Origin of the sequence: Kocuria sp. JC486, from assembly GCF_011602805.1 — a bacterium.
Taxonomy (GTDB): domain Bacteria; phylum Actinomycetota; class Actinomycetes; order Actinomycetales; family Micrococcaceae; genus Kocuria; species Kocuria soli.
In genome coordinates, this window is sequence record NZ_JAAOZS010000002.1 from 113,429 (window position 1) to 171,099 (window position 57,671).

The following is a 57,671-nucleotide window of genomic DNA, read 5'->3' on the forward strand; positions in this document are numbered from 1 at the left end:
GTGGACGATGCCTTGCGCGGCGTGGAGTGGGTGTTGCACGCCGCCACGCAGGACCTTCCGTGTCTCCGCGACCTGGACATGCACCCCGACCGGCTCTTCGACACCGAACTCGGGGGGCGGCTCGCGGGCCTGCGCCGCGTGGGCCTGGCCGCGGAGACCGAGGAGCTTCTGGGGTTCACCCTGGCCAAGGAACACTCAGCCGTTGACTGGTCCAAGCGGCCCCTGCCCGAACCGTGGCTGACCTACGCTGCGCTGGACGTCGAGGTACTGGTGCAGCTGCGCTGGGCCGTGGAAGACCTGTTGCGCGAACAGAGCAAGCTGGACTGGGCACTCGAGGAGTTCGAGGCCGTTCGCTCCGCCCCGCCCGCTGCCCCACGCAAGGATCCTTGGCGAAGGACCTCCGGCATCACCAAAGTTCGCAACCGACGTCAACTCACCGCCGTGCGCAACCTCTGGCTGGCACGGGAGGATCTGGCACGCAACCGGGACATCTCCCCCGGCCGTCTGCTGCCGGATTCGGCGCTCGTCGCTGCGGCCACCACCATGCCGCGCACCGTGCCCCAGCTGCTCAAGACGCCAGGGTTCCACGGACGCGCCGCGTCCAGGGAGGCCCCGCGGTGGCTCACTGCGCTCCAGGAGGCCCGGAACGCCCAGGACCTCGTGCCGTACACCGTGGCCTCGGATGCCCTGCCGCCGGTCAAAGCGTGGGACACCAAACGCCCGGACGCCGCCGCCCGGCTCAAGGTGTTCAAACCAGTGGTGGCCGATCTGGCCGAACAACACGGCATGCCCACCGAAAACCTGTTGGTCCCGGAACACCTTCGGCGCTTCGCCTGGGACCCCCCGCACTCGACATCACAAGAGGCCGTGGCCCACGCCCTGGAGGAAATTGGTGCGCGCCACTGGCAGATCCAGCTATGTGCCCCCGCGCTCATCGACGCCTGGCTCCGCGTGGAACGGGACGCACCGGGTCCCGCCCACGGCTGACGACGGCGCGTCCAGGACATCCTCGGGAGCACGAAGAAGGGGCGGTGGTCCGTGGATCCTTCCACGGACCACCGCCCCTACTCAGGCACGGAGTCGCCCGTTCATCCGTTGAAAACCAACGGCTGAACCCGGCGAGCGGAACTCAGCTGGTGGAGCCCGGCACGGGCCGGGTCGAACCCTCCAGGTTGGCGGTCCCCTCCGAGTCGTCGGTGGTGTTCGAACGCCCACCGCTGACCTTGTCCTTGGCCTTGGCGGTGGCGGACTTGGCGGCGTCGGCGGCGCGCTCGCCCACGACGGGGGCCTGCTCCTTGACGGTCGAGGTCGCCTTGTGCGTCCCCTCCTGAACCTTGCGACGGACCTCGGGGTCCTCGACCACGCCCGTCACCTTGGCCTGGACCTTTTCGAACGGTTCGCGTCCCATGTAGGACCCGACCAGGAACCCGGCACCGAATCCCACCACGAATGCAGCCTTCTTCAACACGATGGCCTCCTTGTCGCACTTGGACGGACACTCTGTCCGCGCTCATCAGCTAAGCCTACTTATATGTGACGAGGCGGACAACGGTCCGCTATTCGTTGCCCGTGTCGACGTCGTCGGTGTCCTCGGCGGTTCCTGGCCGTCCGGCCCCGGAGCGAGCGGCCACGCGTGCCTGTTCTTCGTCCACGGGACGCGCGTACGGGACCTTCGTGCCCAGGACGGAGGAGAGCGTGTCCTGCGCGATGCGCTGAGCGGTCAGGCCCACACGGTCCAGGATCTGGTCCCGCGAGGCGTGCGTCAGGAATTCGGTGGGCAGCCCGACCTCGTTGAGCGCGGTGTCCACACCCGCCTCCCGCAGTCGCTGCCGGACGAGTGAGCCGATCCCCCCGGAACGCACCCCGTCCTCGACCACCACGACGATCCGGTGGCGGGCGGCCAACTGCACCAGGGACTGCGGCACGGGCAGGACCCAGCGCGGGTCCACCACTGTGGAGGTCACCCCGTGCGCCTCGAGCCGTTGGGCGGTCTCCAGACAGGTCTGGGCCATGGCACCGACCGAAACGAGCAGCACGTCCCGGTCGTGATCCGGGACCTCCAGGCCGCTTCCGGTGCGCAACAGGACGTCGACGCCATCGGAGAGTCGCTCCACGGCGGGAATCTCCGGGCCCACGTTGCCCTTGGGGTAACGGATCACCGTGGGGGCATCGTCCACGGCCACGGCTTCGCGCAGCTCCTCCTTCAGGCTCGCTTCGTCGCGCGGGGCCGCCAGGTGCAGACCCGGGACGATCTGCAGCAGGGCCAGGTCCCACATGCCGTGGTGGCTGGGGCCGTCCGGTCCGGTCACACCGGACCGGTCCAGGACCAGGGTCACACCGGCCTTGTGCAGGGCCACGTCCATGAGCAGCTGGTCGAATCCACGGTTGAGGAAGGTCGCGTACAGGGCCACCACGGGGTGCAGTCCGCCGAAGGCCATGCCCGCGGACATGGTCAGGGCGTGTTGTTCGGCGATCCCCACGTCCACCACACGCTCCGGATGCGCGGCCTGCATCTTCTGCAGCCCCACGGGGATCAGCATGGCACCGGTGACGCCCACGACGTCGTCGCGCTCGTCGGCGATCGCCGCGATCTCGTCGCGGAACACCGCGGTCCAGGACCGCCCGGAACTGGGGGTCACGGGCTGACCGGTTTCCGGGTCGATCGTGCCGACGGCGTGGAACATGTCCGCCTCGTCGGCCAACGCCGGGGCGTAGCCGTGCCCCTTCTCCGTGATGGCGTGCACGATCACGGGGCCGCCGAAATTCTTGGCGTTGCGCAGGGCCTGCTCCATGGCCCCCTGGTCGTGGCCGTCCACCGGGCCCACGTACTTCATGCCGAGGTCCGCGAAGAGCCCGTGCGGGACCACGACGTCCTTGATGCCGACCTTCATGCCGTGCAGGCCGCGGTAGGCGGCCTGACCGATCGGGCCGGCGTTCTTCAGACCGTCCTTGACGGAAGTGAGCAGTTCCTCGTAACGGCGGTCCGTGCGCACCGCGTCCACGCCCTGTTGGACGTCGGCCTTGAGGTTGTGCAGTTGCCGGGCCAGGCCGCCGACGGTCGGCGCGTAGGAGCGCCCGTTGTCGTTGACCACGATCACGACCTTGCGGTCCGGGTCCCCGGCGATGTTGTTCGCGGCCTCCCAGGTCATGCCACCCGTCATGGCACCGTCACCCACGACGACGACGACGGTGCGATCCTCCTGACGGGTCATGGCGAAGGCCCGTGAGATGCCGTCCGCCCAGGACAAGGAGGAAGACGCATGGGAGGACTCGACAACGTCGTGTTCGGACTCTGCGCGGTCCGGGTAACCGGCCAGCCCACCTTGCTGGCGGAGGGTGGTGAAATCCTGACGTCCGGTCAGGAGCTTGTGCACGTAGGACTGGTGACCGGTGTCGAAGACCACGGGGTCCTTGGGTGAGTCGAAGACCCGGTGGATGGCCAGGGTCAGTTCGACCACCCCCAGGTTCGGGCCGAGATGGCCTCCCGTGGCCGAGACGTTGGTGACCAGGAAGTCCCGGATTTCACCGGCCAGTTCTTCCAGTTCCTGCTGTGTCAGGGCGTCGAGGTCCCTGGGACCGTTGATGCTCTCGAGCAGGCTCATGATTCTCCTTCTGGTTCCCCCGTGCGGTTCCCCCATGTCCGACGATCGTACGCTGGACGGCCGGTGTGGTTCATGTTCCGCACCGGGGCCGGGAGCAAACTAGTTCGATCTCCGAACAGGTTCATGGGGTCGCGGACCGCCTTGTTAAGGTGCCCGCATGAGTGAACAAAACCCTCGAGTCATGAGTCAGACACACACCGATGCCGTGGCAGACAGCCGCACCACAGCCATCTGCGTGTTCACTCCCCACACAGGCGCTCAGGCCGACCTCCAGCACCTGGTGCTGCCCCTGGTAGAGCCCAGCCGTCGCGAGCCGGGGTGTCTGGGCTACGACTTCTACCAGGAGGAAGGCGGCCCGCTCGTCCGGGTCGAGCAGTGGGCCACCCGGGAAGCCTTCGACGTCCATTGCGCGCAACCCCGCGTCGTCGAGGTCTTCGAACACGAGATTCTCGAACTGCTCGATCGGGAGCCAGAAGTACACGTCACGACTCCGATCACGGCCGCCGATCACTGAGATCGGTCAGGGCCGATGTGCTCTCCGGGCAGTGCTCACTGTCGCCACGGATCGTCCTGACTGCACGACACCTCCGTTCGCTCGGAGGAGGCGAGAACGTGAATGTCCCCGCAATCCGAAGATTGCGGGGACATTCACGACGGTGACCTACCGCGCGAGCCGGTGACGGCGTCTCAGCGGACAGGTCTCATGCGGCCGGATCGGGTCAGTTCGACGCGATCTGGCGCAGCACGTACTGCAGGATGCCGCCGTTGCGGTAGTAGTCGGCCTCACCCGGGGTGTCGATGCGGACGTCCGCGTCGAACTCCACGGTGGAGCCGTCTTCCTTGGTGGCAACCACCTTGACGGTCTTGGGGGTCTGGCCCTCATTGAGAGCGGTCACCCCGGAGATCGAGAAGGTCTCCGTGCCGTCCAGGTTCAGCGAATCGGCCGACTCACCGGCGGGGAACTGCAGCGGCAGCACGCCCATGCCGATCAGGTTGGAGCGGTGAATGCGCTCGTAGGACTCGGCTATCACGGCCTTGATGCCGAGCAGTGCGGTGCCCTTGGCGGCCCAGTCACGCGAGGACCCGGAACCGTACTCCTTGCCCGCCAGGACAACCAGCGGGGTGCCTGCGGCCTGGTAGTTCTGGGCGGCGTCGTACACGTAGGCCTGCGGGCCGCCGTCCTGGGTGAAGTCGCGGGTGAAGCCGCCCTCCACACCGTCCAGGAGCTGGTTCTTGATCCGGATGTTGGCGAACGTGCCGCGAATCATGACCTCGTGGTTGCCACGGCGCGAGCCGTAGGAGTTGAAGTCCTTGCGCTCCACACCGTTCTCGATCAGGTACTTGCCCGCGGGAGTGTCGGACTTGAACGACCCGGCCGGGGAGATGTGGTCGGTGGTGACCGAGTCCCCCAGCTTGAGCAGAACGCGGGCGCCTTCGACGTCGGAGACCGGGGTGGTCTCCATGGTCATGCCCTCGAAGTACGGTGGCTTGCGCACGTAGGTCGAGTTCTCGTCCCACTCGAAGACCTTGCCGGTGGGCGTGTCCAGGTTCTGCCAGCGCTCGTCACCGTCGAAGATCGTGCCGTATTCCTTGGTGAACATGTCGGTGTCGATCGAGGCGTCGATGATCTTCTGGACCTCGGCCGGGTCCGGCCAGATGTCCTTGAGGAACACGTCGTTGCCCTCGGCGTCCTGGCCCAGCGCGTCGGACTCGAAGTCGAAGTCCATGTTGCCGGCCAGGGCGTAGGCGACCACCAACGGCGGGGAGGCCAGGTAGTTCATCTTGACGTCCGGGTTGATACGGCCCTCGAAGTTACGGTTGCCCGAGAGCACCGAGGTCACGGCCAGGTCGTTGTCTTGGATGGCCTGGGAGATCTCGTCCTCCAGCGGACCCGAGTTGCCGATGCAGGTGGTGCAGCCGTAGCCCACGATGTAGAAGCCGAGCTCCTGCAGGGCGGGGACCAGACCGGACTTCTCGTAGTAGTCCGTGACCACCTTGGAGCCCGGTGCGATCGAGGTCTTGACCCACGGCTTGGCCTTGAGGCCCTTTTCCACCGCGTTGCGCGCCAACACGGCGGCAGCCATCATCACGGACGGGTTGGAGGTGTTGGTGCAGGAGGTGATCGAAGCGATCGACACCGCACCGGTCTCCAGCTCGAACTCGCGTCCGTCGGCCGTGGCCACGGCGGCGGAGTTGGTGCCCTTGGAGGACTGGTAGTTGGCGACGTCCTTCTCGAACTGCGCCTTGGACTTGGACAGCTCGATGCGGTCCTGCGGGCGCTTGGGGCCCGAGATGGACGGAACCACCGTGGAGAGGTCGAGCTCCATGTACTCGGAGAACTCGATCTCCCGCGACGGGTCGTGCCACAGGCCCTGTTCCTTGGCGTAGGCCTCGACCAGAGCGACCTGCTCGGTCGAACGGCCGGTCAGGCGCAGGTAGTCCAGGGTGACGTCGTCGATCGGGAAGATCGCGGCGGTCGAACCGAACTCGGGGCTCATGTTGCCGATGGTGGCGCGGTTGGCCAGCGGCACGGCGCCGACGCCCTCGCCGTAGAACTCCACGAACTTGCCGACCACGCCGTGGGCGCGCAGCATCTCGGTGATGGTCAGCACGACGTCGGTCGCGGTGGCACCCGAGGGGATCTCGCCGGTGAGCTTGAAGCCCACGACGCGCGGGATCAGCATGGAGATCGGCTGGCCGAGCATGGCCGCCTCGGCCTCGATGCCGCCCACGCCCCAGCCGAGAACGCCGATGCCGTTCTCCATGGTGGTGTGGGAGTCGGTGCCCACGCAGGTGTCCGGGTAGGCGCGGTTCACGCCGTCGACCTCACGGGTCATGACGACGCGGGCCAGGTTCTCGATGTTGACCTGGTGCACGATGCCCATGCCCGGGGGGACGACCTTGAAGTCGTCGAACGCGGTCTGGCCCCAGCGCAGGAACTGGTACCGCTCGCCGTTGCGCTGGTACTCGATGTCCATGTTGCGCTCGATGGCCTCGGCGTTGCCGAAGGAATCGATCTGCACGGAGTGGTCGATGACCAGCTCGGCGGGTGCCAGCGGGTTGACCCGGGTGGGATCACCGCCGAGGTCGGCGACGGCCTCACGCATGGTGGCCAGGTCCACGACACAGGGCACACCGGTGAAGTCCTGCATGATCACGCGAGCCGGGGTGAACTGGATCTCCGTGTTGGGCTGGGCCGATGCGTCCCAGTTCGCCAGGGCGTCAATGTGCGCCTGGGTGATGTTCGCGCCGTCCTCGGTGCGCAGCAGGTTTTCCAAGAGAACCTTGAGGCTGTACGGGAGCTTCTTCGCTCCTTCCAACACGTTCAGACGGTAAATCTCATACTCGGTGCCATTGACGTCGAGAACGCCTTTTGCTCCGAAACTGTCCACGGTGCTCATATTGCCCGGAACTCCTCTCGCCACGGTTGTGCTGTACCGCGGACGTCATGGGCCGCATGTGGACCGGTACTGGGCACCGGCTGGGCGACGTCGACGTCCCGGCAGTCGCGCCCCAATATACCGCTTTGAGACACCTGTTCACTGCGTGACGCTTCCGCGAGGCGCCGTTTGACGACAAATTGTCACGGGGAGCGTCCCCCTGTCATTACCGGCCGTTCTTTCCGAGGAGCTCCCGGCCGTTCCGCGAATACTTGACAGGCCTCCGGCAGGCCAGGCGGGTTCACCGGGTCAGGGTCACCAGCGATTCCAGGTGGTGGGTGTTGGGGTAGAGATCGAACGCCCGCATCGACTCGACGGCCCACCCGTGGTGGCGGAACCGGGCGAGGTCACGGGCCAGCGTGGCCGGATCGCACGACACGTACACGATCCGTTCCGGGCTCAGTGCGTGGATCGCGTCCACGACGGCTTTGCCTGCGCCGGCCCGGGGCGGGTCCAGCACGACGACGTCGGGTCGACGCGCGCCGTCGGCCACGGCGGATCCCGCAGTTGTTCGGGTTCGCGCCCGCCCGTGGCGCCCGCCGGAGCCGCGGCGTCCACGGGACCGGACGGTCCCCGGCCAGCGGCGCGCCAGGACCTGTTCGACTCCCCCACGCACGACCTCCACGTGGTCGTCGTCGGCGAAGGTCAGGGCCGCGTCCGCGCTGGTCACCGGCGAGCCTTCCACACCGACGACGGCGCCGGTCGTGGTCCCGCGCGCCCCCACGGCCTCGGCCAGGGCAGCCGTGAACAGTCCCGCCCCCGAGTAGAGGTCGAGAGCGAACTGGCCTTCTCGCGGCTGCGCGGCACGCAGCACCGCCTCGAGAAGATGCCCGGGAGCCAGTTTGTGGATCTGCCAGAACCCTCCAGCCGAAACCCGCCAGGCGTGGTGATCGACGTGTTCGACGACGTGCCCCTGCCCGGCGACAACGGTGTGTTCACCCGCTCGGCCCTCGGGCGGGCCGAGGACCACGGAGGTTCCGGGGCCGACCCGGTCCAGGTGGGGCAGCAAGTCCCGCTCCAGACGCGCGATCAGTGCGTCCCGGGCTTCGGCACCGTGGGCCGAGGACGTGACTGTTCCGCGGGCTGAGTCGGACCGCGGGGTGAGGAGCAGCTGCGGCGGCTGCTGGGTCCTCCCGCCGTCGGGGGCGGCCAGATCCACTCGGGCCACGCCCGTCAGGTTCACCCGGTGCAACTCGAGACGTTCCAGCGCCGGAACCATGAGCGGGAAGCCCTCGACCGGCACGAGGTCTTCGCTGCGGTGCGGGTGCATACCCACCGCGCCGTCGTCGTCGACCGCGAAGTGCGCGCGGGTCCGCCAACCGAGACCATCCGGGTCCTCCCCCGGCAGCGCTTCCACACGGGGAGCGAGTTGGTCGAGTTCCTGCGGACCGAACTTGCCGATCCCGCCCAACAGATCCCGGAGAACGCCGGTCTTGATCTCCCGCTGCCGCTCCAGGCCCAGGTGCCCGAATTCTGCCCCTCCGACGGGCCGGCGCCCGAGGGCAGCCGCGCGCAGTGCATCGGCGGGCTCCCAGGGGTGACGGTCGCGTCGATCGGGCGAGGCCTCCAGGACCTCGACGACGTCCCCGCGCCAGAACTTGGCGTTCTCGTCGCTTTCCGTCAGCCGTACACGCACGGTCTCCCCCACGTCGGCGTGGCGGACGAACACGACCCTGCCCTCCGGCGTACGCGCCACGGTGTGCCCTCCGTGGGCCCAGTCGTGCGGTTGGAGGACGACCTCGGATTCCTCCGGCCGGTCATGACTGTGGTTCACCTGGTCTCCGTCCGCTCGGAAGATGGGTCTTGGAGCCCGGAGCCCGCCGAGGAGGTCTGGGCGGGATCACCCGAGTCGACCCGCCAAGGGACGGAGGCGATCATGACCCCCGGCTCGAAGCGCAGTCGGCCGGCCAGGGCCCGGGTCGACTGGTTGTGCAGTATCCGCTCCCACCAGGTCCCCACCACGTATTCGGGCAGGTACACGACCACCAGGTCGCGGGGGGAACGACGGCGGACGCGATGCAGGTGGTCGATCACCGGCTGCACGGAGTTGCGGTACGGGGCATCGAGCACCGTGACGGGTACCGGGATCTCCAGCCTGCGCCATTCGTCGAGGATGCGCGTGGTGATCGCCGGGGACACGTCCACCACGATCGCCTCCAGGGTGGATGGGCGCGAGGCACGGGCGTAGGCCAGGGCACGCATCGTGGGTTTCCGGACCGAGGGCACGATGATCATGGCGTGGACCCGGGAGGGCAGTGCCCGCACCGAGGAATTGCGTTCCAGCTTGAGATCCCGGTCCACGAAGTCGTAGTGCCGCCGAATCGCGAGCATGAGCCCGCCCAGCAGGCACATGGCCACAACTGTGATCCACGCGCCCTGGGCGAACTTGGTCACGAGCACGATGACCAACACGGTGGCACTCAGCACGAAGGCGACGTGGGCGAGGACCGTGGGGCCGATCAGCCGCCGTCGGGCTGCGGGTTCGTGGACGTAGCGGCGCTGCCGCCTCCAGTGCCGCACCATGCCGGCCTGCGTGAGGGTGAAGGACGTGAAGACCCCGACCACGTAGAGCTGCACCAGACCGTTGACGTTGGCCCGGAACAACACCACCAGGAGCGCGGCGGCCACCAGGAGCGCGATGATCCCGTTGGTGAAGGCGAAACGGTCACCGCGTGCCTTGAGCTGCCTGGGGAGGAAGGAGTCGCGGGCCAGCCGTGAACCCAGGGCCGGGAATCCCGAGAATGCGGTCGACGCTGCGAACACGAGCACCAAGACAGTTGCCAGGATCACCACGTAGAACATCGGCGTGTCCAGGCCGAAGACCGACCGCGCCAGTTGCCCCAGCAACGGGTTCTGGTAGAAGTCCTCGGTGGGCGCACGACCGTCGATCCGCAGTTGCGCGGCGGGGTCCAGGACCACGATCGCGCCGGTGCGCTGGGCCAGGTAGATGGTCCCCATGAGCAGCACGCAGGAGATCGCGCCCATGATCGTCAGGACGGTCCCGGCGTTGCGCCCCTTGGGCTTCTTGAAGTACTGCACGGAGCCGGCCACGGACTCGACGCCGGTCACGGAGACCGCGCCCGAGGAGAACGCACGGAGAATCAGCATGACCATGGCCAGGGTGCTCCAGGCGGTCTGCTGGTCGCCGGTCGGGAGCATCTCCCAGCTCGACGACGGCGCCGGCGTCAACCCGCCCGTGACGGACTCGACCACGCCCACACCGATCAGCACGAACATGACGATGACGAACAAGTACGTGGGCACCACGGCAGCGCGTCCCATGAACTGTTGGCCGCGGAGATTCAACAGACCGGCCAGCAGGACACCGACCAGGGCCACCTCGGTCCGGTGATCGATGAGCGAGGTGAATGCCGCCGCCAGGTACTGGGCGGCAGCGGACATCGACACTGCGACCACCAGGGTGAAGTCCACCATGAGCGCCGAACCGACGACCACCCCCGCCTTGCGGCCCAGGTTCTTGGAGGCGATCTCGAAGTCCCCACCGCCGGAGGGGTAAGCCCGAAGATTCTGCCGGTAGGCCGCGACGACGACCGCCGTCACCAGGACCACGGCCAGCCCCACCCACGGTGACAGCGCAACGGCCGAGATGCCGGCCAGGGCCAGGGTCAACACGATCTCATCCGGTGCGTAGGCCACGGAGGACAGAGAATCCGCGGAGAACACGGGCAACGCGGTGCGTTTGGGTAGAGCCGTCTCGGCGAAACGCTCGTTGTGCAACGGGCGCCCCACCAGCGTGGTGCGTACGGCTCGCAGAATACTCACCGGACCAGGCTAGCCCCACCGCACCGTCCAGGGCTCATCGAGGGTGCGCGGTGGTGGCCGGGGAGGGCAGTACCCTGACTGCATGCCGCATTTCGTGATCATGGGTGCCGGACGCGTGGGCGTCATGCTCGCCCACGCCCTGGAGGACTCCGGGCACTCGGTGGCCGTCGTCGATCAGGACGACCGCTCCCTCCGTCGGCTGCGCAGCGGGTTCCAGGGGAAGAAGGTCACCGGGCACGGGTTCGACCGAGACGTCCTGCGCCGCGCCGGGATCGAGACCGCGTACGCCTTCGCGGCCGTCTCCAGCGGCGACAACACGAACATCTTGGCGGCCCGGGTGGCCCGCGAGACATTCGGCGTGGAACGCGTGGTGGCCCGGATCTACGACCCCGCCCGCGCCGAGTTCTACCAACGGCTCGGCATCCCCACGGTGGCTGCGGTCCGGTGGTCCGCCGACCAGGTGCTGCGGCGCATGCTGCCGGAGCAGAGCATTGCCGGGGACTGGAGGGAGGCCTCCGGGCGGCTCCAGCTGGGCGAGCTCTCCCTGGACGATTCCTGGTCCGGCCTGCATCTTGACGCGATCCAGGAGGCCACGGGGGTTCGAATCGCCTTCGTGACCCGCTTCGGCGAAGGCATCCTCCCGGGGCCCTCGACCAGTTACCAGAAGGGCGACGTCGTGCACGCCATGATGCGCATCGAGGACATCGAAGACGTGGCCCGGGTCCTGGCTCAACCGCCCACGGCGCAGATCAAGGAATTGGCACAGTCCTTGCGGCTGGACGAGGACTCCGACGGGAGCGAGGAAGCGTGAAGGTAGCCGTCGTAGGGGCAGGGTCCGTCGGGTCCTCGATCGTCCGCGAGTTGTGCGGCCACGGGCACCAGGTCGTCGTCATCGACGAGAAACCGGATGCCATCGGTCGTGCGGATCTTCGGAACAACCACTGGATCGTCGGTGACGCCTGCGATCCCATGGTGTTGCGGGAAGCGCAACTCGAACAGATGGACGTCATCGTGGCAGCCACCGGCGACGACAAGGTCAACCTGGTCGTCTCCCTCATGTCGCGCTCGGAGTTCGGCGTGCCGCGCACGGTCGGGCGGGTCAACAACCCCAAGAACGAGTGGATGTTCGACCAGGCCTGGGGCGTGGACGTCGCGGTGTCCACGCCGCGACTGATCACCGCCCTGGTCGAGGAGGCCGTGGAGATCGGCGGGGTCGTGCGGCTGCTGAACCTTCAGTCCGACCGGGCGACCCTGAACGCCTTCACCGTGCCCCGCGAACACGACCTGGTGGCCACAACCGTGGGTGAGGTCCCCTGGCCGCAGGAGGCCACCCTGGTCGCCATCCTGCGGGACGGGCTACCGATCGCACCCACCGACGACGACGTGATCGAAGCGGAGGACGAACTGTTCTTCCTTGCCACGGGCGACGGCGAAGGCCGACTTCACCGCTTGTTCGCGCGCTGACCCGGGTCCTTGCGCTGATCCGACGCACCCTGTTCTGGTTCGTCCTCCGGGGTCTTGACGGCTTGCGGGCGGGACACCATCCAGGCGAGCCACAGGGCCATCGCGTACAACGGGGCGCCCATCACCAGGCGGGTGATCCCCAGCGCGGACACCTGGTCCGAGAAGTACAGGGGCAGCTGGACCGCCAGCCGCAGCGCGAACATCAGAACGATGAACATCGTGGCCAGGCGATAGGCCTTGAGGCGCACCGGGACCTCCCGCCAGGCCGTGCCCTCACCACGGATGTATCCGAAGATCAGTCCCAGCAGCGGCCACCGGACCAGCACGGAGGCCAGGAAGCCCAGACCATAGACCACATTGATGTAGAAGCCCGGGACGTAGTAGTCCTTGGCCTCTCCGCTCTTGGCCGCGAAGTAGGCGCAGATCGCCACTCCGATCAGGCCGGAGACCGCCTGGACGAGCGTCTGCCGCTGAACGAGCCGAATCACGGTGAACGCGCCGGCCACCGCCAGCGCACCGATCAACGCGGTGCCCAGGTCACCGGTGAGCACGAAAACGGTCAGGAAGATCGCACCGGGCAGGAGGGCCTCGGTGAGTCCACGCCATCCACCGATGGCGTGCAGGACGTCCAGCTGGCCGTTGGCGTTGCGGCGCATCCCCGAGCGTTGCGCGTAGGAAGTCATGGCCGAACGCACCGCACGGGAATCGCGCGATCCGGCGTCGTCGGCCGACTCGATGCGCGACTCGGTGCCCGGGTCCTCCCGGGGTTCGCCCTCCGGTGTTCCGGGAGGCACGGCGCCCGTCATCGGCGGACCTTCTTGGCCACGATCTCGTAGCGCGGGTTGAAGATCGTGGCGTCCGGGCCGCGGTGGCACAGCAGCCCCACGCAGTCCAGGTACACCCCGACCGCCACGCCGGGAACCTCACGCTGCCCCTGCCACACCAGGCGCACGGGCTTGCCCTCCACCGAGGGGCATTCCGGATCCTGGGCAATGAGGAGGGCGGAGAACTCGGCGGTGTCGTGAACGGGAGCGATGCCCACCTCCACCACGGCCCCGGTGGCGCGTACCTTGCGCCGGGTCGCGGACCGGTCGGCATCGAGGTCGGCCTGGCCGACGTGCGCCGGCGCCACCTCGGGGATGGTGTTGGTCAGCACGGAGGCCATGGAGGCCGTGCACGGTGAGCAGGAGTCGCTCATCGGATCTCCGTCACCTCGGGCCCGCGCTCGGGAGGCTGGAGCCCACCCGATCCACCGTTCTGCCCGCCGTTCTGCTCAGCGGTCTGGCGCGCGGCCGCTTCCTTGCCGGCGGCACGTACCCGAGCCGAGGCGTCAGCCGACTGGCCCGAGTTGCGCAAGGCTGCGCGGCGGGTGGCCCGTGATCCCGAGGCCCGGTGGGCGCCGTCGGGAACTGTGAGCGGGAGCAGGTCCCGCGGGGGCATCGGATCGTTGCCGCGGACCACGACGATCCCGCGGATGATCTCGTCAAAAGTCTTCGAAGCCGCGACGTCGATTGCGGCCGCGCCGGAGATGACCGTACGCAGGAACCACCGCGGCCCGTCGATGCCGACGAACCGTGCCGGTCGGTAGCCGTCGGTTCCGTCCGAGGTCTTCGCCGGGAACCGTGCGCGCAGCTCCGTCCCGAAGGTGCCTTCGACCGACTCCGGGGTGCCGTTGTTGCGCGCCAGAGAGTCCTTGAGGTCCTTGCGGATCTCGTCCCACAGTCCACTGGACTTGGGTGCCGCGAACGCCTGGATCTGGGCGGTCGAGCCGGCGACGTCCAGGTTCACCGCACGAGGCCGTTTGGTCTTCTCGTCGACCTCGAGGCGTAGACCCACCCCCTCGGTGGGTTTGATCAGGATCGAGCCCAGGTCGATGTAACCGTCGCGTGAGTCGACCTCGGAGACGTCCCACGGACCCTCCGCTCGCGGATCCAGGGAGTCCACCTCAGCGGCGTCCCCGGACTCGACCGATTCCGCCGTCTGGTTCTTCTTCTTACGTCCAAACACCATTACTCGTCTCTTCTGCCTACCGTCAGTACCGGCCCGAGGAACCGAAACCGCGATCGCCGCGTTCGGTCTGGTCCAGTTCCTCCACTTCCTGGACCTCGACCATCGCCACCCGCTGTACCACGAGCTGAGCGATTCGGTCTCCGCGAGCGATCTCGAAAGTCTGCGTGGGATCCGTGTTCAACAGCGTCACCTTGATTTCGCCCCGGTAACCAGCATCCACCGTTCCGGGCGCATTGACCACCGTGATGCCGTGTTTGGCCGCCAGCCCGGACCGTGGATTCACGAATCCGGCCCAGCCCTCCGGAATCGCAATGGCGACGCCCGTGGGGATCAGGGCCCGCTGCCCGGGTTCCAGGACCACGTCCTCACGCGCTCGCAGGTCCATCCCCGCGTCTCCCGGGCGGGCGTGGACCGGCAGCGGCAGACCGGGATCGAGCCTCCGGACCTTCAATGGAAGACGCTCCGGGGCGGTACGGGTCTGCGAGGGCGCGACCTCGGTGGGATTCTGGTAGTCGTCGAACACAGTGCCCCACTCTAACCGGCGACGGGCACCTGCCAGCGCGTGAGAACATGAGACCCATGACATCACCCACGACCGACCGGGAGGCCCAGAACACCGTGCTCTACCAGGAACGCCTGAACCCGGCGTGGTGGATGTGGCTGCTGTTCATCGGCTTCGGCCTGACCGTTCTCATTGCGCTCTACCCCATCGCACCGTGGCTGGGCGTCCTGGGTGCCGTTCTCGCCGTCGTGACGACGGCGGGGATCTCCTACTCCCGCGCCCCGCGGATCGTCGTGACCTCGGAAGAACTCCAGGTGGGACGGGCTCGGATCGAGCGCCGGTACGTGGGGACCGTTGAGTCGTTCACCAACCCTGACGAGGTTCGCGCCGTACGCGGTCCCCAACTCGATGCACGGGCCTACATGAACTTCTCGGCCTCCGTCGGGCCCATCTGTCGGATCGAGATCGTGGACCCCGTCGACCCCACCCCCTACTGGCTGACCTCCACGCGGCACCCCCGCGAACTCGCGGAAGCACTCAACGCGGACTGAATCCGCGGCCGGGGCATCGCGCGGACACACGGCCGCCCCGAAGACCGTCCCAATGACTGAGGGCCCCACCGGCGGTGGGGCCCTCAGTCATCGGCACGTGTGGGGTTTCAGCCCGCGCATTCCACGCAGATCTTGAGGCCGTTGCGCTCCTCGGCGATCTGCGAGCGGTGGCGCACCAGGAAGCAGGAACCACAGGTGAACTCGTCCTCCTGGGCGGGAAGCACCACGACGGAGAGCTCCTCGTGGGAGAGGTCCGCACCGGGTAGCTCGAAGCTCTCGGCGGCAACCGCCTCGTCCTCGTCCACGCTCGCAGACTGCTGACCGCCGCGGCGTGACTTCAACTCCTCGATGGAGTCTTCCTTGAGTTCTTCGTCCTGCTTGCGCGGTGCGTCGTAGTCTGTGGCCATCTCGTTCCCATCCATGCTAAGAACCGTGTGTGGAACCGGGGCGCGATCTTCGGCTCCGTGGAGCGGGGGATCCCGGAGGCGTCGGCGCCCCGTGTCGGTGAGATTGTTCACCAAAGAGACCCAAAAATCCAACCACGTACGCTCAGAACGCAATGAGTTCCCACGGATGTGAGCCGATTCACTCTCCAGCACACTGATTATCCATCCTTCAGACCCTCGCTCCCAGTCCCGGGGGCACGGTGTCTTGGGGAAAGATGGATTGTCCGGGCACTAGACTGCGGAGTCGACAGTGAGTGCCACTTCCCCCAGACCGGTCACCCTCTGTGCTTCGGGACCACACGGGCCCCGGACCACGGCAGGCCTTTCGACTGCACTCGACAACCGAAACACCCGTAGCGAAGGCTGGAGAAGTATGGACGAGCTGCGCCTTGTGGGCGTGCACGACGACGGCGAGCACCTGGTGGTCGAGACCCCGGACGGTGGCCGCCACCTGCTGCGCATCGACCAGCACCTGCGCGGCACGGTTCAGCGAGCCCGGCGGGTGGCACCTCGCCGTCAGGGAACTCAGGCCGGGGACTTCGGGCCGCGTGACATCCAGGCACGGTTCCGCGCCGGAGCCACGGTGGACGAGATCGTCGAGGAGTCGGGCTGGGAAGCCGCCCGCGTCCGTCGTTACGAGTGGCCCATCCTGGCCGAGCGGGCACACATCGCCCGCGAGGCCCAGAAGGTCGAGGTGGTCGCCCGGACGTCTCGTTCCGGGGCCTACCGCTCCGTCTTCGACGGCGAGGCCCAGAGCCTTTCCCAGATCGTCATGACCCACGCCGCCCAGCTCGGCGTAGCCACGACCTCCTTGGACTGGGACGCCTGGCAGCGTCCGGACCAGCAGTGGCAGGTTTCCGCGCGGTTCCGCGTGGCCAACCCCGATGCCGCCCCGCGCGATCTGGTGGACCAGGAACCCTCGGCGCAGTGGATCTTCAACCCCGCGAGCCTGACCGTGACCCCGGACAACGGGTGGGCCAGCAGCCTCACGGCCTCCCCGCAGGCCGAGTCCGCGGTGACGGGCAGTGACAGCCTGTTCGGCGCGCCGTCCTCGCGGGTGCCCGCGTCAGTCACTCCCGACGAGGGTCCCGTGGCCGACGACGCAGCACCGGAGGAGGAACCCTCGAACGACGACGCAGACGGGTCCGCCGTCGACGCCGTTGACGATTCCGCCGAAGAATCCACCTCCGAGGCCACGGGCCGTGACTCCGGTGCCGCAGCACAGAATCTGGGGCAGAAGCAGAGCACCGTTCGTGAGACGGCTTCGGCCCAGGAGACTGACGAACTGCTGGACGTCCTGGATGCCAGGCGCGGTCAGCGACTGGGGCACGACGCGCAATCCGATGACCAGTTGGCCGAAATCCTGGGCCGCAGCATGGGTCACGTCAGCCGTCATCCGCGTCCGATCTCCGCGCCGCAGAACTCGACGTTGTTCGACCGGCCCGTCAACCCCGCGCATCCCGCCGGCCAGACCAGCGCGCAACAGTCCTCGCAGCAGGCCCCGCAGGATGCCGAGCCGGACTCCACCCAGGGCTCCACACCCGAGGTCCAGGAGGACACAGCGGAAGCAACGGCCGAGGACGGCAATGCATCCGAGGAGTCGGCGGGGGCCACGATCCACCACCTGGGACGCGCCGACGACCAGGACAGGCCGGACTCCCCCGTCGTCGAGATCACCGACACCGATTCGCGTCCGCTGGGCAACTCCGCCGATGCGCCCACCGCCTCTGCCCCGGCGTCGAACGACGATGCGGCCGATGCCGGGACCGAGCAGCACGAGGCCACCGTGACCCCGCTCAGGGGTGCCGCCGAAGCCACCACCGAAGCTCGCTCCGACGAGTCCTCGGAGGACTCCGCTGCGGATCAGCCGGCAGAGGAAGCGGCAACGACGGAGCAGGCAACGACGGAGCAGGCGCCGACGGAGAAGCCGGCCCAGGAAAAAACGCCGCGGCCCCGGCCGCGAGGTCGAGCCGGTGCTAAGCGCTCCCGTTCCTCCGTCCCGAGTTGGGACGAGATCGTGTTCGGCGCCAAGAACGACGACAACTGACCTCCCCCCTGACATCGTGCCCGTAACCGGGCGTGATTCGTTGACCAAGGACTCTGCACCGCCATGGCACCCACACCCGAAACACCGTCCACGGACCGCCCCCGGTCCACTCGACCCGCCCCGGAGCGGGAGTCGATCTCCGGGCGCAGCAAGGCCGTGGCAGCCGCGGTGCTCCTGGCGGTCGGTGCCCTGGTCCTGGCCGGTGCGGTCTATCTGATCCTGCTGGGCGGGGCGGACCGGGACCGGGAAACCGCGGGATCCAGCCCCAGTCCGACGGCGTCGCCGTCGGGAACGGTCCGTGAGGGCACCGCTTCCCCGTCGGAGTCGCCGTCGCCCACCGAATCCTCACCGTCCGAAACCCCCACGGAGGAGGCCCCCGCTCCCGTCCCCGAGGAGCCGGTGGTTCCGGTGGAACCCGTCCCGACGGAAGAGGTTCCGGTCCCGGTGGAGACGGTGCCGCCCGTGGAAGATGCCCCCGTCGAAGAGGCCCCGGTGGAGGAAGCCCCGGCGGTCGAGCCGGTCGTCCCCGCGGAACCGGTGGTCCCCGACCCCGCAGTCCCCGCAGTCCCCGCCGACCCGGCCGTACCGGACACCGGGACAGGCACGGGAACGGATGTGACCGTTCCGGGTGCGGCGACGGACAGCCTGGCATCGTCCGTCACCTCCGACACGGCGGATGCGGGCGTGGCTCTGGACGGCACCACCGGTTGACCCCAGGCCCTCCGGTTCGCCTCAGGCCCTCCGCTTGGTCCCGGGCCCTCCGCTTGAACGGACGGCCAACCGAGTCGGAGGTCTCAGACTCCCGTGAGATCCATGAGCGGAACCACCGCTTCCTGACGGGTCAGTCCCCCGTGCTGGCCCACCATGCCGAGCGTTCCCAGGCCGATCCGGGAGAGGTCGTGGAAGGCCAGGTCTTCGTGCGCCGGAAGCACCAGGACGTCACCGATGCGCGCGGGCACCTCCGGCCGCAGTGATCGGGGATCTCCGAACCATCCACCGGCCAGCAGTTGTTCACGGGTGGCGACATGCACCGCGGTCCCGTATTCCTGGCGCCAGGCGGCCATGAGCGCAGTCTGGGTCTCCTGCCGTTGGTCGTTGTCGGTGCCCGGCCCCACATGCAGTTGAAGGCAGCGGGGCTCACCCGCGGTGGTCGACACACCGTCCAACAGCCCCGGGATAGAGGAGACGTCAACTCGTCCAGAAACGGGGACGTCGACCATGCCGTGATCAGCCGTCAGCAGGACCGTGGTTTCCGGTGGTACGCCCGCAATCAACCGCCGCAGCGTGCTGTCGAGCTCCTCGAGGTGTTCGTTCCACTCCGCTGATTCCCACCCGAGCTGGTGACCGGTCTTGTCCAAGTCGTCCCAGTAGAAGTACATGAGACCCCGACGCCCCGGCTTCAAGTTCTCCAGTGCAGCGCGTACCCGGGCGTGGGTCGTGTCGGCCCCCACGAACCGGCCACCCCGCAGGGCGGCAGCGGTCAGTGCGGAACGACGGAACTTCTTGCGGCTCACCGTCACGGCGTCCACTCCGGCTGCTTCAGCGGCCTCCAGCACCGTGGGCTCGGGCTGCCAGGCCAGCGGGTCGACGCGCGGATCCCAGTTCCCCAGCATGTTCACGGCTTCGCCGAGTTCCGGCGAGTAGGAGTCGTAGCCCGTCAAGCCGTGCACGCCGACGGGCAGTCCCGTGCCCAGGCACGCCAGGGAGGCCGCCGTCGTCGTCGGGAAGGCCGCGTCAAGTTCCGCGGTGAGCGGTGCGCGGCGCAGCAACGGTGCATACCCGGAACGGGCCCGGAGCTGCTCCAGCCCCAGCCCGTCGACGAGCACGACGACGTAGCGTTGCGCGGACGGCAGACCCAGGACGTCCCGATATCCGGGGACCCCGAGCGCGCCCGCCGCAGAACTGAGGACGTCGGCCACCGCCCCTCCCCCGTAGCGGGGTGGCGGGGGCAACGACGCTTCCGGTGACTCAAGCGAACCGGACATCAGCGGATCGGTGACTGGTTCAACGCCGCTCGGCGCAGACACCGGGCGAACTCGCGAGCACCCTCGACGGCTTCCGTCCCGTCGGCCTCGGCGCTGATGCGCAGGACCACGTCCTGGACGGCAGACATACCGGTGTAGCCGTGGTCGGCCTCGCATTGGGGGTCCTCACAACCGGCCGGTTGCAGGTCCAGATTGCGGGTCCCCGTCCAGGCCACGGAGAGGTTGACCTCGCTGATCGGATGACCGGGCTGGTACTCCTGCGGCTTGTAGTACGCGTAGGTCAGCGTCACAGAGTGAACCTCGGAGGCGGCTACGGATTCGGTCGAGACCAGGGCCACCACTTCGTGTCCCGCCTCGTCGTACTGCTGATCGTCCACGTGCGTGATGTGCAGGACCTGGCCCGCGAGGACCAGGACCGTGATGTGTCGGTGAATCTCGTCCCGGTCGAACGTGGTCTCGAGTTGCACCAGGTGTGAATCCGGTGCGGTGCCGTCGAGTGCCTCTGCCACCACGTCGTGCACCAACTGCGGGTAGAACCCCGCACGTTCGATGTCCTGGTGCAAGCGCTCACCGCGCGGTCCGGACTGGGTCATCCGTGTCTGCCTACTTCCTGAAAAAACGGTCTCTGGTCGGGGTGCGCGCCGGCCCGCGGTCTGAGGGCTGTTGCCTGCTACCCGCCGATGCTCCCGGGGCCTTCCCCACCGAATCCGGGACCGATGGTCGCTTCACCGTTGTCACTGTCGTCGGTCTGCTCCGTGAACGGAGTTTCCTGAGTGGAGGTCGGTGCTGGAGTGTTCGTGGGCGGGGGGTCTGGTTCCCCACCCGTCCCGTTGAGCAGGATGACACCCAGGACCACAGCGGTCACCAGGACAAGGGCCAAGAGTCCGATCAGGACCCAACCGGCGGCACCCGCGATGCCGAATCGAGCCAAGGGTCCGGAGCGTCGGGCCCCCGGGGGAGACACAGGCCGCCCCATCGGGACGAAAGGTTGCGCCGAGGAGGTGGCTCCGGTATTCGGATAGCCGCTGTGCCGCACCGGTCCGGCGTTCGGCAGATACGTCGGCGGGGCGTCCAGGGACGTGTCCGTGGGGTCGTCCACACTCAGGTGAGACAGGTCCGGCCGCGGCTGTGACGCGGTGCCAGGCATCGGCGAGTTCCATCCCTGCGCCACGGCACCGCCCAACAAGGTCGCGCGGGACTCCTGCCCTTGTGGCAGCGGCCCCTGCACGACCGAGCCCGTGGTCGGTCCGCTCGTGGGTGGAGCCGTGGCCGGGGCAACATCCCCTTCACCCGTGAGCCCGGAAGGCATCCCGTGCAAGGCGGCACCCGCCGGGCCGGCTGCCGGTCCGACCAGCGGTTCGCCCCCGGGCGGTGGTGTGGAGACCATCCCGTAATTGGTCCGGACCCAACCGCCACTGGGCACGTCCAGACCGGGTCCGGTGGTCGTCGTCGTACTGGCTGCCGCGCTTGCCGCGCCCGAGTCCCCGGCGTCACCGCTCCGTGCGGCCGTCACGGCCCCGGTGGTCGGCTGTTCGGGGGGCTGACGGCTGCCTTCGACGATCTCCTGCCATTCCGTCGGGAGGGGGTCCAGCGCCTGGAAGATCTCGAGGACCTCCCCGTCACGGGTACGGGCGGGGTCGAACCGTCGGTCCTCTGACTCGGCCGCCAGCCGTTCCTGCAGCGCCAGGGCGCCGTCGTGACGGACTGCCGGGTCGGGGTCCAGCAGCGCTGCGATCTCCGCCCCGAGCAGTGACTCCTCCCCGAAGGCGGCGAGTGCCATGTCGGGTGTGGGGCTCTGGCCGCGGCCGTGGTTCGGCTGCACCATGCGCATGGCGACCACCCCGGCGGCAAATAGGTCCTGGGCGGGGTCGGGGTCGGCGCCTTCCAGCAGTTCGGGGGCGATGTACCCGGGGGTTCCCACCACGGTGCCGATGCGGGTCAGTCGTGCGTCCTCGACCTGCGTGGCGATGCCGAAGTCGGCAAGCCGCGCCAGCGGTCGCCCCATCCCCGTGGCATTCATCATCAGGTTCGCGGGTTTGACGTCCCGGTGGATCCAGCCCTCCGCGTGGACGAAGTGCAGTGCACGCAGCAACTGCAGCATGACTTCCTCGACCACCTCGTCGGACAATGCCCCGTGGTCCTGCAGCGCGGTCTCCAGGGTCCCGCCGTCGCACAGGTCCATCGCGATGACCACGTGTTCGTCCTCGGCGGCCCAGCCATAGGGGGCCAGCACGTGGGGGTGTTCGAGCTTGACGGACTGTTCGCGCACAAAGCGCAGGAGGTCGGCCGAGTCACGCTGGCGGAGGACCTTGGCGGCGCACAGTTTGCGACGACGCTGGTCCCAGGCCCGCCAGACCGTTCCGGATCCGCCCCGGGCAATGGGGTCGATGAGGGTGTACCTGCCTGCGATCGTGTCGCTCAAAGGTCACCTCCGCATCGCTCGCCGTGCACTGTCCGTTCGTTCCCTGGGGTCCCCCAATCGCACATCCGCTGAAAGCACGGTGAGGTGTTCGCTGGACAACAGTACCGGGTTCAGGTCCAGGCGAGCGATCTGCGGGTGCCGGTCCTTGATCAAGGCGACGCGGATCAGCAGGTCTTCGAGCGACTCCACGGCGACGGGCGGTTGGCCTTCGTAGCCGAAGAGTTTCCGGGCCGCCTTCGGTTCCCTGACCATCGCGCGGATGTCTTGATCGGTCAGCGGCGGAACGCGGTGCGCCCTGTCGTCCAGCAGCTTGACGGCGTCACCGGCCATGCCGAAGGAGAGCACCGGGCCGAACAACGGATCCTCGGTGGCGGTGACGACGACGGCCTGCCCGGTGGGTGCCATGGCCTGGATGTCGAGTTCCTCCGAGCCCACGGGCAGGGTGCGGCGCATCGAGGACACGGCCTCCCGCAGCTGTTCCGGGGAGTCGATCTGCAGCCGCACCCCGCCCAGGTCCAGGCGGTGACGCAGGTGCCGGTCGGTGCTCTTGACCGCCACGGGGTAGCCCAGCTGCTCCGCCGCGGCGACTGCTTCCTCGACGTCGCGGAAGCGCACCGTGGGCAGCACGTTGATGCCGTAGGTGGCCAGCAGCTTACGGGTGCGCTCCGCGTCGAGGGTCAGCAGGGACTCACCGGGGATCTCGGTGGCCCATTCGTTGATGAGTTCTTCGGCCGCCTCCGGATCGATGTCCTCGGGCACGGTGACCTTGTCGTCCTCTCCGTCGCGCCACGCCACCCATTGCTGGACCCGGTGGAGTGCTTCCACCGCCGTCGACGGTGCCAGGAAGACCGGGAGCTGCCGCTGTTGGTCGTCCCGGTAGACGTAGGACGGTGCACGGACCTCCGTGCTTCCGGTCATGGCCAGCACCACGGTCTTTCCGGACTCCGCGCCCGCCGCCAGAACCGCGTCCGACCACTGCCGCTCGCTGACACCGGGTACGGGGATGAGCGAAACGACGGCGGCGTGCACATCCGGGTCCGTCAGGAGTTCTCGCAGCGTTGCGGCAACGGCCTCCACCGCTGCCTCTCCCCCGGCAGCCGTGTCCACGTTGTCTCGCACGGCGGTGACGTCCATGCCGAGAACGGCTGCCGTGTCCTCCATCAGGCGGCTCAGGGCCATGGCATTGGCCACCAGCGCGGTACCGCCGCCCTGCGGCCACGGCTGCCCGGAGGCCACCGCTGCCAGATCCATGAGTTGGTCCGAAGTGGTCACCTGCAGGACCCCGGCCTGACGCAGCATCGCATCCAGGGCTCCCGCGGGTGCCTCCGTGATGCGGCCGGTATGCCCGGGAGGCAGCCGAAGGCCCGTGACCTCGGACTTGGCCACGATCACGGGCTTGATCCGCGACAGTCGCCGGGCGATCCGCGAGTACTTACGGGGGTTGCCGAAGGACTGGAAGGTCATCCCGCACACCTGGGTGGCGTCGTCATCCTCCCAGAACTGCATGACGTCGTTGCCGGAGACATCGGCGCGGTTACCCGCCGAGAGGAAGGTGGACACCCCGAGTCCGTGACGGACCGCGGCCGAGGCCTGCAACGTGCCCAGCGCTCCGGACTGGGTGAACAGCCCCAGGTTGCCCTGCCGGAAGGTGGCGGGCAGAACGCTCGCGTTGAACTTGTGCTCACCGGAGTTGTTGAGCAGACCCAGGCTGGCGGGGCCGACCACTCGCATGCCGTGCCCACGTGCCAGGCGCACGAGTTCGCGCTGACGGCGAGCGCCCTCCTGGCCCGCTTCGGCCCAGCCACCGGTGACGACCACGACGGCGTGGGCGCCGGCCCGCCCGCACTGGTCCACGACGTCCAACACGGCGTCGTAGGGCACCGCGACGACGGCCAGGTCCACGGGGTCCTCGACCTCCTGGATCGAGGCCTTGTGGATCATGCCGGTCTGCTCGAAGGCCACGGGGTTGATGCCGTAGAGCTTGCCCGTGAACCCGGAGGCGACGATGTTGCTGACCACCACGTGGCCACCATTGGTGGGGTCCGCGGAGGCACCGATCACCGCGATGGACTCCGGTGTGAAGATTCGCGCGGTGGAGCGCGCTTCGGCCCGGTGCTCTCGGGCGATCATGACGGACCGCTGCTTCTCCGTGGGGTCGATCGAGAATTCGAGGGCCACCACTCCGTCGTCGAACCGCCGGGCGACGTCGTACCCGGCTTCGACGAAGACCCGCAACATGGCACGGTTCTCCGGGAGGACCTCCGCGGAGAAGTGGTCGATCCCATTCTCCAGGGCGGCGGCGCTGAGGTGCTCGAGCAGAATCGACCCGATGCCGCGCCCTTGGTGGGCGTCGGAGATCAGGAAAGCGACCTCCGCGTCGTCGGGCTTCTCCGTGCGGTCATAACGGCCGATGCCGATGATCTGGCCGCCCAAGAGGATCACGAAGGCCACACGGTCACGGTGATCGACCGTCGTGTAGCGTTCCAGTTCCCGTTGGGTCAGCGTGGTCTTGTGCGAGAAGAACCGCAGATAGATGGTGTTCTCCGACTGCTGGTGGAACATGTCCAACAGCAGGGCCTGGTCGTCGGGGGTCACGGGACGTAGGTGGGCCGTCGCGCCGTCGCGCAGCACCACGTCCGCTTCCCAGTGGGCCGGATAGCCCTGCTGAAGCGCGATCGCGGCCGTGTCAGGGGCCTGGGCGTGGGTGTCGCCACCCTCGGGAGTCGACTCGGAGACCATAGACTTCAGCGTATCGACAATCCCGGGCCACCGGGCGGAAAGCGCCCGCCCCGTGGCCGACACGGGGGTAACAAAGGAGACACCAGCCCTATGGCCCGACGCAGGTCAGGAACCAGCTCATCACGCGATGAGTTACCCGCGGATTTCCAGGAGAACGTCGTCGACGTCGACGTGACCAGCGAGATGGAGACGAGTTTCCTCGAGTACTCCTATTCGGTGATCTACTCCCGGGCACTGCCCGATGCGCGGGACGGGTTGAAGCCCGTGCAGCGTCGCATTCTCTACATGATGGACGAGATGGGGCTGCGTCCCGACCGGGGGCACGTCAAGTCCGCCCGCGTGGTCGGCGAGGTCATGGGCAAGTTGCACCCGCACAGCGACTCGGCGATCTACGACGCCATGGTCCGGCTGGCCCAGCCGTTCGCCATGCGGGTCCCGCTGGTCGACGGGCACGGCAACTTCGGCTCGCTCGACGACGGCCCGGCCGCCTCCCGGTACACGGAGGCCCGGCTTGCCCCCGCCGCACTCGCGTTGACCGCGGACCTGGGCGAAGACGTCGTGGATTTCATCCCGAACTACGACAACCAGTTCACCCAGCCCTCGGTGTTGCCCTCGGCCTTCCCCAACCTGCTGGTCAACGGTGCCTCCGGGATCGCCGTCGGCATGGCAACGAACATGGCCCCCCACAACCTGCGCGAAGTCGTGGCGGCGGCCCGGCACCTGATCGCCAACCCGGAGGCCACGCTCAAGGACCTCATGAAGTTCGTGCCCGGCCCCGACCTGCCCACGGGCGGGCGGATCGTGGGGCTGGACGGGATCCGGGACGCCTACGAGACTGGCCGGGGATCGTTCAAGACCCGCGCGACGGTGTCAGTGGAGCAGGTCTCCGCGCGCAAGCAGGGCATCGTGGTCACGGAACTGCCGTACATGGTGGGCCCCGAGAAAATCATCGAGAAGATCAAGTCGGCGGTACAGGCCAAGAAGCTGGCCGGCATCTCCGACGTGGTGGACCTGACGGACCGCGCCAACGGCCTGCGTCTGGTGATCGAACTCAAGAACGGTTTCAATCCGCAGGCGGTCCTGGCCCAGCTCTACAAGCACACGCCGCTGGAGGAGTCCTTCGGCATCAACAACGTCGCCCTGGTCGAAGGGCAGCCGCGCACGCTGGGTCTGGTGGACCTGCTGCGGGTCTACGTGGAGCACCGTCTGACCGTCGTCCGGCGTCGGACCCTGTTCCGGTTGGGCAAGCGGCAGGACCGTTTGCACCTGGTCGAAGGCCTGCTGATCGCGATCCTGGACATCGACGAGGTCATCCAGATCATCCGGTCCTCGGACGAAACCGCGGAGGCACGCGAGCGCCTCATGCAGATCTTCGACCTGACCCAGGCGCAGGCCGATCACATCCTGGAACTGCGGCTGCGTCAACTGACCAAGTTCTCCCGGATCGAGCTCGAGGCCGAGCGGGACGACCTGCAGCGTGAGATCGCGGAACTCGAAGCCATTCTGGGATCGGACGCGAAACTGCGTGACGTGGTCTCGGACGAACTCGCGGAGGTGGCCGAGAAGCACGGCGACGACCGCCGAACCAAGCTGCTGAAGTCCGAGGACCTCCCGGAGGTCACCGCTGCCCCCGGGGCCAAGAAGTCCGCGGGACCGACGCTGGAGATCACCGACGACCCGTGCTGGGTCTTCCTCTCCGCCTCCGGCCAGTTGGCCCGCACCACCAACCGTGTGCCCCTGGCCGAGCCCGGGCGGCGGCTCAAACACGACGCCTTGCGGTCACAGGTTGCCACCACGGCCCGCGGTGAGATCGGTGCGGTGACCTCCGCGGGGCGCATGATCCGCATTCCCGTGCTGGACGTCCCCGTCCTGACCGATTACGACGGCGCCCCCAAGCTGTCCGAGGGTGTGGCGGCCAAGGAGTTCTTCACCCTGGAACGCGGCGAGACCCTGGTGGGCCTGGCTCCGTTGAACGCGGTGATCGCGTTGGGCACCAAGCACGGTGTGGTCAAGCGGTTGAACCCGGACTACCCACTGAACCGGGACGACTGGGAGGTCATCACCCTCAAGGGACAGGGCAAGTCCCGCGACGCGGTGATCGGCCTGGGCGTGGCCGGGGACGATTCCGAGCTCGTGTTCATCACCCGGGAGGCCAAGCTCCTGCACTTCCCGGCTGGATCGGTCCGCCCACAGGGCCGAACCGCCGGTGGTGTGGCCGGGGTGAAGCTCGCCGAAGGTGACGAGGCGGTGTTCTTCGGCCCGGTGCTCACGGCGGACCCGGAGGCCGTCGTCGTGACGGTCGCCAAGGCCGATGAAGTGCTGCCCGGCATGACGGAGCACTCCGTGAAGATCACTCCCCTGTCCGAATACCCGGCCAAGGGCAGGGCGACCGGCGGCGTGCGGTGCCAGCGGTTCCTGCGCGGTGAGTCCACGCTGTCACTGGCCTGGGCCGGTCATGGTCCGGCCAAGGCCTCCACGGTCGGCGGGGTGGCGCGATCGCTTCCGAGCGAGCACGGCAGGCGCGACGGATCCGGCATCCCGCTGGAGCAGGCCATGGACGTCATCGGCCCGGCCTGGACCGACGCCGGATCCACCGAGGACGGTGCGACCGTTCCGCCAGCCTCCGGCGAGGTCGCGACCGAAGGCGACTCGGTTGAAGAGACCCTCGATTCCACGCTCCCGGGGCTGGAGAACTGACCCGTGGAGCTGGAGATCGTGCGTGCGGTTCCCGGGGAGGGGGCGGTGCTTCACGCCCTCGCCGAGGAAACCTTCCTGGACGCCTGCCCTCCCGGCATGGACACCGCCGTTGCCGCGGCCTATGTGGCCAACGAACTCTCGGCGGAGCACTTCGAGCAGTGGCTGGAGGACGGGCGTCACCACATCCTGCTCCTGGTCGAACCGGGCACTCGACGCTCGGCAGCGTACTTGGTGCTCGTGGCGGACGAACCCGTGCGTGCCGGAGTGCCCGTCACGCAGGATGCGAATGAACCACTGGATCCGGAGGCGACCCTGTGGTTCGTTTCCAAGCTCTACGTGGTGCGTGAGTCCCGCGGTTCCGGGGGTGCGCGCCGCCTGCTGGAAGCGGGAAAGTCCCTGGCCGCGGATGCCGGGGCCTCGGGGCTGTGGCTCACGGTCAACCAACACAATCTCCGGGCCAACACCTTCTACGAACGCAACGGGTTCCGGACCGTGGCCACCGCCGAGTTCATGATGGGACCCAAGGTGCACGACGACTTCGTCAAGGTCCTGCGCTTCTGACCTGCGGGCGCGCGGCACCGGCCCGGTCAGGGCTCGGTGTGTGGGCGGGGTGGCTCAGGCGCGCGGGCCGAGCAGACCGAGTGCTTCCACGGCCTCCCGTTCGGCCAGCAACTCCGCCACGGAACGATCGATCCTGGCCCGGGAGAAGTCGTCGATCGCCCACGGTTCAACGATCGTGTACCGCCCCTGAGAACACGTCACGGGGAACGAACACACGACCCCTTCGGGCACGCCGTGGATCCCCGTGGACGGCACGGCCATGGACGTCCAGGAGCCCTCCGGTGTTCCCCGCAACCAGGTCCGGATGTGGCGCAGTGTCGCGTGGGCGGCCGAGGCCACCGACGACCCGCCGCGCACCTCGATGATTTCCGCGCCACGCTTGGCCACCTTGGGGATGAAGAACTCGTCGATCCACCGCTGGTCGTGACCGTGTTCCAGGAGGACCTCTTCCGCCGGGCGGCCCTGGACCGTGGCCCGGGTGAGGTCCACGTACTGGCTGGTCGAGTGGTTGCCCCAGATGGCCACGCCGTCGATGTCGTTCACCGACACGCCGCAGGCGATGGCCAGCTGTGCCTCGGCCCGGTGGTGGTCCAGGCGGGTCAGTGCCGTGAATCGCTCGGCAGGTACGTCCGGGGCGTGGGAGGCGGCGATCAGCGCATTCGTGTTCGCCGGATTCCCGACGACGACGGCCTGGAAAGACGGCGCCGCCGCTTCGTTGATCGCCCGCCCCTGGACGGAGAAGATGCTCGCGTTGGCGCTCAGCAGATCCGCACGTTCCATGCCCTTGGAGCGCGGTCTGGCACCGATGAGCAGGCCCACCTCTGCGCCGTCGAACGCGGCCGTGGGGTCGTCGAAGACGTCCACGGAATCCAGCAGGGGCAGGGCGCCGTCGAGCAGTTCCATGGCCACGCCTTCCGCGGCGCGCACGGCCTCCGGAATCTCCAGCAGACGGAGCCGGACGGGAGTCTCGGATCCCAGGAGCGCCCCGGCCGCGGCCCTGAACACCGTGGCGTACCCGATCTGCCCTGCCGCTCCGGTGATCGTGACGGTGGCCGAGGGAGTGGTTCCCACGGGGTCCCGGGCGATGGACTGGGCGACGTCGACCATGGCTGCTCCTGAGGCTCACAACGCAACGGAGTCGTCCCCGGTTCCGGGAACGACAGGGGGGTCACCGTGACCCCCGTCACGGTGACCCTCTCATCCTAGTCAGGCGAACTGCCCGCGGCGCGCTTCATGGACCTCAGAAGACCAGGGAGAGCACGAACACCCAGACGCACAGCACCGCCAGCAGGCCGATGCTGTAGAGCAACACCTGCCGGGTGAGATCGGCCTCCTTGCCCGGCTCTCGTACCGCCGCGGTCGCAATGGCGATGGACTGGGGCGAAATGACCTTGGCCATCACACCACCCGCGGTGTTGGAGGCCACCAGCAGGGTCTGGCTGGTGCCGATCTGCTGGGCCGTGACGGCCTGCAGGGAAGCGAACAGGGTGTTGTTGTTCACCACGGACCCGGTGACGAACACCCCGATCCAACCGATGACTGGCGAGAGCAGGGGGAAGACACCACCGGCGGCGGACAGTGCCAGGGCCATGGAGGAGGACATGCCCGCGAAGTTCATCACGTTGGCAACTGCCATGACCAGGCAGATCATCACGATCGGGGCCCACAACTGCCGGACGGAACCAGCCAGTTCCTCCCACGCCTGCTTCCAGGTGATCGTGGGAGTCACCACGACGGTGAACAGCGCCGCGAACAGGATGGCGGTGCCGGATGCTGCCAGGATCGACCAGTTCCACAGGGCGAGCACCGGAGTGGTTTCGGGCACGATCGGGGCGGTCCTGGCCACGGCCTGGTGCAGGAAAGGCATGGGGACCGCCACGGTCGCACGACCCAGGAAGGCGGCCACGGCCGGAACGGACCACACCAGGATGAAGGCGGAGAGAATGTAGAACGGCGACCAGGCCTGGGCAACCCGTGCAATCGTCACGGGCTGGCGTTCAGAGCGCAGCTCCTCCAACGCCGGAGCGTGGGCCTCCCGGTAGATGGTGCGCGGGCTCCAGTACTTCAGGACCAGCGCCATGGCCAACATGCCGACCAACGGCGGGATGATGTCCGCCAACGCAGGGCCGGCCACCCACAGGAACAGCGACTGCAGGCCGGACACCAGAACCCCGATGACCAACGCGAGGCCACCAGTTTCGCGCAGACCTCGGCGACCGTCCAGGATGGCGACCAGCAGCACGGGGATGAACACCATGATCCCCTGGGCCACGACGACCATCATTCGGGACAGGTCGGTCAGCGGGACCTCGCCCTGCTGGGCGCCGACGATCACGGGAATGCCGATGGCTCCGTACCCGCCGAACGCGGCGTTGGCCACCAGGCTGATGCCCGCTGCCCGCAGCGGACGGAACCCCAGGTTGACCAGCAGGGCGCCGCAGATCGCGATCGGGATGCCGAACCCGGCAGCCCCCTCGAGGAAGCCGCCGAAGCAGAAGGCGATCAGAAGCACCTGCAGGCGCTGATCCTCGGAGATCGAGGAGATCGAGGACCGGATCACGTCGAAGTACCCGGCCCGTACTGCGATCCGGTACAGCCAGACGGCCATGAGCACGATCCACCCGATGGGCCACAGGCCGCCCAGGAATCCGTACACGATCGCCGATCCCGTGGCCGCCACCGGCAGGCCGAAGACCAGTGTCCCGAGACCGACGGCCAGGACCAAGGCGATGAGCGAGGCCTTGAGGCCGGTCAGCTTGAAGACCGTGAGGCCGAGCAGAAACGCAATGATGGGCACGGCGGCGAGCAATGCCGAGAACACGACCGACCCCGTGGGGTCGTAGTCCTGAAGCCACATGGAGGATGGCCCTTTCGCGAAAGTCGAGAGGGCATCGGATGCACTGGCCGAATCGACCGCTGCAACTACCTCGTGCAATTGCGTTCATGTGCGTTGCCCTGGTGAGACTCCCCAATTGTCCGTCCGTGCGGGTCGGCATGCGGCGCTGTTGCCAACAATTCCCCACATGGTCACACATATGCGCAATTATTCACAGTGCCGGGCAGATACGGGGCAGGTACGGAGAGGCACACTCACGCGTCGATCTGCTCGGCATCCAACGTGGCGGCTCCGGCGATGATGAAGTCCTTGCGGGGAGCCACGTCCGAGCCCATGAGCAGAGAGAAGGCGCGTTCCGCGGCCTCGGCCCCTTCCACGGTCACCCGCCGCAGCATTCGGTGACGGATGTCCATCGTGGTCTCGGCCAGCTGATCGGCGTCCATCTCCCCCAGGCCCTTGTAGCGCTGGATGGGCTCCTTGTAGCCACGTCCCTCGGCCTCGAGCCGGGTCAGCAACGTGTGCAGCTCACGTTCCGAGTAGGTGTAGACCATCTCGTTGGGCTTCGAACCACGGTTGACGATCTCCACCCGGTGCAGCGGCGGGACCGCAGCATAGACCTTGCCCGCTTCCACGAGGGGCCGCATGTACCGGTAGAACAACGTCAGCAGGAGCGTCCTGATGTGGGCGCCGTCGACGTCGGCGTCCGTCATCATGACAACCTTGCCGTAACGGGCGGCGTCGACGTCGAAGGTTCGCCCCGAGCCCGCACCGATCACCTGGATCAGCGCGGCGCATTCCGCGTTGGCCAGCATGTCCGTGACGGAGGCCTTCTGGACGTTGAGGATCTTGCCACGGATGGGCAGCAGCGCCTGGTACTCGGAATCACGGGCCAGACGAGCCGTGCCCAGGGCGGAGTCACCCTCCACGATGAACAGTTCGGACTTCTCCACGTCCGTCGACCGGCACTCGACCAACTTCGTGGGCATGGAGGAGGTCTCCAGAGCGTTCTTACGCCGCTGGGTCTCCTTGTGGAGGCGTGCCGAGATGCGCGACTTCATCTCGGCCACGACCTTCTCCAGCACCGCGTTGGCCTGATTCTTCTGATCACGCTTGGTGGCGGTCAGGGCCTTGGTGAGCTCCTTCTCCACGACCTTGGACACGATCTGCCGAACCGCGGGGGTCCCCAGGATCTCCTTGGTCTGGCCCTCGAACTGCGGCTCGGCCAACCGGACCGTGAGGACGGCGGTGAGACCTGCAAGGACGTCGTCCTTGTCGATCTTGTCGTTGCCGGCCTTCAGCCGCCGGGAATTGGCTTCGATCTGCTTCCGGAAAACCTTGACCAGGGCCTGTTCGAACCCGGTCTGATGGGTGCCGCCCTTGGGCGTGGCGATGATGTTGACGAAGGTTCGCACGGTCGTGTCGTAGCCGATGCCCCACCGCAGGGCGACGTCGACCTCGCAGTCGCGTTCGACCTCCTGCAGCCGGGAGTGGCCGCCGTCGTCGAGCACGGGGACGGTCTCCGTGAAGGAGGCCTCGCCCTGGAAGCGCCACACGTCCGTCACCGAGTCGTCGGTGGCCAGGAACTCGGCGAACTCGGAGATGCCACCGTCGTGCTGGAACACTTCCTCGTGCGACTCGAATTCACCGGGGGTGCCCGGTGCCCGACGTTCGTCACGCACGGTGATCCGCAGCCCCGGAATCAGGAAGGCCGTGGTGCGTGCTCGGGTGACCAGCTCGTCGTAGGAGAACTGCGCGTCCGGGGTGAAGATCTGACGATCGGCCCAGTAGCGAATCCGCGTTCCCGTGACACCGCGGCGGGCCTTGCCGACGACCTCGAGTTCCGAACCGGAGACGAACGGTTCGAAGGGTGCCTCCGGGGACGGCGTCGACTTGTCGGCGAACTTCCCCGGCTCGCCGCGGCGGAAGGACATCTGGTAGGTCTTGCCGGCGCGGTCCACCTGCACGTCCAGTCGGGAGGACAGTGCGTTGACCACGGAGGCCCCCACACCGTGGAGGCCGCCGGAGGCCGTGTAGGAACCGCCGCCGAACTTGCCACCGGCGTGCAGTTTGGTGAAAACCACCTCGACGCCCGACAGCCCGGTTCTCGGTTCCTTGTCGATCGGGATGCCACGGCCGTCGTCGTGGACCTCGACGCACCCGTCCTTGTGCAGGACCACGGTGATCTGGTGGCCGTAGCCTGCCAGCGCCTCGTCCACCGAGTTGTCGATGATCTCCCACAGGCAGTGCATGAGACCGCGGGAGTCCGTGGAGCCGATGTACATGCCGGGGCGCTTGCGCACGGCTTCCAGCCCCTCCAGGACGGAGAGGTGGCGGGCGTTGTACTCGGATTTGGTGGGGGTCACTGTTGGCGGTACTCCTGGCAACGACGGGAAGTGGAGCGGGAGGCAGAATCCATCCAGCTCCCGGGCACAGACCAGTTCACTGTAATGCTCCGAGGTGGTGCGGCCCCGGTACGGCGCGGGCGTTGTGCAGCACAGGGGCGGTGACGGGCACCGGGGAGTTCGTGCGCGGTGGGCGAAAACACCATGGCCGACGGATGGAAACGTAGCGGTGCGTGGTTGTATGTACGTACTCGGAAAGTACTTCCCCACTCGAGCCTTCCGGCACGAGCACGAGGGCACCGGCCGGCGGCAGCCGAACGGTCGGCGAGTTGAAGTCTGAGCTGAAGGAGGATGCCGTGAACGCCACGCTCGAGACCCCAGAGTTGAACGCGACCCACCGCTGTGATGCATGCGGTGCGCAGGCCTATGTACGAGTCGTCCTCGAATCCACCGGTGGGGAGTTGCTCTTCTGCGCTCACCACGCGCGCGCCAACGAAGACAAGCTTCGTCCCATGGCCGCCACATGGCAGGACGAAACTCAGCGTATCGACGCCTGACAGAGACCCACCCGGGAGGTGTGTCCCGACCCAACACGGTGGCCCCGGTACCGCGATTCGGTACCGGGGCCACCGTCTGTCCATCTGAGGCACCTCTGCCCTCCGGCCTTTTGCGCCGAGTTCGGGGTTGTTCCGCCTATTCGCCGCCATAGGCGGAACAACCCCGAACTCGGCGAGGGAGGCGGCGCCTCAGTTCATCGCGGAGTCGTCAAGGTGCGCGGCCAGCCCCACGTTGTCCGTGTAGTCCACGGCGACGTCCACGATCGAGACGCCGGGTTCGGCCATCGCCTGGGTGAAGGCCTCCTTGAACTCGTCCATGGTGCGAACGGCGCGGCCCGTGGCACCCATGGACTCGGCGTACTTCACGGCGTCGTAGTCACCCAGTTCCACACCAGACTTGCGGCCGTACTTCATCATCTGCTGGAAGGCCACCATGTCGTAGGCGTTGTCCCGCATGATCACGTGCACCATGTTCAGTCCCAGCCGGGTGGCGGTTTCCAGGTCCTGGGCCGAGTACAGGAAGCCGCCGTCGCCCGAGACGGAGACCACCGGGTGCTCTGGACGCACCAGTGCCGCACCGATCGCCCACGGCAGGGCCACGCCCAGGGTCTGCTGCCCGTTGGAGAACAGCAGGGTCCGTGGCTCATAGGTGCGGAAGTACCGCGCAAGGTAGATGGAGTGCGACCCGATGTCGGCCGCGACGGTCGACTTGTCGTCGTCGATGAGGTCGCGAATCACCAGGGTGAGGTGCGCCGGGTTGACGCCCTGTTCGGTGTCACCCATGCCACGGGCCTGGGTTTCATACCCGGCGAGGGCTTCACGCTGCTGGGAGATCTCGGTCTGGGCGGTCTGGCTGAGGGTCATCCCCCGCAGACGCTCCGTGAGGATCTCCAGCGTGGCGGCGATGTCCCCGCGGAGCTCAAGTCGGGGTTGATACGCGTGGTCCAGGTCCGCCGGGACCGCGTCCAGGTGGATGATCTGGCGATCCGCTCTGGTGTTCCAGATGATGGGGTCGTACTCGACCGTGTCGTAGCCGACGGTGAGGACCACGTCCGCCTTGGACAGCAGGATGTCACCGGGCTGATTGCGGAACAGCCCCACCCGACCGAGGAAGTGCTTCTCCAGATCCCGTGAAATGGCGCCGGCGGCCTGGAAGGTTTCGACGACGGGCAGCCCGGTGGCCGCGACGAGTTCCCGGAGTGCGGCCGTCGAGCCGTAATCGGCGCCGCGCAGTCCCACGAGCAGAACAGGGCACTGTGCCTGACACAACGCCTCCACCGTTCGGTCCACGGAGACCTGCGCCGCCGGGCCTTGCGGGGCCACCGCCTTCTTCCTCAACGCGGTCTTGTCCGTCTTGGCACCGGTCACACTGGCGGGAAGCATGACGGCAGCCGCGCCCTTGGGCTCGGTGGTCGCCGCGCGGAACGCGTTGGCCAGGGCCTCCGGAACGTCGCTCGGGTCGGTGGACTCGACCGACGACTTGGTCACGGGAGCCAGGAAGTTCACGGCGTCCAGCGACTGGTGCGTGCGCTTGAGCCGGTCCGACAGCCCCACGGTTCCGGCGATGGCCACGACGGGATCCTGCTCCGTCGTGGCCGTGAGCAGGCCGGTGGCCAGGTTCGTCGTTCCGGGTCCGGAGGTCACGAGCACGACCCCGGGCACCCCCGTCAATCGGCCGACGGCCTGCGCCATGAACACGGCGTTCTGCTCGTGTCGGCACACGACCAGCTGAATGTCTTCGGCATCCACGAGGGCGTCGTACACGGAGTCGATCTTGGCTCCGGGAACACCGAACACGTACTTCACGCCTTGCTCACGAAGGGTGTCAACGACCAGTTGTGCGCTGCGGATCTCGTTTTCGCTCATGAGTCACCAGATTGTGTCGGACGGACGATGTCCTTTCGATCGTATGACTCCGTGTGGTATTCGGTGGGTTTTTGCGGGCGACCTCACGACCTGCTGCGACTGATCTCACAGCAACCCCATGCACGACGGCGGCCGGCCACCGACTCTCATCGGTGCCCGGCCGCCGTCGTGCATGCCGTTCCGCATGACCGCGCGGGTGCGTTGGGATCAGTCCAGGTAGTCGCGCAGGACCTGCGAACGGGACGGGTGACGCAGCTTGGACATGGTCTTGGACTCGATCTGGCGGATCCGCTCGCGGGTCACGCCGTAGACCTTGCCGATCTCGTCCAGGGTCTTGGGCTGGCCGTCGGTGAGCCCGAAGCGCATGGCCACCACACCGGCTTCACGCTCGGAGAGCGTGTCCAGGACGGAGTGCAGCTGTTCCTGAAGGAGCGTGAAGCTCACGGCGTCGGCCGGAACAACGGCTTCCGAGTCCTCGATGAGGTCGCCGAACTCGGAGTCCCCGTCCTCACCCAGCGGCGTGTGCAGGGAGATCGGCTCCCGTCCGTACTTCTGGACTTCCACGACCTTCTCGGGGGTCATGTCGAGTTCCTGGGCGAGTTCCTCCGGGGTGGGCTCGCGACCGAGGTCCTGCAGCATCTGGCGCTGCACACGGGCCAACTTGTTGATGACCTCGACCATGTGCACCGGGATACGAATGGTGCGTGCCTGGTCCGCCATGGCGCGGGTGATGGCCTGACGGATCCACCAGGTCGCGTACGTGGAGAACTTGAAGCCCTTGGTGTAGTCGAACTTCTCCACGGCGCGGATCAGACCCAGGTTGCCCTCCTGAATGAGGTCCAGGAACAGCATGCCGCGGCCGGTGTAGCGCTTGGCCAGGGACACCACCAGGCGGAGGTTGGCTTCGAGAAGGTGGTTCTTGGCGCGCTTGCCGTCGTGGATGACCCAGCGCAGTTCCTTCTTCTGCTCGCGAGTCAGCTCGTCCGCATCGTTCTTGTACTTGTGCTCCGCGAACAGGCCGGCTTCGATCCGAAGCGCCAGATCGACTTCCTGTTCGGCATTCAGCAGGGCGACCTTGCCGATCTGCTTCAGGTAGTCCTTGACGGGGTCGGCGGTCGCACCGGCGGAGACCACCTGTTGAGCGGGGGCGTCGTCGTCGTCGTTGTTGGACAGCACGAAACCGCGCGCGGTCCCCTGGGAAGCCGTGGTCTTACCCGTGGGCTTGGCCACCACTTCCGTGCCCGACTTGGCGTTCTCCGCGTCCTCGGGTGCGACGACGTCGTCCCCGTCCTCCTCGGCTTCTTCCGCCGAGTCCTGGGAGTCGTCATCGGTGCTGTCGGCACTCATCGAGTCGTCAACGGCGAACTCGTCGTCCTCGTCCGCATCGAGGTCGTCGTCCTGCGCTGCGGCGGCCGCCTTCTTACCGCCACGGGCTCCGGTGGCCTTCTTCTTCGTGGAGTTGGCCTTTGCCCGAGACTTGGCAGGCGCGGCGGCCTCGGCCTTTTCGGGGACCTCGGCCACTGAATCGTCGGCGCCGAGGGTTTCGACCTTTTCGGTCGTCGTCTTGGTGGCGGCCTTCTTGGCGGTGCTCTTGGTGGCGGTGGTCTTCTTGGCCGCCGTGGTCTTCTTGGCCGCGGTCGTCTTCTTCGCCGCGGTGGTCTTCTTGGCCGCCGTGGTCTTCTTGGCCGCGCTCTTCGACGCGCCGGTGGTGCCCGACGACTCCTGGCCTGCTCCCGCCGACTCGGCGGTCTCTGCGGTGGCAGTCGTCTCGTTCGTGACAGCTGGTGACACTGGGAACCTTTCGTTGCTCGACGCGGTGCTACTGACGAGTGGTCATAACACCTATGACCCTGTCAAGTCCCGCGGGCGATCATAGCCTGCCGACGGGGCGTGAAGGGTCTTCGAGGTGTTCCAACCACTGCCCGTGTGGCGTTGTTCCCGGTCCGGAGAAATTGGTGCAGAAATCTACAGTGCTTTCCGCAGCAGCCGGTGCGGCGGCCGCTCACACCTGTCGTGCCCTCCGCCAGGCAGTGGCCGGATCTGTTGCCCAGTGCGGGATCGGCCGCAAGGTCATGATCTCTCGCAAGCGCGCCACCCCGGGATGCCCCGGCGCCAACGACTCGGCTGTGCGTGCGCACTGGTCCACCTTGGAACCACGTGCTCGGAAACGCTCCAGGTGCCCGAGCACGACCCACAGCCCTGCTGCCACTCCCCCCGCCCAACGGTCGCTGACACGGGGTGCTGTGCAGCGGACGGCCTCTTCGCCCGGGGACGGCTGGCCCTCCGGGTCGTTTGGACCGGTGAGGGCGCCGATCAAGACCTGCACCAGGTCCACGCAGCGATCCACCCGGTCCCACCGCGGGGTTCCGTCCCAGTCCCCCAACATGACCTGGGCCGTGTGCACCAGACCGTGCAAGTCCTCGTCACTGCTCGTCCGGTTCCACCCGTCCCAGGCGTGGCGAGCCGCCTCGATGTCGCCGGACAGCACGAGCGACAGCACCAGATCACATCCGAGGGGGTCGGTGGTTCCCGCGAGCAGATGCAGCAGGTCAGTCCGTGTCAGTTCCTGGAGCCGGCGGACCGGGTCGGCCGGATGCCGAGAATCCGGGGCGTCGAATGGCGACAGGATCGCGTCCCAGACCTCCAGGGACCGTGGGGACCAGTCCGTCGTGGCGGCTACCTCCGCCAGGAGCGCCAGGCGCCGTCGCAACTGTCGGTCGGCCTGGAGCGGTTCCCTGCCGGTTGTCCCGGATTCTGTGCTCCCGTCCGGCGGTTCCACCACGCTGCCGTCGACGACCAGTGCTACATAGACCGCGCTGTCCAGGATCTCGCGAACCGGGCGGGCGTCACCGACGTCGGCAACGGGCCACCACAGCTCGTTGTCAACGCACCAGGCGTCCCGGACGTCATGCCCGGACAGCGCACCGGCCTCGGCCACCGCATTCACGACGTGCGAGACGTGCCCGCCCAAGGACGGCGACACGTGGCGGACGTCGAGGGCCGGCGCCGGGCCCGACCGCCGATCGGAACTCGCCCCTGTGCTGCGTACCGGTTCTCCGTACACCGCGACGAAAACGGCATGACCGACGGGGTCGTGTTCGAGCAGTTCGGAGATCTGCATGGTCCATTCGGCCACGAACGCAGGATCGGCGAAGTCCGCCGCATCGGGCAGATCCACTCGCAGACACGGGCCCAGCCCGGAGGAGGTGGCTGTCAGCATCACCAGGGACCGGGCGGGCCAGTAGCCCAGCGTGTGCGGGATGATCGCCAAGACGTCCGCCGCCGTGCGCGCCACGGGTCGGAACATCGCCTGGTCGGCGGGCCGCCCCGACCCGCCGGAGGCCTGTGAGGTGTCCACCGCGGGCGGCCTGCGGGGCCTGTTCCCTGTCGGATCGACGTGCCGTCCCTGAGGTTCTGTGGTCATGGGCCCACTGTGCCGGTGCGGGCCGTGGGCGACGGGCGTCACAGCAACCTGGGGAGGGGCCACCCTGCACCGCAGGTTCGCGGCTGCCTGTGGAGCCACACACCCGGCTGCCACGCACAACCCTCCGCACCGCCGCCTCACCGCCGTCTCCCTACGCGGGGCCTTCCGCGGCATCCCGGTCAGACGACCGTGGGCCCGTACCGCGCTCGAACCTTACGTGCACTCCACAGCATGCCCGCCGAGCCCACCAGCGCCACGACCGCCTGCATGGACATCGCGACGCGGAAGGCTTCCGGCGCGAACGCGTCCGAGACCCAGCCGAGCGCCACCTGTGTGTCCAGCGCCAGGCCGATCAGGTAGATCGCCGTCAGGGAGGCCACGAATCCGCCGACGTTGGTGATGCCCGTGGCGGTCCCGATGCGGCGGCGCGGAATGAAGGACTGGATGATGTTGAACGCCACCATGGACGCGGGCATGCTCATCGCGATCGCCACGACCGCCGCCACAACGACCAGGAAGGGCGCGGTCCCCGGCCAGAGGATGAGGACCGACCACGCCAGGAACCCGGCGCCCACCACCGCGAAGGACACCATGACCCGCCGTTCGGGGTGCCGCGCCACGAGTCGTCCGATGCTCATGCCCACGAAGAAGTTGGTGAGTACGAAGAACGTCATGACGAAGGACGCCTGCCCCATGGTCATTCCCTGTGCGTTCTGCAGATAGGGATAACCCCACATCAACGCGAAGACCGTGCCCGTGAACTGCACGGTGAAATGCACCCAGAACCCCAACGCCGTCACCGGATCCCGCAGGCAGGTGACCACGGCGGCCCAGGTGCGTCGCAACCCCAGGGTCGAACCACCGGTCGATTGGCCGTCGGGACTCTCGCGCAGGAACGCCAGAACCAGGACGCCCACCATCGCGGACAGGGCAGCCATGGCCAGGAACGACGGCGTCCAGCCCACCCACCCCAGCATGGCGCCGAACGGAATGATCGAGAGCAACTGACCGAAATTGCCCACTGTCCCCACCAGCATGATGATCATCGGGGCCTTGGCGAAGGAGAACCACGCGGGAATCACGCGCAGGACGCAGATGAACGTGGCTGCGTCCCCCGCTCCCACGAACACGCGCCCCACCACGCCCCAGGCCAGGGAGTCCGCCAAGGCAAGAACCACTTGACCTGCGGCCATGAGGATCGCTCCGCCAGCCACCATGGCCTTGGACCCGAACCTGTCGACCAGCACACCCACCGGGATCTGCAGCCCGGCGTAGACGAAGACCTGCAGCATGGTGAACAGCGACAGTTGCGAGGCTGTGGCGTGGAAACGCTCTGCCGCGTCCAGTGACGCCACCCCGAACGTCGTCCGCTGGGCGACCGCCAGAAAGTAGCCCAGGATCCCGACGGCGATGACCACGTAGGCCATCCGTGAATCACGTTCGTACCGCTTCGCCGGGCCCATGGTCCGCTGGAGTCACTCCTCGTCAGGTTGATTCGCCAAGAAAGCCTCGACGGCCGCACCGATCTCGTCGGCGTCCGGAAGTTCCGACTCGTCACCGGCCAGCAGGGAACGCTGTGGTGCCTGCGCCGTGAGTTCGTCGTACCGATTCTCCATGGATTCGATCACAGCTTGGACCTCCGGGGCGGCAGCGACCTGCTCGTCGACACGATGCAGTACCTCGGCGCCCGAGTCCCGGAGTGCGTCCGTCGGCAGCGTCAGGCCGGTCGCAGCCGCCGCATGCTCGAAGGCCGCCACGGTGATCTGCGGCAACCGTGCGTCGGCGAGGTACTGCGGCACGTGCACGGTGAAACCGATCGTGTCCATGCCCACCTCACCGAACCGGATCTCGAGTTGCTGCGCCACGGACGAACTCATTTCCGCCACGGGCCGCTGGTTGTGGTTCTGTTCGACCAGGTCCGTGCGGTTGCCGTGGACGGACACCAAGAAGGGTCGGGTGTGGGGCACGGGCATGGGGACACCGGTCACATTCATGACGATCGAGGTGTCCAAACGCTGGGCGAGTTGGATGACGGCCTCCACGAACCGGTTCCACTGGAGATCAGGCTCCGGCCCGGTCAGCAGGCTGAAGGGTCGGCCCAGCGAGTCGGTGAGCCCGTACAGGGCGAGATCCGCGTTCTCGGTCCGCTCGAAGTGGTCCTCGACGAAACGCACGTGGGGTCGCCGGGCACGGTAGTCCTGCAGCTGATCGGGATCGAATCGGGCCAGCACCTCGTGCGGCAAGGACTCGAGCAAGGTCTCGCGCACCTGGTCACTGATCTGCCCGCCCTCGGCGTAGCCCGTGAGCGAAATGAGCAGGGGCGCGCCGTGCAGGCGTGCGTCGTCCAACAGGCTGGCGTTGGCCATGTACAGCTCGGATGGGTCAACCACGGGCCACTCCCGGTCTCGACGATGGATCGGTACAACGATCCGTCACACGGATCACTGACAGGGGCCAGCGAACAGCACCGCGACGGTCACCGTCCTGCGTCTCGGCCCGATTCGACTCAACCTCTCCGCGGCACCGGCTTATTCCCGGTCCGTTCCATGTCACAACGCGACCACGTCCGCCGTTACGATCGAGAAAAGGCCGGAACCCCCAGCGGCGACCAGCCACGACCGGCCCATCACCGGTTATCCGACCGGGCCGGACGCCGGATTCAGTTCCGGTGCCCAGACCACCGACACGGAAGGCGACCACCCCATGCCACGTCCCACCGCTCGCAACCTCGCCCCCAATCTTCGCCGTCGCGGTTCCCGTACCCCGGATGCTGCTGCCGGCACCGGTCAAGGCCTGATCGATCTCCTTCCTTCGGTGGAGGTCGAACTCGCGACCACCGACAAGAAGCTGGCCAAGGTCACCGCGGACGCCGTCGTCCTCGCCGTGCAGAAGACCCCGGCGGGCCCCGTGGTCCTGCTCCCCGCCGACGCCAAGGGTCTCCCGCTGGACCTCGAGGAACAGGCCAAGGCCGTCGGTGCCACGGGTGCCGCTGACGAGGTCAAGAAGCTCGCCGCGCCCAAGGGCAGCCCCTGGCCGTCGATCGTTCTCACGGGACTGGGTACCGGTGACGAGTCTCCCTCCCACGTCGAGGCCCTGCGGCGCTCCGCGGGTTCCGCCACCCGTGCTCTGGGCAAGACCGACCACGCGGTGTTCGCCTTCCCCGTGGAATCCGTGGAGGAGGCCGCCGCCGTCGCCGAAGGCATTGCCCTGGGTGCCTACGGGTTCCGGGCGCAAAAGGCCAAGACCGCGCACTCCGTGGGTGCACCCCTGACCCGCGCCACGGTCCTCACGTCCGGGATCGAAGCCCAGGAACAGGAACTGACCGCCGCGGTCAACCGGGCGGAGGTCCTGGGTCGCGCGGTCTCGCGTGCCCGGACGCTGGTCACGCTGTCCCCGGACGTGGTCTTCCCCGAGTCCGTGGCCGAACTCGCCCAAGCGCTCGCCGACGGGAGCACCACCTCCGGCAAGTCCTCCGGGGAGCTCACGGTCGAGGTCCTGGACGAATCCGAACTTCGCGCCGGTGGATTCGGTGGTCTGATCGGCGTCGGTCAGGGAGCGGCCCGTCCCCCGCGCCTGGTCCGCATCGGGTGGGAGCCCAAGTCCCCCGTGGAGTCGGTGGCCCTGGTCGGCAAGGGGATCACCTTTGATTCGGGCGGGCTCTCGCTCAAGCCCGCGAATTCGATGATGACCATGAAGTCCGACATGGCGGGTGCCGCAGCGGTCCTGGCGACGGTGTTCGCCGCGGCCGAGGCGCAGCTGCCGGTTTCGGTCACCGGGTGGCTCTGCCTGGCCGAGAACCTGCCGTCGGGCACCGCGACCCGTCCCGGCGACGTCATCACCATCCGCGGTGGACGGACCGTGGAGGTGCTCAACACCGACGCCGAAGGCCGCCTGGTCCTGGCCGACGGACTCGTCGCCGCCCGCGAAGAGGACCCGGGCCTCCTCCTGGACATCGCAACCCTGACGGGCGCGCAGATGGTGGCCCTCGGTACCCGCACGGCCGGTGTCATGGGCGACGACGACGCCGTCGAAACCGTGTTGGCGGCGTCGGTGGCCTCCGGCGAGGACCTGTGGCCCATGCCGTTGCCGCAGCACCTGCGGGCTTCCCTGGACTCAGACGTCGCGGATCTGAAGAACATCGGTGACCGCAACGGCGGAATGCTCGTGGCGGGCCTGTTCCTCAAGGAATTCGCGGGCGCACAGGAGGCTGCCGGGGAATCGGCCGTCGAGCCGGTGGGCCCGTGGGCCCACCTGGACATCGCCGGACCGTCCTTCAACGAGGACGGCCCGTGGGGTTACACCCCCAAGCAGGGCACGGGCTTCGGCGTGCGCACCATGTTCTCGGTGATCGAGATGGTGGGCGGCGAACCCGTGTGACGAACACCGTTGCGCCGCGCCCCGCCCGTGTGGCTCACAAGGTCATGGCTTGACTAGAGTGGCCTTGAACCACAGTGAGCCTGGCGCGGCGCAACAGCCGAACGCATGAGGATCAATGAGCAAGGGAGCATCATCCGTGGCGGAGAACGAATTCGACATCCTGGTACTGGGCGGCGGCAGCGCCGGTTACGCGGCGGCCCTGCGCGCCGTGCAGCTGGGGTACACCGTTGCGTTGTTCGAGAAGAGCAAGGTCGGCGGCACGTGCCTGCACTGGGGTTGCATCCCCACGAAGGCATACCTGCACTCCGCCGAGCTGGTCGCCGAGGCCAAGGAGTCCGAGAAGTACGGCATCAAGCTGTCGGTCGACTCGATCGACATGGGCGCGGTGCGTGACTACAAGAACGGCATCGTGGCCGGCAAGTTCAAGGGCCTCCAGGGCCTGCTGAAGTCCAAGAAGATCACCGTGATCGACGCCTTCGGCAAGCTCACCGGTGAGAACACCATCGAGGCCGACGGCACCACCTACACCGGCAAGCACATCATCCTGGCCTCCGGGTCCGTGTCCAAGACCATGGGCATCGAGATCCGCGACCGCATCATGACCTCCACCGAGGCACTCGAGATCGATTGGACCCCCAAGTCCGCGATCGTCCTGGGCGGTGGCGTGATCGGCTGCGAGTTCGCCTCCATGTGGAACTCCTTCGGTGTGGACGTCACCGTCATCGAAGGTCTTGACCACCTGGTCCCGAACGAGGACCCCTCGATCATCAAGATCCTGGAGAAGGAGTTCAAGAAGAAGGGCATCAAGTCCAACTTGGGCACCTTCTTCGAGAAGGTCGAGCAGAACGACGACGGCGCCAAGGTCACCCTGGCCGACGGCAAGGTCTTCGAGGCCGACGTGGTCCTGGTGGCAGTGGGCCGCGGACCGAACACCGCCGAGATGGGTTACGAGGAAGTCGGGATCCCGATGGACCGCGGCTTCGTGACCCCGAACGAGCGGCTGCACACGGGTGTCGGCAGCATCTACGCGATCGGCGACATCGTCCCCGGCGTTCAGCTGGCCCACCGCGGGTACCAGCAAGGCCGGTTCGTGGCAGAGGAGATCGCGGGCCTGAACCCCGCGATCGTCGAAGACGTGAACATCCCCAAGGTCACGTTCACCGAACCCGAGATCTCCTCCGTTGGCTACAGCCAGCCCAAGGCCGAGGAGAAGTTCGGCAAGGAGAACGTGGAGACCTTCGAGTACAACCTCCTGGGCAACGGCAAGTCCTCCATCCTGGGCACCGGCGGCATCATCAAGCTGGTCCGCGAGAAGGACGGTCCGATCATCGGTTTCCACGCGATCGGCAAGCGCATCTCGGAGCAGATCGGTGAAGGCCAGCTCATCGTGAACTGGGAGGCCTACCCCGAGGATGTCTCCGCATTCATCCACGCGCACCCCACGCAGAACGAGGCCATCGGCGAGGCTGCCATGGCCCTGGCCGGGGCACCGCTGCACGGCTGACCCGCGACCGTGGCCCGGGCCGGTGCACAGACACCGTTGCGGGCCACGGCGGGCACCCCGCTCGCGAGTCACCGCACCAGACGTAACGAACAAACTGTCCTAAGCGCACAGAAGAAAGAGACGGTCAGACAATGTCCGAAACCGTGAACCTTCCGGCCCTCGGTGAGTCCGTCACCGAAGGCACCGTGACCCGCTGGCTCAAGGAAGTCGGCGACGAGGTCGCCGTCGACGAGCCCCTGGTCGAAGTTTCCACCGACAAGGTCGACACCGAAGTCCCCTCCCCCGTTGCCGGTGTGATCGAGAAGATCCTGGTCGAGGAGGACGAGGACGTCGAGGTCGGCGCTCCCCTGGTCGTCATCGGTGACGGCTCCGGTTCCGGTGACTCGGGCTCCGAGGACACCGCCGAGTCGACGCCTGCCGAGGAACCCGAGGCCGAGGCTCCCCAGGAAGAGGCAGCAGCCGAATCCCCCGCGGAAGCACCCGCGGAGGAGGCTGCACCCAAGAAGGCGTCTTCGGGTGGTTCGGGCACCGAAGTCACCCTCCCCGCCCTGGGTGAGTCCGTGACCGAGGGCACCGTGACCCGCTGGCTCAAGGAGATCGGCGAAGAGGTCGAGGTCGACGAGCCGCTGCTCGAGGTCTCCACCGACAAGGTCGACACCGAGGTCCCCTCCCCGGTGGCAGGCACCCTGCTCGAGATCAAGGTCCAGGAGGACGAGGACGCCGAGGTCGGTCAGGTCCTGGCCGTGATCGGCGACGCCGACGCCGCGCCGGCTCAGGACGACTCCTCCGCCGACTCCGATGAGCAGGCCGCTGAGCCTGCAGCCGAGGACGCCACCGAGGATGTCGGGGAGCAGATCGAGGACGCGGCGACGTCGTCGTCCACTCCCGAGGCCACCGACGAGGCCGCTGAGAAGGCTGCTCCCGCGGAAACCAAGGAAGCCGCCAAGGATTCCTCCCAGCAGGAAGCTGCCCCCGCGCAGGCCCAGGCCCCGCAGAAGGCCGAATCGGCCGAGCAGCCCGCTTCGGCAGGTGCCGCCGAGACTGCCGGTGCCTACGTGACGCCGCTGGTTCGCAAGCTGGCCAAGTCCAAGGGCGTGGATCTCTCCTCCGTCCAGGGCACCGGCGTCGGTGGACGCATCCGCAAGCAGGACGTCCTGGCCGCGGCCGAGTCCGGCGCGCAGCAGGCGGCACCGGCCGCCGGAGCCGCTGCCCCGGCACTGGACAACGGCGAGCCGACCACCATCCCCGCCGTGTCGGAGAAGCGCGGAACCACGGAGAAGGCTCCGCGGATCCGTATGACGATCGCCAAGCGCATGCGCGAGTCGCTGCAGGAGTCCGCCCAGCTGACCCAGGTCACCGAGGTCGACATGACCCGCGTGGCCGCCCTGCGGAACAAGGCCAAGAACGCGTTCCAGGAGAAGCACGGCGCCAAGCTGACCTTCCTGCCGTTCTTCGCCCAGGCCGTGGCGGAGTCCCTCAAGGCCAACCCGTCCTTGAACTCCACGTTCAAGGAGGCCGAGAAGGAGATCGTCTACAACGGTTCCGAGGACCTGGCCATCGCCGTGGACACCCCCCGCGGTCTGCTGGTCCCCGTGATCCGTAACGCCGGCGACATGCAGCTGCCGGGCCTGGCTTCCTCGATCGCCGACCTCGGCGCGCGGGCGAAGGACGGCTCGATCAGCCCCGACGAGCTGGCAGGCGGCACCTTCACCATCACGAACATCGGCTCCTTCGGGGCCCTGTTCGACACGCCGATCATCAACCAGCCCCAGGTCGCGATCCTGGGCACGGGCACGATCGTCAAGCGGCCGATGGTGGTCCAGGACGCCGACGGCAACGACGTCATCGCGATCCGGCACATGTGCTACCTGTCGCTGACCTATGATCACCGGATCGTGGACGGCGCCGACGCCGGCCGCTTCCTGTCGACCATGAAGGCTCGCCTCGAGGAAGGCCGGTTCGAAGCCGCCCTGGAGCTGTGAGCACCCCGTGACCGTCATGGCACACGAGATCGACGGAAACTCTGAGTTCCCGTGATGCCGGTCACCAATGCCGAGTGGCGCGTCGTGAGCAATCACGGCGCGCCACTGCGCTTTAGTAGGGTCGAATCATGGATTTTCTGCACTCGCTGCTCGTTCTGGTCCACCTGTTCGGGGCCGCCGTGATCATCGGCACCTGGATCGCCACGTTCAAGACCCCCACCGTCACCACGTGGCAGTTCGCGGCCTCGATTGCCATGTTGCTCTCCGGTCTCCTGCTGCTCACTCTTGCTGAGCTCAACCCGGAGGTCACGGTCAACCACATGAAGATCGGCATCAAGCTCCTGCTTGCCATCGGCGTCTTCGTGGCGGCCTTCATCGGGTGGCGGAAGCAGCGCCGGGGCGACCCGGTCTCCAAGGGCCTCGCCCACGGCACGGGCGGCACCGCACTCATCGCGATGATCGTCGCCACCCTCGTCTGAGGCGACAGACGGCCACTTCCGACACAACACTCGAACCACTCACCGGCAGCCGCGGTGAGCACGGACCCTCCGGGGTGCTGCTCACCGCGGCTGCACGTCTTGGATCCGCCATCCCTGCCCTGTGCGGACCATGTCGACGGAGACGTCCTGCGAATCGGCTTGCCCGGGTCCCAGGCCTTCGGCGGTGACCGTGGCGTCCACCGTCGCTGTGTCCTCCGTTTCGGAAGCCACCGCGGGCTCACCTTCGACCGCCATCGTGAGGCTGCTGAACGCGTGCTCACCGGTGTCAGGGTTGATCTGCAGGCCGTCCACGGTTGAGCGGTCTGCTGCCAGGTCTTCGGCACCATCGGTGTAGATCCCGCCCAGCAGGTCCGCGTCGGCGGATCGCAGCGCCTCTCCTCGCGCGGCCACGAGTCCCGGGAGCGCCTCGGCGGCCGAGCCGGAGGCCGAGGTGGTCGACGGGGACACGGGCGATGAACCCTCCGGTGCCGCGTCGGCGACGACGGCGGTCCCGGTTTCGGTCCCGGCCTCCGGCCCCGTGAGTCCGCCGCGGGTCCGGAACACCAGGGCACCAACCACCACCAAGGCCACCACCACGACCACAGCCAGTACCGCGGCCCGGGGACGGCGGGATCGGGCGTACCGCGGCGTCTGTGGCGGCGGCACGTTGTCCTCGTCGACCATCAGCTCCGCGGAGTCCCAGGGGCGATGTGCTGCACGCACGCGCTGCGCCGGTCGGACCCCGCTCTGCCCCCTGGTTGCTGACACCCGCCCGCTGCGCAGGAGGTCGAGGACGTCGTCGGTGCTGTCCCGGGGCCCCTGAGCTGCTGTGCGCGGCAGGGTCTCCGTGTCTGCATCGGCAGGTTCCACGGCCGGTACCCCGCCAAGATCTCCGGCAGGCTCTCCCGCAAGGGTGCCACGGATGACACCGGCGATCTCCCGAGCCCAGTCCCCCAGTGCCCGGTCCCCCAGGGCCTGCTCTCCCGTCGCCCGGTCCCCGACGACCGGTCCCTGCACCTCACCGACCCGGTGCGTCGAAGGGTTGCGGTGCTCGTGTCGGGCCCGGGCCCCCGGCACGTCGTCAAGAAGGTCGTCGAGCACGTCCAAAGCCTGTTGCGGCAGTGCGGGGCAGGTGACGGACAGCCGGGCCCGCGAGCGCTCGGGTGACGGCCGACGACCGGTCAGGACGGTGGCTGCGGCCGCTGCGAGCATCGCCAAGTCCCCCTGGGCGTCGCGGACCTCACGCCCGGGCGCCATCGTGCGAATCCCCGAATCCGGCGAAACCAGGACCTGCCAGCCCTGGCCGGTGTCCAGCACGTCCCTCAGGGACATCCGCCGCAACGTCAGCCCGTGGTCGTGCAGCTCGCCGATCGCCTCGGCCACGTCAGCCACCATGCCGAGGACCTCCCCCTGGACTGCGCCACCCAGCCGGGCGACGTCCTGTGCGAAGGACCGTGCCGGGACGACGTCGTAGAGCAGCCAGGTCCGGCCCGTTTCCTGCACCACCGCCTGCGGCAGCGCCACACGGTCGGAGCGCACCGCGCGGCTGCGTTCGACCAGCCGCTCCCACGCCGCTCGCGCCGCGTCCTCCCCGGCTACTGCGTCCGGCTCCTGTCCCGGTGCCGGGCAGGACGGGGCCGGGAGGGCCACACGTGTACCACCGTTGTCCGGGTCCTGGATCCGCCGTCCCCGGCCCGCCCACGGCCCCAGGTCCGTGAAGCCGTCGGGTCCGTGCGCCGGGAGGAACGATTCTGGTGCGCTCATGTGACCCAGCATGCGCCGCTCGAACTGTGACGGTGAGTTATCCACAGGTCGCCCGGCCGCGTAGTCTGGTGCGCATGTCCTTGTCCTTCGAACGGTTGGGTTTCGCCCCGGACCTGGTGCCCTACGCACCCGCACTGGAACTGCAGAAGAGCGTGCACCAGCAGGTGGTGGCGCGGGAACGGGCCAACACCGTGTTGCTCATGGAGCACGAGCCGGTCTACACGGCCGGCCGTCGGTCCTCCCCCGAGGAATACCCGCAGGACGGCACGGAAGTCGTCGAGATCGGTCGCGGCGGAAAGATCACCTGGCACGGTCCCGGGCAGCTCGTGGCCTACCCGATCACGCGCCTGAACACGCCCATCGACGTCGTCAAGTTCGTGCGGGTCATGGAGCAGCTGGTGATCTCCGTTCTCGCGGAGTTCGGGGTCACTGCAGTCACCGTCGAGGGACGCTCCGGGGCCTGGATCCCGGCCGACGCACGCGGCGGGGACCGCAAGATCTCGGCCATCGGAGTGCAGGTCTCGCGACGTACCACGATGCACGGCATCTCCCTGAACTGCAGCAACGACCTCGCCGCATTCGGGGACTTCATCCCCTGCGGCATTTCCGACGCGGGCGTCACCTCGATCAGTCGGGAACTGGGCAGGAATGTTGAGCCGGTCGACGTGGTTGACGTGGTGATCGAAGAATTCCGTCGCCGGGAGGCCGAGCTGTGCGAAGTGTCCGAGATTCCCCGGGACCAACCGCCGTTGCCGTGGCCCACACCGGTTCACCCGTGAGAACTCGGCCCGTCCGCCCCTGGCCGTCCGCAGCCCTCGGGACCGTCACACCCGGCAGCGGATCGGCACCAACCAGCACCACCCAGGAGATCGCCGTATGACCATCGCACCCGAAGGCCGCCGCCTGTTGCGCGTGGAGGCCCGCAACGCCGAGGTTCCGATCGAGAAGAAGCCCAACTGGCTCAAGAACACGGCCCACATGGGGCCCGAGTACACCAAGCTCAAGTCCATGGCCCGCGGACAGGGACTGCACACGGTGTGCGAGGAAGCTGGTTGTCCCAACATCTACGAGTGTTGGGAAGACCGTGAGGCGTCATTCCTGATCGGCGGCTCCGTGTGCACGCGCCGCTGCGATTTCTGCGACATCGCCACGGGACGTCCCGAGCCCATCGACCGCGACGAGCCCCGCAAGGTTGCCGAATCCGTCCGAGATCTCGGGCTGCGGTACGCGACCGTGACCGGTGTTGCCCGCGATGACTTCGAAGACGGCGCAGCCTGGCTCTACGCCGACACCATCCGCGCGATCCACGAGATCTCCCCGCAGACCGGTGTCGAGATCCTCATCCCGGACTTCAAGGGCCGCCCGGAGTCCCTGCAAATGGTCGTGGACGCCCAGCCGGAGGTCTTCGCCCACAACCTCGAGACCGTGCCGCGAATCTTCAAGCAGATCCGCCCGGCCTTCACCTACGAACGCTCCCTCGACGTCCTTTCCTACGGCAAGGACCGGGGCCTGATCACCAAGTCGAACCTGATCCTGGGTATGGGCGAGACCGACGAGGAGATCCACGAGGCCCTGTGCGACCTCTTCGACGCGGGCTGCGAGATCATCACCCTGACCCAGTACCTGCGGCCCTCCAAGCTGTTCCACCCGATCGACCGGTGGGTCAAGCCGGAGCAGTTCGTCGAGTACGCGAACATGGCCGAAGAGATCGGCTTCCTGGGCGTCATGTCCGGCCCGATGGTGCGCTCCTCCTACCGTTCCGGTCGGCTCTGGGCACGTGCCATGGGCAAGCTGGGCCGGGAGATCCCGGAGAACCTGGCGCACATCACCGACGAGGGGTCGACGGCGCAGGAAGCCTCCAGCCTGATCGCCAAGTTGGGCCGCTGATCCGCCCCGTGCCGCTAGACTGACTGCTGCCGCTTTCACCGCGGCAGTCACGATCCATGCCGTGCCCACCCGTACGGCGCCAGATGATCGCGCCAAGATCACCGACCACCATCATCACGAGGTTTCACCGTGTCTCCTTCCAGCGCCTCGGGCTCAGGCAAGTCCAACGCTTCGAACGACGCCAAGTCCACCCGCGCCGCGGCACGGGAGCAGAAGCGCGAGGAGAAGGCTCGCCAGAAGCAGGCCAAGGGCCCCGGTTACCTGGCCCAGATGAAGCAGGTCTACCAGATCACCAAGGAGCAGGACTCCAACATCACCCTCAAGCTCATCGCGATCGCGCTGGGCGTGCTGGTGATCTTCCTCCTGCTGGGGCTCTTGCTCAACAACTGGATCACCTGGTTGCTGATCGGCATTCCCTTCGCGGTGCTCGCTGCCATCTTCTACCTCTCCCGGCGCGCCGAAGGCGCCGCGTTCGCCCGGATCGAGGACCAGCCCGGTGCCGCCGGTGCGGCGCTGTCCACGCTACGTCGTGGGTGGATCGTGGACCAGGAGCCGGTCCAGATCGACCCGCGCACGCGTGACCTGGTGTTCCGCGCCGTCGGTCGCCCCGGCGTTGTCCTGGTCACCGAAGGCCCCACCGGCCGGGTCAAGAAGCTGGTGACCAAGGAACGCCGCCGCATCGGTCCCATGATCCAGAACGTCCCCATCCACGTGATCAACGCGGGCAACAAGGAGGACCAGGTTCCGCTGTCCCAGGTGGCCAAGCGGATGAAGAAGCTCGACGCCTCCCTCACCCGCGACGAGGTCAACAAGGTCTACAAGCGCATCTCCACGTTGCGCAACAATTCCTTGCCGATCCCCAAGGGCGTGGACCCCATGCGCACCCGCCCGGACCGCAAGGCCATGCGCGGCCGCTGAGGCCCCACTCACCGGACCCGTTATACAGACGACGCCCGCTGCCACTCCTCGTGGCAGCGGGCGTCGTCGTTCGGGGTGTCAGCGGATCTTGACCAGGATCGTGCCCACCGCGCGGTCCTGCAGGCCACGGTGGTCGGCGTCCATGATCAGGGCGGGGATCACGACGGCGATCAGGGCGGCACGCACGACGCCGCGCCACACGCCGGGTGCGTACCCGTCGAGCGTCTGGACCTGGAGCCCCATGACGAAGTGACCGACAGTGTGACCCGTGAAGCCCACGGACACGGCACTGAGCCCGAACCAGATCCACAGCGTGGTCAGATTCTGCTGGTCGTAGGACACCAGCAGAGCCGAAAAGCCCAGGGCGATGAACCAATCGATCACCAACGCCACGACCCGGACTCCGAGGCGGCCCACGGATCCTGGACCCTTACGGGGGCGCCCCATGCGCTGCCCGGGGTAGTCCTGAACCGGCGCCGGACCGTCCATCCAACTGCCGAGGTCGTCACGATCGATCATTCGCCCAGCCTATCGGCGTGCCAGCCCCTACCCGGCCACACAAGCGTGAAACGGTGGTGCGTAACCCGCGCGAAACACACGGGATACGACCGGGCAACGGCCTGTTCGTAGTGTCAGACGCGAACCAAGGGTCATCGCCCACACCGGACGGCCTCGAGCGCCCCCGCGATGCCCCGCAGAGCAGAAGGAGTACGTCTGTGTTCAAGACACCCGAAGAAGTCCTGGCCTTCATCAAGGACGAGGACGTCGTCTTCGTCGACATCCGCTTCACCGACCTCCCCGGCGTCCAGCAGCACTTCAACCTGCCGGCCAAGTCGATCGACGACGACTTCTTCAAGAACGGTCAGCTCTTCGACGGCTCCTCGATCCGCGGATTCGCCGGTATCGCTGAGTCGGACATGCAGCTGATCCCGGACATCAACTCCGCCTTCCTGGACCCCTTCCGGGTGGAGAAGACTCTCGCCGTGAGCTGCTCGATCGTCAACCCGCGCACGGGCGAGCCCTACCACCGCGATCCCCGCGGTGTCTCCGAGCGCGCCGAGGCCTACATGGCCTCCACCGGCATCGCCGACGTCGCGAACTTCGCCGCCGAGGCCGAGTTCTTCATCTTCGAGGACGTCCGGTACGACATCCAGCCGCAGGGCTCCTTCTACTCCGTCGATTCGGACGAAGCGATCTGGAACTCGGGCCGCAAGGAAGACGGCGGGAACCTGGGCAACAAGACCACCACCAAGGGCGGGTACTTCCCGGTCTCCCCCGTGGACAAGCAGGCCGACCTGCGCGACGCCATCTGCGTCGCACTGGACGAGGTCGGGCTGGAGGTCGAGCGTTCCCACCACGAGGTCGGTGGCCCGGGACAGGCTGAGATCAACTACAAGTTCAACACGTTGGCCCATGCCGCCGATGACCTGCAGAAGTTCAAGTACATCGTCAAGAACACCGCGGACGCCTTCGGCAAGTCGGCCACCTTCATGCCCAAGCCCGTCTACAACGACAACGGGTCCGGCATGCACTGCCACCAGTCGCTGTGGAAGGGTGGCGAGCCGCTGTTCTACGACGAGAAGGGTTACGCGGGTCTCTCGGACACCGCGCGGTGGTACATCGGCGGCCTGCTCGAGCACTCCTCGGCGGTCCTGGCCTTCACCAACCCGACCGTGAACTCCTACAAGCGCCTGGTCAAGGGCTTCGAGGCACCGGTCAACATGGTGTACTCCCAGGGCAACCGCTCCGCGGGCATCCGGATTCCGATCACGGGCACCAACCCAAAGGCCAAGCGCCTCGAGTTCCGCGCACCGGATCCCTCCTGCAACCCGTACCTGGCCTTCGCCGCGCAGCTCATGGCCGGTCTGGACGGCATCCGCAACCGCATCGAGCCGGCGGATCCGATCGACAAGGACCTCTACGAGCTGCCGCCGGAAGAGGCCAAGAACATCAAGAAGGCTCCCGCCACGCTCGAAGAGGCTCTCCTGGCGCTGGAGGAGGACCACGAGTTCCTGCTGGCCGGGGACGTCTTCACGGAGGACCTGATCGAGACCTGGATCGCCTACAAGCGCGAGAACGAGCTCCTTCCGCTCTCCGTGGTGCCCCACCCCATGGAATTCGCGCTCTACTACGGCGTGTGAGGTCCACGGTCTGTGAGATCGGTTACCCGGGTGGTTTGAGCCTGGCAACCTGATCGGTCTGGGAGTAGAAGTGATGACGAGTCACTTCTACTCCCAGACTCATGTGTGGGGTCCGCCATCCGGGCCGCGCACCGGCATCGAGCGATGCGCAGACCAGCGCGCCGAACGAAAGGATCGATCATGTCCAGCGGGCCCAAAGAACTGCACGGGGAAATCATGTTCCGCAACGAGGTCTTCCAGACCGGCCTCATGGCGGGTCTGCTGGACGGCGTGTACGACGGCGAGATGACGATCGGTGAGCTGCTGGGTCACGGGAACTTCGGGTTGGGAACCTTCGACGGGCTCGACGGCGAAATGGTCGTCCTGGACGGTGTGGCCTACCAGATGCGCGCCGACGGGTCGATCGAAGCCGCGGAGCTGGCCCAGCGCACCCCGTACGCGGTGGTCACCAACTTCGTTCCCACGATCCGTCGCGACCTGCCCAACTCCCTGCTGCGCAAGACCGCCTCTCAGGTCCTGGACGAACTCACTGTGTCCAAGAACTACATGTACGCGCTCAAGATCACGGGCAGCTTCGACTGGATCCGCACACGCACCGTGATCAAGCAGTCCAAGCCCTACCCGCGCATGGTCGACGCCACGGAGAACGAGGACGTGCTCCAGTTCGACGACGTCGACGGCACGATCGTGGGCTTCCGGACCCCGATCTACGAACAGGGCATCTCCGTGCCCGGCTGCCACGCCCACTTCATCGACGAATCCCGGACCGTGGGCGGCCACGTGATCGACTTCAAGCTGCGCGAAGCCCGCGTGGAGATCTGCCCGGGCACTGAGCTGCGGCTGAACCTGCCGTTGACCCCGGAGTTCTCCGCGGCCAATCTTTCACCCGAGGACCTTGCCGAGCAGATCTCGAAGACCGAAAAGCACTGACCAGGAGCACTGACGACGGCGAAGCCCGTCACCGTCCGTAGAAGATCCGCTCGAACACCGCGCGGGAATGCCGTGTGATGCGCAGGTAGTCGTCTTCGAGTCGCGAGGCCTCTCCGGGCGGGTAGCCACACCAACGCGCCACGGCCTCCATGTCCAGGCCTGCCTTGGGCAGGACGTCCGATGCACGGCCCGTGCGCAACACGTTGTAGTTGCGAATCAACGTGCACAACCGCCAGGCCCTGGCCAGCGCGTCGGCGTCCGATTCCTCCAACAGCCCGGCCTCCACGCCCGCCTGTAGGGTGCGCAAGGTGCTCGTGGTCCGCAGACCCGCGTGGGCGTGGGCGTGCTGCAGCTGCAAGGTCTGGGCCAGCCATTCGACGTCGGAGAGCCCGCCGCGCCCGAGCTTGAGGTGCCGGTAGGGATCGGCACCGCGAGGTAGGCGCTCGTTCTCAACCCGCGCCTTCATCCGGCGGATGTCCTGCAACTGCCGGGCCGTGAACTCCGCGGGATACCGATGGACGTCGATGACCTCGAGGAACTGCTCGGACACGGCGTTGGAACCGGCCATGGGGCGGGCACGGGTCAGCGCCTGGAACTCCCAGGTGTCGGCCCACCGGTCGTAGTACTCGCGGTAGGAGTCCACCGATCTGACCATGGCGCCCTGCTTGCCCTCGGGGCGCAGGTCGTTGTCGATCTCAAGCGGACGTTCGGCCACCAGCGGTGGCGTGCAGGGGGCCTTGAGCAGTTGGGTCATGCGCTGTATCACTCGGTGCGCCTGGTCGGACGCGGCCTGCTCGGAGCCGCCGTCGGGTGCCTCCTCCAGGCCGCGGTGGCCGTGGTCGTGATCGCCTGTGCACCGGGCGTAGGCGTACATGACGTCGGCGTCGGAGCCGTACCCGATTTCCCGGCCGCCCTGGCGGCCCATGGCGATGACCAGCACGTCGGCCAGGCAGCCCTCCCCCTCGGCCACGTAGATTTCGCGTTCCGCGACGTGCAATGCCCCCAGCACGGTCGCCCGGTCGATGTCGGACAGGGCCTGGACGACGGCGTCCACGTCCAGCACGCCGCAGGCATCGGCCAGGGCGACTCGCACGACCTCGCGCCGCCGCAGCAGCCGGATCATGCGGATCGCGGCCGCGGCGTCGTCGTGCCGCTCCATCTGTGCCTGGATCTCTTCCCACATGTTTTCGAAGCTGCGGGGCACCAGGTCCTCGTCCTTGCCGAGCCAGGCCACCGCTTCGGGCAGGTTCTCCAACGCGTCCGTGACGTAGCGGGAGGAGGAGAGCACCTGGCACAACCGCTCGGCGGCCATGTTGGAGTCCCGCAGCATGCGCAGGTACCAGGGGGTGGTGCCCAGCGCTTCGGACACCCGGCGGAAGCCGAGCAGCCCGGCGTCGGCGTCCACGCCCTGGCCGATCCACTCCAACAGGACGGGCAGGAGCGTGCGCAGGATCTCCGCGCGGCGACTCACGCCCTTGGTCAGGGCTTCCAGGTGACGCTGGGCGGCCCGCGGGTCCCGGTACCCCAGAGCCTCCAGGCGGTCCCGCACCTGCTCGTCGGACAGCGCGACCCCGTCCAGTCCGGTCTTGGACAGGGCGGCCAGAAGAGGACGGTAGAAGATCTTCTCGTGCATGCCCCGCACCTGACGCTTCACCTTGCGCCACTGCTCCACCAGAGCTTCCCCGCTGGGGCGGTGCGGACCTTCCCAATCGGGGGGCTGAACGGCGTGGGCGATGACCGACAGTTCCGTCGCCTTGGTGGGCATCAGGTGTGTGCGCCGCAGCCGGAAGAGCTGAATCCGGTGTTCGAGCAACCGGAGCCACCGATAGTGGGCGTTGAACTGTTCCGCGTCCTTGCGGGCGATGTACCCGCAGTCGGACAGCGCCTGCAGTGACTGCGTCGTCGCCTGCGTCCGGACCCGTTCGTCCTTGTGTCCGTGGACCAGCTGCAGCAGCTGCACCGTGAACTCGACGTCACGCAGCCCACCGGGTCCCAGCTTGATCTGGCGTTCTCGATCGTCCGCGGGGATGTTGTCGGTGACCCGGCGACGCATGGCCTGGACGGATTCGACGAACCCCTCGCGTTGCGAGGACTGCCACACGAAGGGCGTGATGGCTTGTGCGTACCGCTCCCCCAGCTCCCTGTCCCCGGCCATGGGGCGGGCCTTGAGCAGCGCCTGGAACTCCCAGGACTTGGCCCACTTCTTGTAGTAGCGGACGTGGGAATCGATCGTGCGGGACAGTGGCCCGTCCTTGCCCTCGGGACGCAGGTTGGCGTCGAGTTCCCACAGCGGAGGCTCGGGACCCGTGGTCATGATCGCCCGTGCGGTCCCGGAGGCCAGGTCCGCGGCAAGAACGGCCACGCGGTCATCGTCGGGCGGAGCCAAGGATCCGGTGCCTGACACCTCCTGTGAGC

44 protein-coding genes (2 of these 44 running past the window's edge) are annotated in these 57,671 nt (G+C 67.6%); 19 read left to right on the plus strand and 25 right to left on the minus strand.

The window, feature by feature from the left end; all coding sequences use genetic code 11:
* Positions 1-987 carry the 3' portion of an HRDC domain-containing protein gene (locus tag GWK18_RS01835; RefSeq protein WP_166832928.1) on the plus strand. The gene continues 264 nt to the left of window position 1, outside the view, so the window shows 987 of its 1,251 coding nt (coding positions 265-1,251); its start codon lies beyond the left edge, outside the window; its stop codon occupies positions 985-987.
* A 142-nt stretch (positions 988-1,129) separates the two neighbouring features.
* Here GWK18_RS01835 and GWK18_RS01840 read toward each other — a convergent pair whose 3' ends face one another.
* Together GWK18_RS01840 and dxs are read right to left on the minus strand one after the other, a co-directional pair.
* Positions 1,130-1,468: a hypothetical protein gene (locus GWK18_RS01840; protein ID WP_123824683.1), complete on the minus strand. Its 339-nt coding sequence runs from the start codon at positions 1,466-1,468 to the stop codon at positions 1,130-1,132.
* 88 nt (positions 1,469-1,556) lie between these two features.
* Positions 1,557-3,602, minus strand: a complete 2,046-nt coding sequence (dxs, locus tag GWK18_RS01845) for a 1-deoxy-D-xylulose-5-phosphate synthase (protein WP_166832800.1) — start codon at positions 3,600-3,602, stop codon at positions 1,557-1,559.
* Positions 3,603-3,783: 181 nt separating this feature from the next.
* Here dxs and GWK18_RS01850 point away from each other — a divergent pair, with 181 nt between their 5' ends.
* Complete coding sequence (locus GWK18_RS01850; protein WP_166832802.1) at positions 3,784-4,116, plus strand: putative quinol monooxygenase; 333 nt, start codon at positions 3,784-3,786, stop codon at positions 4,114-4,116.
* 205 nt (positions 4,117-4,321) lie between these two features.
* Here GWK18_RS01850 and acnA read toward each other — a convergent pair whose 3' ends face one another.
* The 3 genes from acnA to GWK18_RS01865 form a co-directional block, all read right to left on the minus strand.
* Complete coding sequence (acnA, locus tag GWK18_RS01855) at positions 4,322-7,003, minus strand: aconitate hydratase AcnA (RefSeq protein WP_166832804.1); 2,682 nt, start codon at positions 7,001-7,003, stop codon at positions 4,322-4,324.
* 280 nt (positions 7,004-7,283) lie between these two features.
* Positions 7,284-8,816 carry a TRAM domain-containing protein gene (locus tag GWK18_RS01860; RefSeq protein WP_166832806.1) on the minus strand — a complete coding sequence of 511 codons (1,533 nt, stop codon included), beginning with the start codon at positions 8,814-8,816 and terminating at the stop codon, positions 7,284-7,286.
* Positions 8,813-10,825: an APC family permease gene (locus tag GWK18_RS01865; RefSeq protein WP_166832808.1), complete on the minus strand. Its 2,013-nt coding sequence runs from the start codon at positions 10,823-10,825 to the stop codon at positions 8,813-8,815. Before GWK18_RS01865 ends, GWK18_RS01860 begins: the two co-directional genes overlap by 4 nt.
* A gap of 82 nt (positions 10,826-10,907) precedes the next feature.
* On the opposite strand from GWK18_RS01865, the gene GWK18_RS01870 reads away from it, so the two are divergent.
* Positions 10,908-11,636: a TrkA family potassium uptake protein gene (locus GWK18_RS01870; RefSeq protein WP_123824523.1), complete on the plus strand. Its 729-nt coding sequence runs from the start codon at positions 10,908-10,910 to the stop codon at positions 11,634-11,636.
* Positions 11,633-12,289, plus strand: coding sequence for an FAD-dependent oxidoreductase (locus tag GWK18_RS01875; RefSeq protein WP_166832810.1), 657 nt, complete (start codon positions 11,633-11,635; stop codon positions 12,287-12,289). Before GWK18_RS01870 ends, GWK18_RS01875 begins: the two co-directional genes overlap by 4 nt.
* Here the strand turns inward: GWK18_RS01875 and GWK18_RS01880 are convergent.
* Genes GWK18_RS01880 through dut form a run of 4 tightly spaced genes read right to left on the minus strand, consistent with a single transcriptional unit; the run spans position 12,268 to position 14,750 of the window.
* On the minus strand, positions 12,268-13,095 hold the full coding sequence (locus tag GWK18_RS01880; RefSeq protein WP_166832812.1) for a DUF3159 domain-containing protein: 828 nt from the start codon (positions 13,093-13,095) through the stop codon (positions 12,268-12,270). The genes GWK18_RS01875 and GWK18_RS01880 overlap by 22 nt on opposite strands.
* The gene (locus tag GWK18_RS01885; RefSeq protein ID WP_245192702.1) at positions 13,092-13,487 is read right to left on the minus strand and encodes a hypothetical protein; all 396 of its coding nucleotides are present in this window, start codon (positions 13,485-13,487) and stop codon (positions 13,092-13,094) included. Before GWK18_RS01885 ends, GWK18_RS01880 begins: the two co-directional genes overlap by 4 nt.
* Positions 13,484-14,299: a DUF3710 domain-containing protein gene (locus tag GWK18_RS01890; protein WP_166832814.1), complete on the minus strand. Its 816-nt coding sequence runs from the start codon at positions 14,297-14,299 to the stop codon at positions 13,484-13,486. Before GWK18_RS01890 ends, GWK18_RS01885 begins: the two co-directional genes overlap by 4 nt.
* A 22-nt stretch (positions 14,300-14,321) precedes the next feature.
* Complete coding sequence (dut, locus tag GWK18_RS01895) at positions 14,322-14,750, minus strand: dUTP diphosphatase (protein WP_245192720.1); 429 nt, start codon at positions 14,748-14,750, stop codon at positions 14,322-14,324.
* A gap of 128 nt (positions 14,751-14,878) precedes the next feature.
* On the opposite strand from dut, the gene GWK18_RS01900 reads away from it, so the two are divergent.
* The gene (locus GWK18_RS01900; protein ID WP_166832818.1) at positions 14,879-15,352 is read left to right on the plus strand and encodes a DUF3093 domain-containing protein; all 474 of its coding nucleotides are present in this window, start codon (positions 14,879-14,881) and stop codon (positions 15,350-15,352) included.
* Between the two features lie 107 nt (positions 15,353-15,459).
* On the opposite strand, the gene GWK18_RS01905 is transcribed toward GWK18_RS01900, so the two are convergent.
* A complete protein-coding gene (locus tag GWK18_RS01905) occupies positions 15,460-15,759 on the minus strand; it encodes a DUF4193 domain-containing protein (RefSeq protein ID WP_123824529.1) in 300 nt (99 codons plus the stop codon).
* 412 nt (positions 15,760-16,171) lie between these two features.
* Here GWK18_RS01905 and sepH point away from each other — a divergent pair, with 412 nt between their 5' ends.
* Both sepH and GWK18_RS01915 read left to right on the plus strand, forming a co-directional pair.
* Positions 16,172-17,845, plus strand: coding sequence for a septation protein SepH (gene sepH, locus GWK18_RS01910; protein ID WP_166832820.1), 1,674 nt, complete (start codon positions 16,172-16,174; stop codon positions 17,843-17,845).
* A gap of 63 nt (positions 17,846-17,908) precedes the next feature.
* On the plus strand, positions 17,909-18,556 hold the full coding sequence (locus GWK18_RS01915) for a hypothetical protein (RefSeq protein ID WP_166832822.1): 648 nt from the start codon (positions 17,909-17,911) through the stop codon (positions 18,554-18,556).
* A gap of 83 nt (positions 18,557-18,639) precedes the next feature.
* On the opposite strand, the gene GWK18_RS01920 is transcribed toward GWK18_RS01915, so the two are convergent.
* From GWK18_RS01920 to GWK18_RS01935, 4 genes are all read right to left on the minus strand, one after another.
* The gene (locus GWK18_RS01920) at positions 18,640-19,797 is read right to left on the minus strand and encodes a nucleotide pyrophosphatase/phosphodiesterase family protein (protein ID WP_348535801.1); all 1,158 of its coding nucleotides are present in this window, start codon (positions 19,795-19,797) and stop codon (positions 18,640-18,642) included.
* A gap of 32 nt (positions 19,798-19,829) precedes the next feature.
* Positions 19,830-20,423, minus strand: coding sequence for a DUF5998 family protein (locus tag GWK18_RS01925; RefSeq protein WP_123824533.1), 594 nt, complete (start codon positions 20,421-20,423; stop codon positions 19,830-19,832).
* 77 nt (positions 20,424-20,500) lie between these two features.
* Positions 20,501-22,252, minus strand: coding sequence for a serine/threonine-protein kinase (locus GWK18_RS01930; RefSeq protein ID WP_123824534.1), 1,752 nt, complete (start codon positions 22,250-22,252; stop codon positions 20,501-20,503).
* A 3-nt stretch (positions 22,253-22,255) separates the two neighbouring features.
* Positions 22,256-24,991: a GNAT family N-acetyltransferase gene (locus GWK18_RS01935; RefSeq protein ID WP_123824535.1), complete on the minus strand. Its 2,736-nt coding sequence runs from the start codon at positions 24,989-24,991 to the stop codon at positions 22,256-22,258.
* Positions 24,992-25,081: 90 nt separating this feature from the next.
* Here GWK18_RS01935 and GWK18_RS01940 point away from each other — a divergent pair, with 90 nt between their 5' ends.
* Together GWK18_RS01940 and GWK18_RS01945 are read left to right on the plus strand one after the other, a co-directional pair.
* Complete coding sequence (locus GWK18_RS01940; RefSeq protein ID WP_166832826.1) at positions 25,082-27,688, plus strand: DNA topoisomerase IV subunit A; 2,607 nt, start codon at positions 25,082-25,084, stop codon at positions 27,686-27,688.
* 3 nt (positions 27,689-27,691) lie between these two features.
* Positions 27,692-28,249: a GNAT family N-acetyltransferase gene (locus GWK18_RS01945; RefSeq protein WP_166832828.1), complete on the plus strand. Its 558-nt coding sequence runs from the start codon at positions 27,692-27,694 to the stop codon at positions 28,247-28,249.
* Between the two features lie 54 nt (positions 28,250-28,303).
* On the opposite strand, the gene GWK18_RS01950 is transcribed toward GWK18_RS01945, so the two are convergent.
* The 3 genes from GWK18_RS01950 to GWK18_RS01960 all read right to left on the minus strand — a co-directional run bounded on the left by GWK18_RS01950 (position 28,304) and on the right by GWK18_RS01960 (position 33,448).
* Positions 28,304-29,356, minus strand: a complete 1,053-nt coding sequence (locus GWK18_RS01950) for a malate dehydrogenase (RefSeq protein WP_166832830.1) — start codon at positions 29,354-29,356, stop codon at positions 28,304-28,306.
* 133 nt (positions 29,357-29,489) lie between these two features.
* Positions 29,490-31,106, minus strand: a complete 1,617-nt coding sequence (locus GWK18_RS01955; RefSeq protein WP_166832832.1) for an L-lactate permease — start codon at positions 31,104-31,106, stop codon at positions 29,490-29,492.
* A gap of 233 nt (positions 31,107-31,339) precedes the next feature.
* Positions 31,340-33,448 carry a DNA topoisomerase IV subunit B gene (locus tag GWK18_RS01960; protein ID WP_166832834.1) on the minus strand — a complete coding sequence of 703 codons (2,109 nt, stop codon included), beginning with the start codon at positions 33,446-33,448 and terminating at the stop codon, positions 31,340-31,342.
* Between the two features lie 335 nt (positions 33,449-33,783).
* Between GWK18_RS01960 and GWK18_RS01965 the strand changes: the two genes are divergently transcribed.
* The gene (locus GWK18_RS01965) at positions 33,784-33,984 is read left to right on the plus strand and encodes a hypothetical protein (protein ID WP_123824541.1); all 201 of its coding nucleotides are present in this window, start codon (positions 33,784-33,786) and stop codon (positions 33,982-33,984) included.
* Positions 33,985-34,173: 189 nt separating this feature from the next.
* Here GWK18_RS01965 and alsS read toward each other — a convergent pair whose 3' ends face one another.
* From alsS to GWK18_RS01990, 5 genes are all read right to left on the minus strand, one after another.
* Positions 34,174-35,850: an acetolactate synthase AlsS gene (alsS, locus tag GWK18_RS01970; RefSeq protein WP_166832836.1), complete on the minus strand. Its 1,677-nt coding sequence runs from the start codon at positions 35,848-35,850 to the stop codon at positions 34,174-34,176.
* Positions 35,851-36,057: 207 nt separating this feature from the next.
* Positions 36,058-37,641 (minus strand): RNA polymerase sigma factor, encoded by a 1,584-nt coding sequence (locus GWK18_RS01975; protein WP_166832838.1) that lies wholly within the window; start codon positions 37,639-37,641, stop codon positions 36,058-36,060.
* Positions 37,642-37,852: 211 nt separating this feature from the next.
* Positions 37,853-39,274, minus strand: a complete 1,422-nt coding sequence (locus GWK18_RS01980) for a hypothetical protein (RefSeq protein ID WP_166832840.1) — start codon at positions 39,272-39,274, stop codon at positions 37,853-37,855.
* Positions 39,275-39,453: 179 nt separating this feature from the next.
* Positions 39,454-40,737 (minus strand): MFS transporter, encoded by a 1,284-nt coding sequence (locus tag GWK18_RS01985; RefSeq protein ID WP_166832842.1) that lies wholly within the window; start codon positions 40,735-40,737, stop codon positions 39,454-39,456.
* Between the two features lie 12 nt (positions 40,738-40,749).
* Positions 40,750-41,664, minus strand: a complete 915-nt coding sequence (locus GWK18_RS01990) for a PAC2 family protein (RefSeq protein ID WP_166832844.1) — start codon at positions 41,662-41,664, stop codon at positions 40,750-40,752.
* A 313-nt stretch (positions 41,665-41,977) separates the two neighbouring features.
* Here GWK18_RS01990 and GWK18_RS01995 point away from each other — a divergent pair, with 313 nt between their 5' ends.
* The 4 genes from GWK18_RS01995 (at position 41,978) to GWK18_RS02010 (ending at position 47,616) form a co-directional block, all read left to right on the plus strand.
* Entirely contained in the window at positions 41,978-43,651 is a 1,674-nt protein-coding gene (locus GWK18_RS01995) for a leucyl aminopeptidase (protein WP_166832846.1), read from the plus strand.
* A gap of 115 nt (positions 43,652-43,766) precedes the next feature.
* Positions 43,767-45,155, plus strand: a complete 1,389-nt coding sequence (gene lpdA, locus GWK18_RS02000; protein ID WP_167739176.1) for a dihydrolipoyl dehydrogenase — start codon at positions 43,767-43,769, stop codon at positions 45,153-45,155.
* A gap of 131 nt (positions 45,156-45,286) precedes the next feature.
* Positions 45,287-47,137 carry a 2-oxoglutarate dehydrogenase, E2 component, dihydrolipoamide succinyltransferase gene (gene sucB, locus GWK18_RS02005; RefSeq protein WP_166832848.1) on the plus strand — a complete coding sequence of 617 codons (1,851 nt, stop codon included), beginning with the start codon at positions 45,287-45,289 and terminating at the stop codon, positions 47,135-47,137.
* 128 nt (positions 47,138-47,265) lie between these two features.
* Positions 47,266-47,616, plus strand: coding sequence for a hypothetical protein (locus GWK18_RS02010; protein ID WP_123824549.1), 351 nt, complete (start codon positions 47,266-47,268; stop codon positions 47,614-47,616).
* An 81-nt stretch (positions 47,617-47,697) separates the two neighbouring features.
* Here the strand turns inward: GWK18_RS02010 and GWK18_RS02015 are convergent, their stop codons facing one another.
* Positions 47,698-49,380, minus strand: coding sequence for a hypothetical protein (locus tag GWK18_RS02015; RefSeq protein ID WP_166832850.1), 1,683 nt, complete (start codon positions 49,378-49,380; stop codon positions 47,698-47,700).
* 74 nt (positions 49,381-49,454) lie between these two features.
* On the opposite strand from GWK18_RS02015, the gene lipB reads away from it, so the two are divergent.
* The 3 genes from lipB to GWK18_RS02030 all read left to right on the plus strand — a co-directional run bounded on the left by lipB (position 49,455) and on the right by GWK18_RS02030 (position 52,185).
* The gene (gene lipB / locus GWK18_RS02020) at positions 49,455-50,159 is read left to right on the plus strand and encodes a lipoyl(octanoyl) transferase LipB (protein WP_123824551.1); all 705 of its coding nucleotides are present in this window, start codon (positions 49,455-49,457) and stop codon (positions 50,157-50,159) included.
* A gap of 97 nt (positions 50,160-50,256) precedes the next feature.
* Complete coding sequence (lipA, locus tag GWK18_RS02025) at positions 50,257-51,267, plus strand: lipoyl synthase (RefSeq protein ID WP_166832852.1); 1,011 nt, start codon at positions 50,257-50,259, stop codon at positions 51,265-51,267.
* Positions 51,268-51,396: 129 nt separating this feature from the next.
* Positions 51,397-52,185 (plus strand): DUF4191 domain-containing protein, encoded by a 789-nt coding sequence (locus GWK18_RS02030; RefSeq protein WP_123824553.1) that lies wholly within the window; start codon positions 51,397-51,399, stop codon positions 52,183-52,185.
* A gap of 78 nt (positions 52,186-52,263) precedes the next feature.
* Here the strand turns inward: GWK18_RS02030 and GWK18_RS02035 are convergent, their stop codons facing one another.
* Positions 52,264-52,704, minus strand: a complete 441-nt coding sequence (locus GWK18_RS02035; RefSeq protein WP_123824554.1) for an RDD family protein — start codon at positions 52,702-52,704, stop codon at positions 52,264-52,266.
* 197 nt (positions 52,705-52,901) lie between these two features.
* Between GWK18_RS02035 and glnA the strand changes: the two genes are divergently transcribed.
* Both glnA and budA read left to right on the plus strand, forming a co-directional pair.
* On the plus strand, positions 52,902-54,326 hold the full coding sequence (glnA, locus tag GWK18_RS02040) for a type I glutamate--ammonia ligase (RefSeq protein ID WP_166832854.1): 1,425 nt from the start codon (positions 52,902-52,904) through the stop codon (positions 54,324-54,326).
* A gap of 180 nt (positions 54,327-54,506) precedes the next feature.
* Entirely contained in the window at positions 54,507-55,256 is a 750-nt protein-coding gene (budA, locus tag GWK18_RS02045) for an acetolactate decarboxylase (RefSeq protein ID WP_166832856.1), read from the plus strand.
* A gap of 28 nt (positions 55,257-55,284) precedes the next feature.
* Here the strand turns inward: budA and GWK18_RS02050 are convergent, their stop codons facing one another.
* Positions 55,285-57,671: the 3' portion of a bifunctional [glutamine synthetase] adenylyltransferase/[glutamine synthetase]-adenylyl-L-tyrosine phosphorylase gene (locus GWK18_RS02050; RefSeq protein WP_166832858.1), read on the minus strand. The gene runs 790 nt beyond the window's last position; only the last 2,387 of its 3,177 coding nucleotides appear in the window; its start codon lies off the right edge, out of view; the stop codon is at positions 55,285-55,287.

Coding starts and splice junctions, on each gene's coding strand:
- GWK18_RS01955 (WP_166832832.1), bottom strand. CDS start 31,106: ATGTGGCTTCAGGACTACGACCCCACGGGGTCGGTCGTGTTCTCGGCA.
- dxs (WP_166832800.1), bottom strand. CDS start 3,602: ATGAGCCTGCTCGAGAGCATCAACGGTCCCAGGGACCTCGACGCCCTG.
- GWK18_RS01880 (WP_166832812.1), bottom strand. CDS start 13,095: ATGACGGGCGCCGTGCCTCCCGGAACACCGGAGGGCGAACCCCGGGAG.
- acnA (WP_166832804.1), bottom strand. CDS start 7,003: ATGAGCACCGTGGACAGTTTCGGAGCAAAAGGCGTTCTCGACGTCAAT.
- GWK18_RS01995 (WP_166832846.1), top strand. CDS start 41,978: ATGCCACGTCCCACCGCTCGCAACCTCGCCCCCAATCTTCGCCGTCGC.
- budA (WP_166832856.1), top strand. CDS start 54,507: ATGTCCAGCGGGCCCAAAGAACTGCACGGGGAAATCATGTTCCGCAAC.
- GWK18_RS01870 (WP_123824523.1), top strand. CDS start 10,908: ATGCCGCATTTCGTGATCATGGGTGCCGGACGCGTGGGCGTCATGCTC.
- GWK18_RS01850 (WP_166832802.1), top strand. CDS start 3,784: ATGAGTCAGACACACACCGATGCCGTGGCAGACAGCCGCACCACAGCC.
- GWK18_RS02035 (WP_123824554.1), bottom strand. CDS start 52,704: ATGATCGATCGTGACGACCTCGGCAGTTGGATGGACGGTCCGGCGCCG.
- GWK18_RS01905 (WP_123824529.1), bottom strand. CDS start 15,759: ATGGCCACAGACTACGACGCACCGCGCAAGCAGGACGAAGAACTCAAG.
- GWK18_RS01940 (WP_166832826.1), top strand. CDS start 25,082: ATGGCCCGACGCAGGTCAGGAACCAGCTCATCACGCGATGAGTTACCC.
- GWK18_RS01985 (WP_166832842.1), bottom strand. CDS start 40,737: ATGGGCCCGGCGAAGCGGTACGAACGTGATTCACGGATGGCCTACGTG.
- GWK18_RS01935 (WP_123824535.1), bottom strand. CDS start 24,991: ATGGTCTCCGAGTCGACTCCCGAGGGTGGCGACACCCACGCCCAGGCC.
- lpdA (WP_167739176.1), top strand. CDS start 43,767: ATGAGCAAGGGAGCATCATCCGTGGCGGAGAACGAATTCGACATCCTG.
- GWK18_RS01890 (WP_166832814.1), bottom strand. CDS start 14,299: ATGGTGTTTGGACGTAAGAAGAAGAACCAGACGGCGGAATCGGTCGAG.
- GWK18_RS01900 (WP_166832818.1), top strand. CDS start 14,879: ATGACATCACCCACGACCGACCGGGAGGCCCAGAACACCGTGCTCTAC.
- lipA (WP_166832852.1), top strand. CDS start 50,257: ATGACCATCGCACCCGAAGGCCGCCGCCTGTTGCGCGTGGAGGCCCGC.
- GWK18_RS02015 (WP_166832850.1), bottom strand. CDS start 49,380: ATGAGCGCACCAGAATCGTTCCTCCCGGCGCACGGACCCGACGGCTTC.
- GWK18_RS01980 (WP_166832840.1), bottom strand. CDS start 39,274: ATGACCACAGAACCTCAGGGACGGCACGTCGATCCGACAGGGAACAGG.
- lipB (WP_123824551.1), top strand. CDS start 49,455: ATGTCCTTGTCCTTCGAACGGTTGGGTTTCGCCCCGGACCTGGTGCCC.
- GWK18_RS01915 (WP_166832822.1), top strand. CDS start 17,909: ATGGCACCCACACCCGAAACACCGTCCACGGACCGCCCCCGGTCCACT.
- sepH (WP_166832820.1), top strand. CDS start 16,172: ATGGACGAGCTGCGCCTTGTGGGCGTGCACGACGACGGCGAGCACCTG.
- GWK18_RS01925 (WP_123824533.1), bottom strand. CDS start 20,423: ATGACCCAGTCCGGACCGCGCGGTGAGCGCTTGCACCAGGACATCGAA.
- alsS (WP_166832836.1), bottom strand. CDS start 35,850: ATGAGCGAAAACGAGATCCGCAGCGCACAACTGGTCGTTGACACCCTT.
- GWK18_RS02010 (WP_123824549.1), top strand. CDS start 47,266: ATGGATTTTCTGCACTCGCTGCTCGTTCTGGTCCACCTGTTCGGGGCC.
- GWK18_RS01950 (WP_166832830.1), bottom strand. CDS start 29,356: ATGGTCGACGTCGCCCAGTCCATCGCCCGGGACCCCGTGGGAACCACT.
- sucB (WP_166832848.1), top strand. CDS start 45,287: ATGTCCGAAACCGTGAACCTTCCGGCCCTCGGTGAGTCCGTCACCGAA.
- GWK18_RS01885 (WP_245192702.1), bottom strand. CDS start 13,487: ATGAGCGACTCCTGCTCACCGTGCACGGCCTCCATGGCCTCCGTGCTG.